Genomic DNA, 57671 nt, shown 5'->3' on the forward strand with positions numbered 1-57671 from the left:
GAGCAATACGCTCTACGCCCATACCAAATGCAAAACCGCTCACTTCCGCTGGATCGTAGCCGCCCATCTCGAGAACACGCGGATGAACCATGCCGCAGCCAAGAATTTCAAGCCAGCCTGTTTGCTTACACATCCGGCAGCCATGACCGCCGCATTGTACGCAGGTTACGTCTACTTCCGCACTTGGCTCCGTGAACGGGAAGAAGCTTGGACGAAGACGAATTTGTGCCTGCTCACCATACATTTGTTGTACAAATTGAAGCAGCGTTCCTTTCAGATCGCTCATGCGGATCTTAGGACCAACCACAAGTCCTTCAATTTGATTGAATTGGAACGAGTGAGTCGCATCGTCATCATCGCGGCGGTATACTTTACCTGGGCAAATGACTTTAATAGGCTTGCCGTTCATTTGCTGCATCGTCCGCACTTGCACCGGGGATGTATGTGTACGCATCAGGATATCTTCTGTAATATAGAACGAATCCTGCATGTCGCGGGCCGGGTGGTTTTTTGGCAGATTAAGCGCTTCGAAGTTGAAATAATCGGTTTCTACTTCCGGACCTTCTGCTATAGAGTAACCAAGGCCTACGAATACATCTTCGATTTCTTGCGCCACTTTGTTTAGTGGATGTACAGCGCCAGTAGGCAAAGCTTTGCCCGGCAGCGTCACGTCAATGGTTTCTGCGCGAAGACGGTTTTCTGTCTCAGCCGCAAGGAAAGCATTTTGCTTCTCATCAATAACGGACTCAATCGCTGCGCGAACCTCATTCCCCACTTGACCAATCACTGGACGCTCTTCAGCGCTAAGGCCGCCCATACCGCGCAAAATCTCAGTAAGTGCACCTTTTTTCCCTAAGTATTTGACACGCAAATCATTCAACTGCTGCGGATTATCGACCTGCTGCAGCTCTTGCAGCGCTTCGCCGCGTAGGGCTTCCAAACGTTCTTTCATCGTAAAATCTCGCCTCCATCTTGGATTATAAAAAACAAAAAAAGGCCTTCCTCCCCGTAAGGGACGAAAGACCGTGGTACCACCCTAATTTGGATTGCTGTTCCTCGCTTAACTATAAGCAAACAACACAATCCCTTAAGCCCCGTTAACGGCGGGAACCGGACCTCCCCTACTCACGCTTTGGCAACATGCCTCGGCGGTTCAGGTGTCTGCTCCGGAGTGAACTTCAGCAGCCTGGCTATCGTAAAGACGCTCGCAATCCATGGCGTCTTCTCCCTGTCCGGCAGTTCTGCTTACTTATCTCCATCAAAGCTTTACTCATTTTAAAATATTATAGACACAATAATGCATATTATATGCTTTTCCTTATTTCCTTGCAACTCATGAGTTAAACAAACATGAACAGCCTTACTTTTTCAGCAGCCCTTGCTCGTAAGCATAACGGGTAAGCTGCACACGGTTATCGAGATGCAGCTTCTGCAAAATGTTCTTCAGATGATTCTTGACCGTATGCTCGGATAACCCAAAAGCCGTTGCAATTTCCTTATTCGACTCCCCCGTCACTACACGCTCAAGAATATCCTTCTCCCTCGAGGTAAGAGGTGTGGTCAGCACAGAAGAATCACTTATTCCCGGCTTAGCCCTGCTGCTTCCGTTCGCCGTGCTGCCCGTTACAGCAGATGAAAACTCCTGCAGCAGCTTAAAGGCAATCTCCTTCGACATAGGCGCTTCATCAACCACAACAGCCCGCAGGTATTCCTTCCAAGCCGAAGGGGCTAAGTTTTTAAACAGATAGCCCTGTGCCCCCCGCTTTATCGCTTCGAATAGATGGGTAATATCATCGGATACCGTGACCATGACAATCTTTAAGGAAGGGTATAGAAACTTTAACTGCTGCGTCGCTTCAAGTCCTCCCATCCCCGGCATATTGATATCCATCAGCACGAGATCAGGTAAAACATCATCGATGCGGGCGATCGCTTCCTCACCGCTCGCGGCTTCGCCAACAACGAAGAAGTCTGGATCCGAACCAATAATCTCCCGCATACCCTCTCTTCCATGAGGATGATCATCCACCAGAAATACCCGGATTAATGCTTCCTGCTCCTTATTCATTCTTTTCCCCTCCTGACATAATACGAATCCGTGTCCCTTCTCCCTTGGCACTTGTAATGTAGAACGACCAGTCCATCTGCTCCGCCCGGTCCTTCATCATTCGGATGCCATAGCGATCCTTCGCTTCGATTTCGCTTGACTCTGCCCCTACTCCGTTATCTCTTATTTCACAGTCAAAATTCCCGTAATCATCGAGCTGATGGCAAATGACCTGTACTTCTGTCGCCTGCGCATACTTCCTGACATTCATCAGTGCTTCCCGAATAATAGCTTGAAGCTCTACCATCTGTTTATTCGTCAAGACTCCTTCCGGAAGCTGCCAGTCAAGCTGAACGTGGACGCCGCTGTTTTGCAGCAAATCAGAGGCAGCACTATGGATTGCATTCAGCCAGGAATCATCTACAACAACAGCCGGAGATTGTAAATTTGCAATCGATTGACGGACATCTTCGTACACATGTTTTACCGTCTTACGGATCTGTTCTGTCGTTTCTCTTGCCTCATCGTTTAGCTCTGTATGCTCAAGCCGATCAAGCTTCACCGACAGTAAAAATAAGGATTGCGATATGCCGTCATGCAGTTCGCGCGCCAGTTGCTCACGCTGCTGGAAAGACGCTTTTGATAACCGCTCCCTTTGCAATGCCTCCTGCATCTGCTCGAGCTTGGCAAACAGCCCTCTTGTTAAAGTTAAGGTAATAAGAAATACAAGTGCAGGGGCAAGAAAGTTGCCAAGCTCCATCGAGATAAAAGGCAGCAAAAAAACATGACGCACGTACTCCCATAATCCAACCACAATCACAGGCAGCCACATGATAAAAAACTTCAGCCATTTATAAGACATCGGGTGAACCCTCCGTTTAACATCGTGAATCATTAATGCAAATAACAATTTCCCGGGTAATGTAAATTAAAAGGATAAAACAAAGATAATCTCTTCAAGTGTACTAAACGCCTTCGTAAAGAACAACGAGCGATTCGTATAAGAAACCCCGCCCGCGAGCAGAATGAGGAATATATGTGAAGATTGGAGGAATAACGGTGATGACAGAAACTTATTTTAAACTTGCAGAGCTTGGGAGTCATGTAGATGCTCTAGAGGAGATTCGCAATTTGGAGCAGAAGCTGACGGATCAATTCGGCTCTACAATCAGCTTAATCGCTTATGAGGCAGAGGAGGACAACTAACTTAACAGATATGATACCGGCATAAATTACGCATCCATTGGCTGGAGTGAGGTTGCCTCACTAAAAGTGAGGTCTTCCTCATATTTTGATTTTTTAGCATAGTTGAGAAGGTCTTTAAAGCGAAATGACTCACTCATTAAATAGTGTAGTTCCATCACTAATGTCCTTATGGGCATTTTCCATCCTCCGCAAAAATTCTATTGACAGAGTCCCCTTTTTTTTTTATTTTAGTTGTACATACAAAATAGAAGTCATCACATATACGAGGAGGGCATATCGTATGACAAACGAGAACCTCACGAACGAAGCCGACGATAACGAGTCTTTTTTGCATAATTGTCTCTATTTCACGACGAATCGCTTGAGCAGAGCCATTACCCGCATGGCTGACGAAGCTTTCGCAACAACGGGGCTTGCTCCTGCATACGGCTATGTAATCCGGTTGGTTGTAGCAAAGCCTGGCATTACGCAGAAGGAATTGTCCGAGAAGCTGTATATCACTCCCTCCACCCTCACTCGATTCATCGATAAGCTGGAAAGCAAACGTCTCGTGGAGCGCAAGGTACAGGGCAAGACGGTCCTTGTCTACCCTACAGAGAAAGGCCGGGAGCTGGAACCAACTATTCGAGCCGCTTCCAAGAAGCTTCTTCAAACGTATCAAGACATTCTTGGTGTCGAAGCTGCTGTACTGTTGACCCAAACGCAAGAGTCGACGAGTGATCAATTAGAGAGATAAATTAATTTCTTGTATTATCAAATTTTTTTAATATTACGTTTGTATGTACAAACAAAATTGAGGTGTGAAATGACGAATCGAGTACAAGTAAAAAGCAAGTTTTATTACGGCTGGATTGTCGTTCTGCTTACTTTCGTTACCCTGTTAGTATCCGCAGGTATTCGCTCCATGCCAAGTGTATTCATGATTCCCTTCCAAGAGGAATTTGGCTGGAGCAGAGGCGAAATCTCCAGTGTCGCTTCAATTGGGATCTTACTTTATGGGCTTGTTGGTCCCTTCTCTGCTGCCCTCTTGCTTCGCTTCGGGATTCGGAAGGTTGTCCTGCTGTCTCTGTCGATATTAGCGGCAAGCCTTGCGGTTACGCCATTCATCACTGCTTTATGGCAGTTTGATCTGCTTTGGGGTCTTGTCTCCGGTCTTGCAACAGGCATGATGGCCAACGTGCTTGGTGTTACCGTCAGCAATCTATGGTTCGTCAAGCGTAAAGGTCTTGTTGTTGGACTATTGACGGCAAGTGCTGCTGCAGGGCAGCTGTTATTCCTGCCGCTTCTGGCTAGGATGACCTCCGATTATGGCTGGCGATATGCGATGTATACAGCGGTAGCCGGCATTGTCGTCGTATTTGTTGTTGTAGCCATATGGATGAGGAATCATCCTTCCGATGTTGGTGCTGCTCCTTATGGAACGGATGAAGTGGTTGCTCCAACGCCATTCCGAGGCAATTTATTTCTTACTCCTATTCATAATCTTGTCTTTGCTATGAAAAATAAAACGTTCTGGCTGCTCGCAGGCACCTTCTTCTTTTGCGGATTTTCAACGAATGGTTTGATAGGCACTCATCTTATTGCCGCCTGCGGCGATCACGGAATGGTTGAGGTTGCTGCTGCAGGTCTGCTGGCGATGATGGGTATATTTGACCTATTCGGAACGACCATCTCCGGCTGGTTGTCCGACCGCTTCGACAGCCGCTGGCTGTTATTCTGGTACTATGGCTTACGGGGTTTGTCACTGCTGTTCCTTCCATTCGCTCTTGATGCTACTCCAGCTATGCTCGTTATTTTCTCGGTGTTCTACGGGCTTGATTGGATTGCAACAGTACCTCCAACCGCCAAGCTTGCTGGTGAGACTTTCGGAAAAGAAAAATCAGGCATGATCTTCGGATGGATTGTTGTTGCCCATCAGATCGGCGCTTCAGCAGCCGCATATGGCGCTGGGCTTATGCGAGATTGGCTTGGCACCTATTCGCAGGCTTTTGTAATCGCCGGCTTTACCTGCTTCTTCGCTTCCTTAATGGCTATTCGTGTTAAAAGACATTTTGTGGAACGCAAGGATCCTGCTGTTCAAGCTTAAGCTTAATGATTGTATATAAAAATCCGGCTGTCCCTTTATTAGGGATAGCCGGATTTTTTTCAGCATTACACCTTAAATTTCTCGATCTCCAATTGCAGCTGCTCCGCCATTTGAGATACCGATTGAGCAGCACCAGTAACCCCTTTCATCGATTCCAGCTGCTCCTCCGTTGAAGCAGATACTTGCTGCGCACCGGAAGCCGTATGCTCCGATACCTCCGTAATGGATTTCATCGATTGTACCATCTGCTCGGCACCAGCTGCCATTTGCTGCACAGAGGAAGATACCTCTTGGATCTGTGAGGTCACCACATTAACCGATTGCTGAATGGATCCGAAGGACTCACCTGCTGTATGTACCAACCCGATTCCTTGGATCACTTCCTTCTTCGCCGTATCCATCGAATGGACTGCTCGGCTAGTCTCTTCTTGAATGGATGCAATCAAATCTGAAATCTGCTGGGACGATATGCTCGACTGCTCGGCTAATTTCCGGACTTCCATTGCTACAACAGCAAAGCCGCGCCCCTGCTCACCTGCTCTTGCTGCCTCTATTGCTGCATTTAGTGCAAGCAGATTGGTCTGCTTGGAGAGGGCCGTAATGACGCCGCTGATTTGTCCGATTTCCTGTGAACGATCTCCAAGTCCTCCTATAACTTCAGCAAGCTCATTCACCGATAGCGATATCGCATTCATTTGTCCGATGACGGTTTGGATCGAATCCGTCCCTTCCGATGCTTTCGAGTAGGCATCAAGAGTCGAATCTGATACCACTTGCGTATTACGGGCAATTTCCTGTGCGCCTACCGATATTTCATAAATCGTCTTGGACGCTTCTTCGACCGTATTGAACTGATTCTCTACTCCTGTTGCAACAGTCTGCATGGTTACGGCAATTTGTTCAGTCGCAAGTGTAGTCTGCTCAGCGCTTGCAGTCAGCTCTTCGGCTGAGGCTGCAACTTGACCTGAATTAACGCTGACCTTCTGAATCAGCTCTCTAAGATTACGGCGCATCTGCTTAAAGGAAACGGCTAAATCGCCGATTTCATCTTTATTCTTAATACGCAGCTCCGTTGAAGTTAAATCGCCTGATGCAATTTTTTCCGCAGCCTTAGAGAGCTCCACAACCGGTTTACTAATTAATCTACCTATATACAACGCAACCGCTAGTCCTATAATAATGGCGAAAAGCCCGAGTAATAACATGGAAGTTTTGGTGCTCTCCACTTGTTGTTCCGTATCATGATGACCATCATTCATAACTGTTTGTTGATAAGCCGTTAGTTCGTCCATCTTGCTGTCGAAGGCTGAGGCAACCTCATGCCCTTGTGTCGTAACCAGCTTCAAGTATTCATCCGTCTTGTTCTGATCCTTCAATTGCATCTCCTGGATTGCAATATCATGGAATTGAGACTCCAGCTCGATTAGCTCATGCATCAGCTCGTTCGCTTTCGGAAGAGCGATTATTGCTGTTAGATTATTACTAAGCTCCAGGAAGTTATCATGGGCTGCTTTGAAATTTTGTGCCGATGCTTCGTCCTTCACGATCAAGTAACCCCGGGCATTAAGCTGCTCCTTCTTGAGCGCTACGTTTAGTTCCTGAATCAATATCAGCTTCTTTGCCTTGTCATCGATTAACTTCCCATAAGCCTCATCTACGGATGTAATTTTGGAATATCCAATAAATACGATTGCTGTCAAAATGACGAGTATGGCTAAAAATCCCATGAATAATTTTCTGCTTACGGTCAACTTCATTACTACACCTCTTGTCGGGTAATGGTTCTAAAGCGGCTGCGATTCATGCTGCAAATTGGTTATTGTTATATATCCACCTCTTCCAAAATTAACCTCATTAATAATCCTTATTTTAGGAGATATGACCTATCTTGATCTAGTACAAAATTTGGGATTTTTAGACTTTAGGAGCATAAAAAATGGAGAACATGCCAACTTGGCACGTTCTCCATAAAATTTCATTCACTTATTTTAAAAACTTGACCAGATCGAGCTTGACCTCTTCCACCCAGACATCGGTAATTTCGGCATCCCTGAAATATTTCCAGCCCTCATAGTAGACCTTCGTCATATAGACGGATACATCAAATCGCCCCATAGGGAATGTTACCTTATAACCTTCAAAGAATTCTCCTGTAATACCATCTTCAGTCATAGTTAACCTCTCCCCGATCCCTATCAAATCTCATACATAATATCTAATTTTAGGAGATTATTTCATTGGAGTCTAGCGAAAAATTAACACTGCGTGAAAGCTATTATTTACCAGTAAGTTTATTCAAATAATCGGGCCAATAGACTTCCACAACAGGCGGGCAGCCGCGGTCTTCCGGCCATATATAGACCCAGCCCTCCAGATTGGGATGATGAATATCACGCACCCAGATTCGCTCATAGTCGTTTAGTTCCTCTATCCCGTAAAATTCCTCAAGTTCATCCAATAGGACCAGCCCACTAGGGTCAATCGTTAACCAAAGGCCTTGAATAACAGAAGTGCTATTCCGGGAAGTTTGATCCCTGACTGCTGCAGGATATTCTCCTACATCCACGAGTCTGCCTGGAATAGTTCCACTGATGGTTTCCCTTATGTATGGCAATACAACATGATGGTTGCTAAGACCCGGGAGTAAGGAGCCATATACAAACACTCTCACTCCTAGCTGCCGCTTATTCACGCAGCGTCCTGCTTGGAGACTGGAGAGTAATACCGGCCGCTATTAAAGCCTCTTTAATACGGGAAGCAAATAGGGCAGCGTGAGCACCATCCCCATGCAGGCAAATGGTATCCGCCTGAACATGGACGGGTAAACCATCCGGCGTATAGGCGATTCCTTGCGCAGCCATTGCTACCGCCTGTGCCGCGGCTTCGTCAGCATTATGAAGAACAGCCCCTGGCTTGCTGCGAGCGGCAAGACTGCCGTCTGGTTCATAGGCCCGGTCTGCAAATACTTCAGAGGCATAGGGGATTCCGAAATGTATCGCTGTATCGAGTAAAAGACTTCCGGATTGACCGTAAATGATAAGCTGATCATCTACAGCCAGAGACGCCTTGATGATCGCTTCGGCAATTGCCTTATCCCGGCCTGCCATATGATAGAGAGCCCCATGCGGCTTCAGATGATTAAGCCGTCCGCCCGATGCCCGTACGATAGCTTGCAGTGCACCAAGCTGGTACAACGTGAAATCATATACTTCAGAAGCGCTGACCGACATTTCTCTGCGGCCAAAGCCAAGCCGGTCCGGAAGGCCGGGATGCGCTCCAATGGCAGCACCAGCGGTAAGTGCTTGATTGACCGCTGTGCGCATCGTATGAGGATCGCCGGCATGGAAGCCGCAGGCGATGTTAACGCTGGTGACATATTGAAGCAGCTCCGCATCCTGCCCAAAGGTGTAGGTGCCAAAGCCTTCTCCAAAATCACAGTTCAGATCAACTGTGCGGATAAGTGAATTCTGGTCGCTTGTCATAATTGATCTCCTTTCTCTATTAAGGCTGACGGCTGCGAATAGCAGCAGCCAGCATGCAGATGTCCTGCTCGCGCTGACGATCCAGCCACTGTGCTTCGGCTAGCGTGACAGGCTGAAACCGGATCGCATCACCCGGTTTCGCCTGCGCCAGCAGCGGCATGTCGACCGTTGCGACATGCGCGATCTTCGGATAGCCGCCGGTCGTCTGGCAGTCGGCGGCTAAGATGATTGGCCCGCCGCCGGGCGGCACCTGCACGGCGCCGGGCGTTACCCCGTGCGAGAGCAGTTCCGCACGGGACAGTCTTGTAAGCGGGGTGCCGATGAGGCGGCACCCCATCCGGTCTGAGGCGGGAGCGATGATATATCGCTCCCGGAACAGGGCTTCACGGGCAGCTTCGCTGAACTGCCCGTGTTCGCTCCCCGGCATCGCGCGAAGCACGATGCCGTCTTCGCCGTCGCCGCCGCCATAGGCTGCCGGCGGCGCAAACCATGGCGCGGCCGCCCACGGCAGGCGGCGGCCCGCGCCTTGCGGCGCGGTTGCGGCGGCTTCGCCAAGCCGCGACAGCGCCGCTAGCCATGCAGCTGCCCACCGGGACGGGGCAGCTGAGCTTTGCCCTGCGCCGCAGGGCAGGGCATCGCCGGCGGCAAGGCGCCGCCCGGCGAGTCCGCCCAGCGCGGCGCGCACATCGGTGCTGCGGCTGCCGAGCTCACGCGGCACACCAAAGCCCCCGGCTGCCGCCACGTAGACGCGGCAGCCACTGACAGCGCGGCCAAATCGCAGCACCGCGCCACGCGGCACAAAGACCGGCCGCCACATCGGCAGCTCTTCCCCATCAACTGTAGGTTCCATGTAGGCACCGCAAATGGCAATAAGCAAATCGGTATCAATCGCCAATTCAGGACCAACAAGCGTTATTTCCAGACCTGCCTCACCTTCCTCGTTACCTACAAGCAGATTAGCGATCCGCAGGGCATAACGGTCCATTGCCCCTCCGCTCGAAATCCCGGATGAACGGAAGCCGTCTCTTCCCAAATCCTGAAGGGTTGTGAGCAGCCCGGCCTTCACTACTTTCATGCCGCCGCTCAAACCTTCCGCTTCCAATTCCATACCGATCACCTCTCTCGTCAGTTACATAGGAATAAACCTGATGCGGTCGCCTGCTCTTAGAAGCACCGGCTCACTTCGTTCTTTATCAAACAGCACGATTGGTGTATAGCCAATGATCTGCCAGCCACCTGGCGTTGCGAGGGGATAAATCCCGGTCTGCTTACCGGCTATGCCAACCGATCCAGGCGGAACGACAGCGCGGGGCGCTGATTTGCGAGGCTGCTCAAGCTGCTGAGGCAAACCGCTCAAATAAGGAAAACCCGGCATAAAACCAATCATAGCCACCGTATATTCCGCTTTAGCATGCTCTTCAATAAATTGATCAGCCGTCAGGTCTGAACGAGCTGCCGACTCCAGCAAATCTGGCCCATACCGTCCGCCATAATAAGTTGGAATATCAATCTGCCGTGACTGAATTTCCCGGTCCGAATCCAAAATACCTCTGGCAATAAACCCTCTTAGCTTTCGCTCCGCCAATTCATACGGTACGAGGTCTTGCGTCTTAGAACCTTTCCCAATCTCCTGCCATAGCACAGAAGGATCATACAAAACCGTCACCGTTTCATATGCGGGTACAACATCAACAATCCAACCTTCGGCTTGCTGCCTCAAGGCCCATGCAAAATCAGCCATTTGCATCCAGCTGTCCGCATCTGCAGCTTGTTCCAGTTGAACGACAACCGCCCGGTCGCCAAGCGGCGTTAGTTGAACCGTCATTTCCACCAGCTCCCGACTCTGTTCTTTTCATACATTGTAAAAGAAAACCTGCACGACGGCTATCCTGCACAGAGAAAAAGAGATCGCCCCTTATACCAAGCCTGCTGGCTTCGGGTCGATCTCTTACAAACCTCAATTTATCTACTCCACATAACGATTAATGACCTCTACAAGCAGATCATTAAGCAGCTTTGTCTCATATTCCCCAACAGCCGGCTCCAAATGATCACTTCCGATCCCGCTGTCATCGGTCAGGAACAAGTATGTTCCTCCTGTTGCAACAGCCGCAAACCGCAGTAAATACTCCGTATCGATATCAATACCGCTGGACGCAACCGGTATTATTCGAATACCTTCTTTCGCTGCTTCAGCCATCACGCTGTGCATCTCTTGGATTATTTGAGTCTCTTGATGTGGAGGGGCATCCAGCACAAGGAATAGCAGCCTCGCCCGCGCGTTTTCGCTCCATTTATGCTCACTGATAGCATTCCGCAAAGCCTGCTCTACAGCCTCGGGATAATCCCCGCCTCCCTGCGCTTTCTGCTGGGCAATAAGCTGAACAGCTTTATCGATATCCTTTGTAAAAGGATTCGCCTTCACGACATAGTCATCATGAACATCACGGTAAAAATTCGTACTCATCTGTATATCCAGCTGATTCGCATGTTGATCGCCTACCCGGCTGATCACATCCTTCAGCTCTGCTTCCAAATAATCCATCTCATCCTGCATGGAGCCGGTCGTATCCACGACAAACATAACATCAACTTGATCGGAGATGGACATTTCATCGTCCAGATCAACCTTTAACGTACCTTGTCCAGGGACATCAATATCCTGAATCCGCTTTTTTTGCTGGTCAGCCATTACCTCGACGGAATAACGAGTTCTTTGATCGTTCTGCTGCTGATTATCCTGGAATAATCCAGCAAAGAGGTAAGCCCTTCCGTCAGCATTCGTTCTCGCTTCCCATACGACGTCTTTCTGCTGCCCGATCAGCTTTACCTTCGCGTCAGATACGGCCCGGCCATCCGAAGTAACCATCACCTCAAGCCGGTTGAAGCTATTGAACTGCCAATCGGTTAAGCTGATACTCCCCTCCCTGCTGTTCATTAAATTATCGAACCGCTCCCAAGCCGCAAGATCATCCCACTCGCCTGCTGTAAGCTGTCCTGCTTGAATAGGAACATCCGACGATCCCTGCCTGCGGACTTCTTCTGTTGCCTTAGTAGGTTCTTCAGCTCGGCTTTCTTCCGTGTGTCCCCGGTCATCCGCAGATGTATTTGATGCGCTGCTGTTTGAACCAGGCGCACCTTTGTTCGCTGCATTATTGTTACGTGACGAAGAACAACCTCCCAAAACAAGTAATGCAATAAGCGTAAAAATCATCATGGTCATGAGCTTGCTTTTTGTTTGTAGTTTAAGCATTTTCCACAACCCCCTTTTTTTGTTAATTAGTAAGACGAAGGAAGGCTGGTGATTGTTGCATTAACCGGCAATGAACATTACAATCAAAAGCAGACATCACGGCATACATTTTTTCCACGCCGTTCTATGTCGTTCATGGAGGGCTGCAATAATGGAAACCATTCAATTAAAGGACATTGAAATTGTATACCAACAGCAAATGAAGGAGCTTCCGTTTCAGACAGCCGAGCTTGTATTAGTGTCGGATTACGGCTCTCGGCTTTGGTATGTGGATGTTAATGGAGTAAAGGATATCGAGCTGCTCGAGTGGTTTGGACAAAGCGAGGATATTCGAATCGAGCTTTTCGCAACAGCTCTGGACGGACGAACCTTTAACGGAACCGCTTACCTGCATCCGAATGAGCCTCATCAGGCTGCAGCCATTCGAGGCGACGGAGAGCTTCGCGAAACTTAATGCTTTTTTGTACATATGGAAGGAGAAATCTACATCATGACCATTACATCGAGAGTTATTACCAATGAACAAGATATGCAAGCAGCCTTTGATATCCGTAAAAAAGTGTTCGTTGACGAACAAGGCGTCCCTGCTGAGAACGAATACGATGAATTCGACGCAACAGCCAAGCATGTGCTTGTCCTTTACAATGGCGAACCTGTTGCTACAGGTCGCCTAAGAGAGGTCGATGGCGCTGCCAAGTTGCAGCGTATCTGCGTACTTGAATCCCATCGCAAATACGGCCTTGGCCGCGCAATCGTCGAGGCACTCGAATCGGCAGCTCGTGAAGCCGGTCTAAAGGAAGCCAAACTAAACGGCCAGACACATGCTGAAGCCTTCTACGCCAAACTCGGCTACCACACTGTCTCCGACATCTTCATGGAAGAGGGCATCCCCCACGTCACCATGAAAAAAAAGCTGTAAAACTAACTTCGGTTTCACCAAGGAGCTGCCTGTATCAGGCAGTTCCTTTCTCTTTCCCGTCCCCCATCCTCCTAACGCCTCACCATTCACCAGCATTCACTAGTATTTTCTAGTCTCCTCTGTTCGTCACAGCTCCCCACAGCCTTATCGTGTCCACACCAACTAATTTTGTTCTTCTCCTGCCTAAAACTGTCCACTTCATCTCCCATCAAGCCCCTTTTCAACCTTGATCAGAGCGCTAATGAATCGTATGAGTCTTATTGGGGTCAATTTGCTAAGAGAAAATTATAACGAATCCTGATATCGTTATTTAGCCGATTGGCGGCAACAAACGAGGTAAAAAGTCTTAATAGCGTGTCTAGGGTTCGTTAGAATCCGCAGAGAGGCTCTTTTGAGCAAATAAGAATATCAGGATTCGTTAGAAGCGGAATAGAGTAAAGTTTGTGATGGTTCTCTCACACCACCCTTTTCGGCAATTTCCAAACCTGCAGCGACAGTGTTGCAGGAGCTCCCAATCGAACCCAGTAAGAGAGGGGCGGATCTTTTATCCGCCTGCCTGCGGCAGAGCCACGCAGGCATATCCCAACTGTCCCATCACAAAGGGGCTGCCTATTTTAAGGCAGCCTCTTTATTGGGGTTGTGTGCGAAGTGAGGTAATGTATCTCTGGAGGAGCGTCAGCGCCTGCCTTTGGTGTCGTGGGATAACCTTATACAATTCAAATCAAATCCCACGACACCAACAGCAGCCGGAAGAGAAACATTACCGCCCTGAGCATGCATTTAACATCCCAAATAAAAAAGGCCGCCTTAACCAAGGCGGCCCATCCCACTATTTACTGTGTGCAACCTCAGGAGTCGTCAAACGATCGTAGAAGTCGACACATTTATCTTTGTCTTCGGAATCGCGAAGCGCCATTGCCGAACGAGGATGCTCATCGAGCATACCTGTGATCATGTAAGGGATAATGTAGCCCCACTCTTCCTTCTCACGAAGTGGAAGCATGTATTTCTCGATCATGTCGAGAAGCGGACGTACATTGTATTTTACATTTTGCAGGTTAGCTACAAGCAGCTCCGTGTTGCAGTTACCTGCAGCGCGGCCCATGCCGTATACCGAAGCATCCAGCAACTCCACACCTTTTTCAACAGCAATCAGCGTATTAGCGAAGGCAAGCTGCATGTTGTTATGTGTATGAATGCCAAGACGTTTGTTTGGCAAATGATGTTGGAATTTCTCAATCAGGTAGCTGTAATCGTTAGGCTTCAAGCTGCCGTACGAGTCAACGATGTATACAACATCAACTACGCTCTCTTTAATTAGTTGGAACGCTTCAATCAGTTGGTTTTCCATTACATTAGAGAGCGCCATGATGTTAAGCGTTGTTTCATAACCGCGTTCATGGAATAGTTGAACCAACTCAAGAGCCTTGTCCACATCTTGGATGTAGCAAGCTACACGAATCAGGTCAAGCAAGCTTTCGCTGCGCGGCAAAATGTCATTCTCGTCTACACGTCCGATATCTACAAGTGCGGACAGTTTTGTGTTGCCTTTGCTTGGGATAACTTCCTTCAGGAAGTTGTCATCCAGGAAACGCCAAGGGCCTGCTGTGTCTGCACCTTTCAACAGCTTTGGTGAGTTTTTGTAGCCGATTTCCATATAATCTACGCCAGCTTCGTCCAATGTTTTGTACAGATGCTGAACGAATTCAACGCTGAAATCCCAGTTATTCACAAGTCCGCCGTCGCGGATCGTACAATCGACAATTTTACAATGGCTAGTTTTTGTGTTCATGTTCTACTCCTTCTAGTTTTCGTATGTTACATCCCATCATACTTGAAAAGAATGCGGAACGCAAAATAATTTTGTCGTTTTTTGGATGAGTTAGAGCCGGATTACAACAGACTTTTCGCTGCCGTCCGATAGTTTTTCTGGAACTGCTCCACCTCCGGCAGAAGCCTTTTCCCGCTTGGCCCCTGGATCAAAACAACGTCTTTGGATGCAGCCAGTATGTGCAAAAAACGATCAGCCATTTTTGCAGTAACTGTATCCGGATTTTCGCTTGTTATTTTCACATAACTGGCCTTAACCTCTGGTACCACCTTTAAGGTTTCAGAGTTGGCTATTGGTGTATTCGGAAGACCTTTCAAATACATGCTTAAATACCGGTCCAAATAGAGGTCTTCCACTTCCTGATATTCCGGCGATTCAGGATAATCCCGCAGGAAGGTTTCTGCCATAATGGCTCTATTGGAGAGTTCATTCCAAGAAACGACAAGTCCGGCATCCATTGCAGCAGGTTCGCTCGATTCAGCCGCTTTCAGAGCAATATAGCTGTTTAAAGGCTTGGACAAATACGTGCTGTATATTTGCTGACTGCTGTAATCCACGATCGGATAAATAGAGCCTTCCACCCATACCAGCTTATAGCCGCCGGATAACTTCGTCACAACAAGCTGTCTGATCGCATCATCCGGTATGGATGCTGCATTCGCTGATGTAATCGGCCAGTCCATCTCAGTTAGAACCTTTTGCACATCATCGGCAAAAAAAGCCTGCTGCGACCGCTCCAGATCCTTGCTATAAAACGTATAGAGCTCCCTCACCATTTGATCAGCATTATTCTGCCCTGCTTTATTCATATTCTCATTCAGGAAAGAAACAATATCCGATGCTTCCTTGGCACTGCTGACCACGGTATTAAATTTTTGAATAAGCGCATCCTGATCTGCACTTTTCTCTACCGCTTCATCAGCACCCGGCTGCTCAGACCTTAATTCTTTATTTGCAATTGGTTCATCGGACTTTCCTTTACTGCATCCCATGAGTCCAATGGCGATCCACATAGACAGCAATATATATAATGACTGTTTTAAATGACCATTCATACACACCCAACCTTCCGTTCCATATAGTGTATGCCAGATTGAGCATATCCATTAGACGACTGGATATATGGTTTGGTTTCGGTCCGGCAGCAAAAAAAACAGGCCGATCACTCGGCCTGTTGCTTATTTCAAGGCTAATTTCCGTTCGAAATGACCGGAACGGACAACTTTTGTTGATAAATATTTCTCATTATGAACTGAAGCTTCTCCCCATAGCGGCACTCGCGATAAAATATTCATTCCCGCATCACGCAGCGCTTCCACTTTACGAGGATTATTCGTAATGATGGACACCGGCGCTTTCCGCAGCAGCTTCAGGACGCTGATCGCCTGGCTGTAATCACGAGCATCTTCAGCAAAACCAAGCTCAAGGTTAGCATCTACTGTATCGAGCCCTTCCTCTTGCAGCAAGTACGCCATTGCTTTGCTGAATAGACCAATTCCGCGTCCTTCATGGTTCGCCAAGTAGAATAAAGCACCCGCTCCATTTGCAATGATCATCTTCATCGATTGCTTAAGCTGGAACCCGCAGTCGCATCGCTGACTTCCGAAGATATCTCCGGTATGACAAATGCTGTGCATACGGATCAGTGCTTCTTCCTCATGCTCGAAATCACCGTAGACAAGTACGCTTGATTGCTGGAATTCCGCATAATGTACGGCGTTAAGTTCCGTAATAAGTTCTTCTACCGATTCATTCGTATGATTGTCTCGACGCAGCCAGCTATACCATTGGAACGTAACCGTCTCGCCGTCCAGATCCACCGGCAGCTTAATTGGACCAACGACATGGATAGCATGGTCACCATTGTCGATTGTTTTAATTTTATTTTTTAATATCGATAAGATATGTTGTTTAGTCATCTATCGCACCTTCTTTTTTTAGCTGAATAATAAACCACGAATAATGGACCAAAAACTTGCAGTGAATACCAGTATATTGAGATTTAAGCATAAGCGCAACAGGCAGCTGGTCCTTTATGCCATTGGCCTACATCCGCCAGTATGGAAAAAATTATTGAATTCTTCGTTACTATTAGTAACTAATTATAAATTCATAAACAAGTGACGTCAAGTTACAAGCCTGACAAAAGTTTGCTTGTATTCATTTAACATAGTGACTATAATGAAATGGAATTCAATCGAGGTGATCTTTATGGAGCAATCTAACCTTTGTCCGCGTCTGCAGAAAGGGATGGATCTCATTGGAAAACGTTGGATCTGCTTAATTATATACCAACTGTTATCCGGGCCGCAGCGTTTCTGCGCCGTTCAAGCCGCTCTTCCAATCAGCGGCAGGCTGTTATCCGAGCGCTTTAAGGATTTGGAGAACGAAGGAATCGTAATCCGGGTCGTCTATCCGGAAATTCCTGTCCGCATTGAGTATTCCTTAACAGAGAAAGGGCGAGCATTGGAGCCAATTGTTCGGGAAATTCAGAAGTGGTCTCAAGAGTGGATTAATCAGGATCAGGCAGCAACCCTTTCTTAATAAACCTTTTTAGAAGCTTGTTCTTTCCTCTATGGAAAGAGCAGGCTTCTTTTGCTTCATAAATAGCGGAATTATAGATTAATAGAATCATCTGACTAGTACACTCTTTTAAGAAGGCACATATTAATATACTATCAATATCTACTAGTGATAGTTGTAGTAGATAAAAAGGATGGAAGGAGGAAGGAACCGCATAAGTAATTTGACCGAATTGAGGTGATTCTTACATGCAATCTGCTGCGGTTTCAATTACACTAATTTCCTTTGTCTTTACTTTACTGCTTATTCTTTGGAGACCAAGGGGATTAAACGAGGCTATACCTGCAACCTTTGGCGCTATTCTTGTTATTCTAAGCGGCGCGGTATCGATGCAAGATGTTTTGCAAATAACCACAACGGTAAGCGGTGCAGCTATAACGATTATGGCAACGATTGTAATGGCCATTGTATTAGAAAGCTTTGGCTTTTTTGTTTGGGCTGCCGAAGGACTAGCTATACGGGCACGTGGCTCGGGGATCCGTTTGTTCTGGTATGTCAATCTCCTATGTTTTCTAATGACCTTATTCTTCAATAATGATGGAAGCATCCTTATTACTACCCCAATTTTGCTTATTATGCTGCAGCATCTAGGGCTGAAAACCCGCCAGAAGATTCCCTACTTATTGTCCGGAGCATTAGTCGCCACCGCTTCAAGCGCACCAATAGGGGTAAGCAATATCGTTAACCTAATCGCACTCAAAATTGTTCATATGGACCTGTACATGCAGACCTTAATGATGTTTGTACCTGCAACACTTGGCCTGCTGTTCCTCGTTACTCTGATGTTTATTTACTTTTACCGGCAATTGCCAAAGAAAATTCCACTATCAGTCTCCATCCCTCAGCATCCAATAGCCAGTCATCCTCTTCGCCACTCTATCGATGATCGTTCCAGCCGCAAATTCAGTAATCGCTTTATGGGATATGTCTTATTATTTGTTTTTTTCGTTCGATTAAGCTTATTTGCCGGCTCCTATTTCCACCTCCCAATCGAATGGATTGCGGTTGCCGGTTCTTTACTCTTGCTTAGCTGGCGCTGGATTTATCTGAAGATGCCGCCTAAGGATATTCTCACCAAAATCCCATGGCATATTCTTATCTTCGCTTTTGGCATGTACGTTATTATTTATGGCTTAAATAATATAGGATTAACCAACATGCTTATCCATGTCTTCCAACCACTTGTTTCAGGGGATCTGTTGAATGCAAGTTTATTGATGGGCGGGCTTATTTCCCTGCTATCTACTTTCTTTAATAATCACCCTGCACTTATGGTTGGCACCATGACTCTGACCCACATGGATCTGGACCCTCTTACGCTGAAAATCGCTTATCTGGCCAGCGTCATTGGGAGTGATATCGGATCACTGCTTCTTCCGATCGGGACACTTGCATCACTCTTATGGCTGCACATTCTAAAGCAATTTAAAGTGAAATTAAGCTGGAAAGATTATATAAAGGTGACTTTAGTCGTTATCCCGCCTACTGTCATATTTACACTGGTTTGTTTGGCTCTTTGGGTTACCTGGCTGTACCCACTCATTAAGTAACAAGTTTTTAGGTATTCGCATCCTTCTTGACCAACCCGAAGGTTTTATCTTCATTTCACTCATTGCTGCAAAGGATGCGAGTACCCTAATCTGCTGGAAGTACAGGCAGTAGTCTGGCATCTTTCGTAAACCAAAGCTTATAGCTGATTAAACTAAGTATCATCGCTGTCATCGCCGCTGAAGACGCTAGAACAAACATAATCAGAATCTGATATCGGACCGCCTCAATCGGATCTGCTCCCGCCACAATCATCCCCGTCATCATGCCTGGCAGCTGCACCAGCCCAACCGTCTTCATCCCGTCAATGGTCGGAATCATACTAGCTCTGACAGAACGTCGCAAAGAGCTGTGAATCGCCTGCTTTTCTGTTGCCCCAAGTGCAAGAAGCATCTCGATCTCGCCCCTCGCTGTCTCCATCTCCCGCTTCATGCGATTTAACAATAACCCGCATACGATCATAGAGCTGCCAATAATAATGCCGCTTACCGGAATGATATATTGAGGCGTTGGTGCAATAATGCTAAGCCCCAGCAAGATGCCCATTGTAACGCCTTCCGTACATGCAAGCGTAATTGCAATTCGCAGCCGAATTCCGCTTATATGCTTTGCTTTTGCCCCGGCATTCCAAGCTGCAACTAAGATCATGCCTGTAATGATGATTAGAATAAAGAACGGATTACTTGTTCCAAATACAAAGTGGAGAACATAGCCGATAAACAGCAGTTGGACTGCTGAACGCAATGTTCCGATTAAGATTTCCTTTTCCAGTCCTAGCTTCTGCTTCATGGAGATGAATGCTGCAACCGCAACAAAACATAACGTACAGATGAGCGCCATATTGCTCATGGATGCTTCACCACTTCTGTCTGCAGACCACTCATGAACTGTTTGGCCTGCTTGGTGTTCGGATGTTCGAAGAAAGCTGTTGTTTCCCCCTTCTCAAGCAAACATCCTTCCGCCATAAACCAAACTTGGTTACTGATTGCGCGAGCCTGCTCCACATCATGCGTAATCCATAAATAAGCTTTTGGCGAGTTCGTTTCTGACACCCATTCCAGCAGCAGCTGCTCTACTGCATGCTTGCTTCCTGGATCAAGCGAGGATGTTATCTCATCAAGTAGAAGAATATCCGGATTTAACATAAGAGAACGGATAAGCGCCAATCTCTGCTGCTCGCCGCCGGAAAGATCAACGGCATTCTTGCCCCAATCGAGCTGCCCGAGCCCTACAGCCTCCATATAGCGCCGGGCAAGCTCTTCTTCAAAAGGCCGATCATGCAATAGGCTGACCGTACGCAAATTATTATCGATGCTGCCCGTCAGCATAACAGGCTTCTGCGCAACGTAACTTACCTTCTTGCGCCAGCTTTGCGGCTTCCATTCCTTACTTGTTTTGCCCTCCAGGCAAATCCCGCCGTCATCCAACCTCTCAAGCCGTGCGATAATGCGCAGCAGCGTGCTTTTCCCTTGACCAGAACCCCCGATTAGAACAATGCGGTCTTCGGGGCTAATATCTGCCGTTATATCCCTGAACAGCCATGCCTTTTCCTCATCAAATTTATATTTGGATACCTTGTTTAACTGCAATAAGGACACCTGCAATTCCTCCTGCACTCTCCTAATTAGAAAAAGTAAAGGATAACGCCTACAATAAAGCCGCACACCGCACCATTCACACGAATCCATTGCAGGTCGTTACCAATCTTCTGCTCAAGCATGCTGACCAGTGCCTGATCGTCCATCTTGTTCAAATTATCACGGACAAGCAGTCCGATCCGGTAATGATTCTTCTCAATCCAGTTGACCATAAAGGACAGAATAGACTGCTCCCAGCGGTCAAGCAGCTCTTCCTTGCCTTTCGCTGCTTCTGTTAAGAAGCGGAAGCCTCTAACAAGCACACGTCCGCCATTCAGGCACTCATCTTCCAGCTTATCCAGCAGCAGTTGACGAAGCTCTTCAAGACGAAGATGAATAAACCGCTCTAGCTGGACACTTTCTGTGCTGGTTTGCAGCCACTTTTTCAGCTGAGCCATCAATTCTTCATTTGCCGACAACGCTAATGTATGCCTTTTCACCTCGTCAAGCAGCTTCTGCCTGTTCGGGTTCCCCGGAATGCTCAGCTCCTTAATACTGGATAACAGCATTCCCTGAATGATTGGACCAAGCTTTTCCGGACTCATAAAGCCAACAAATGCCTGAACGGCAAAGCCCATAAAACCGCCAACCTGCATTTCCTCCATCTTGCTGTGCGCCAGTCTGCCGAAGAATTGCTCGGTTTCCCGCTTCTTGACCCATTCCTTGCCCTGCTCTAATACAAAATCTAGAGCTTTCTCATCCCAGCCGTCGTAAGCGAATTTGTCCGTCAGCTTATCTACGATCGGAACGATATCCTGCTTGCGGACATAGTCAGCGGCAAGTTCTTGGATCTTAACGCTAAGCTTCTCGAGTGGAACCTGTTCAATGGAGGATTGGGCAAAACGAAGTACGCCGACCCGTACGCTGCGTCTGCTCAGCAAACCTACAATCGCGGACGCAATTCCTTTAAACAGCTTTAATTCTTTAAGCTTCCTGCTGATACTTTCCTTGTTTAGAAGCTCTGTTTCCATTGCGGAAATGAGTGAATTAACGATTTTGTCCCTGTTCTTAAGCAGCAATGACGTGTGTGGAATGGGAATACCAAACGGATGCCGGAACAAAGCGGTTACCGCAAACCAGTCAGCAATCCCTCCGACCAGCCCCGCTTCAAATCCACTTTCCAGCAGCATGGTCCAATCATTCTCCGGCAGCCACCATCTGGTCACAATAAATCCAATAAACATAATGGCTAGCGATAGACTCGCAATATATCTTGATTTCATGTAACTCTGTCCTCCTGTACCATTTGCCTTTATACTAATTATACCAGATAAACATAAGAACTTAGAATTTGACGAAGCTTTCATGAAAGGTGATACACGCTTGAAGAAATCCTACTGGTCGAAAATAACCCCGCCTCAACTCTTAACAGCTGGCTTTGTAATCATTATTTTGATTGGTTCCATCTTGCTATCATTGCCTTCTGCCTCAGCAGACCGAATACATACGCCATTTATTGATGCTTTCTTTACAGCAACATCGGCTGCATGTGTAACCGGGCTTGTTGTTGTGGATACGGGAACCCACTACTCTACCTTTGGTGAAATTGTCATCTTGATGCTGATGCAGGTTGGCGGTCTTGGCTTCATGACGATGGCGACATTGTTTGCTCTAGCTTTCCGCAAGCGGATCTCGCTCAGAGAGCGGCTCTGGCTTCAGGAATCGATGAGCCATACCTCGCTCGAAGGAATCGTCCGGTTTATCCGCCGCGTCCTCATTTATGCCTTTACCATTGAGGCTGTCGGGGCACTGATTCTTACGGCAAGGTGGTCAGCAATCATGCCGGTTGATAGAGCGCTCTATTACGGCGTCTTTCATAGTGTGTCGATGTTTACGAATGCTGGCCTTGATATTATGGGTCCCATTCATGGTCCCTTTAATAGTTTTACCAGTCATGTCGATGATCCAATCATCAATGCCGTGCTTATGATTCTTATTTTTCTAGGCGGCATTGGTTTTATCGTGCTTGGCGAGGTGGTTGATTATCCGAAAATACGCAAGTTCTCGCTTCACTCTAAAGTTGTGCTGACTACATCCGGTATTTTGTTCCTGGGTGGGGCTGTACTACTGTTTATATTCGAATTTACGAATACGCTGCAGCCGCTCAGCTTTACTGGCAAGCTGTTCAGTTCGCTGTTCCAATCCATCTCGCCCCGCTCTGGCGGCGCGAATACACTCGATATTGCAGCCATGCGTAATGCGAGTCAATTTCTGCTAATTATTCTGATGTTTATCGGTGCTTCTCCTGGATCGGCAGGCGGCGGTATTAAAGTAACGACCTTTGCCATTCTGATCGGAGCTGTAATCGCCATGATGCGTGGTAAAGAGGATGTCGTCTTCTTCAAGAGAAGATTAGCGAAGGACCGGGTCCATAAAGCTTTAACAATTACTGCCGTCTCCGTCGCTACTATCGTGTTGTTCACAATGATCCTAACAGCCACGGAAGAGACCGATTTCTTAACCGTCATGTTCGAGGTGACTTCTGCATTCGGAACAACAGGCTTATCGATGGGGCTTACCCCTCATTTGACCTATATCGGAAAAATATTAATTATTATCGTCATGTTCATCGGGCGGATGGGTCCGCTTACCCTGGCTTATACACTTGTTCCTACTCAATCGAAAGAGCTGTACCGACATCCCGAAGGAAAAATAATTATTGGATAATCGAACGGACATGCTGCTTATGCAGTATGTCCGTTTTTTATGTCTACGTATTAGAAAAATTTTCTTTTCTTAAAAAGCTTGGATGATTGTTGTATTATTATTCACTATGTTGTATATTAATTCACATCATAATGGATATGGAGGTTCGATCACAACATGCAAACCATGAACAAAACGACCGACAGCTTGCTCGCATCTGCCAAGCAATCGCTGCTTTATACAGCTAACCGTCCTGAAGTAGTCATGACGCGCGGGGAAGGTATGTATTTATGGGATACCGACGATAAGTGCTACTTGGATTTTATCGGGGGCTGGGCGGTGACGAGTCTAGGACATTCCCCTGCTGCCCTGCAGGAGGCTTTGACTTATCAAAGTGGTCAGTTAGTTCATGCGAGCCCTGGTTTCTACAACAAACCTATGGTTGAATTTGCGGACCTCCTAACGGAAGTTTCGGGCTTTGACAAAGTATTCTTTGCAAGCAGCGGTGCTGAAGCAAACGAAAGCGCCATTAAACTTGCCCGTAAGCATGGTGCTCTCCATTTGAATGGCGCCTACGAGATTATTACATTGACCAACAGCTTCCACGGAAGATCATTAGCGATGATGTCTGCCACGGGCAAAGAGGCATTTAAACCTTTATTTGAGCCTAAAGTTCCCGGCTTCATCCATGTACCTATAAATGATTTTGACGCCTGTTTTGCAGCCATTAGTGACCGTACCTGTGCAATTATGCTGGAGCTCGTCCAGGGAGAAGGCGGCGTTCATGCTGTCGACGGGCCATATCTGCAGGCACTGCGCAAAGCATGCGACATTTACAATATTATGCTGATCTTCGATGAAGTACAGACCGGGCTTGGAAGAACAGGCAAGCTGTTCGCTTATGAGCATTACGACATAAAGCCGGATGTGATGACCTTAGCAAAAGGGATCGGCAGCGGCTTCCCTCTGTCTGCTATGCTGACTACTGCTGAATTTGATCTGTTCGAACCGGGTGATCAAGGCGGCACTTACAGTGCGGCACCTCTAGGTATGGCGGCTGGTCATGCCGTAGTAAGTGAGATTATACGACTTGGGCTGGCAGACAATGCTGCTCTGCAAGGCGAGTTGATTAAAGAGAAGCTCACTGGTCTGTCTACGGAATACTCTATCAGCCAAGTTCGTGGCAAAGGGCTGCTTCTGGCGTTTGATGTACCGGAGGGCTCAGCTCCCATGCTGGCTGCTGAATGCTTTAAAAAAGGGCTTCTCGTCAATGCCCCTAACCAAGCTGCGATCCGGTTAATGCCTCCACTTATTGTGTCAGCTGATGATATAGAGCAAATGATCTCGATATTAGCGAATGCATTAGAAACAGTTGGTCTGAAAAACGAAGCGGTTTGTTCCTGATTTTTCACAGCGTTATAATAGTGTATATCTAAATCCGATAAGGAGAGAGCTATGGAAACGACACTATCCCTAATCGTCCGCCCTACTGAGATCGATGTGAACGGACATGTGAATAACGCTAAATATTTAGAATATCTGGAATGGGGCCGCGAGGAATGGTATGAAACAGCCAACCTCCACTATGACACCTTAAAAAAACTTGGTGTGCAGACAGTCACGGTCAATATTAATATCAACTACCGCAAGGAATGCCGGCAGGGAGATCAGCTTACGGTCATCACCCGCCCCAAATCCGTCGGCCGAACCAGCTTTGTTCTGGAGCAGTACATCTTAAATGCTGCCGATGAGCTGTGTACGGATGCGCTTATTACGAGTGTTGCTATGGATACCGAAACCCGTAAGAGCTGTCCGGTTCCGGACCCATTGCGGTTATTGTTTGAGTGAGAAAATACAAATTTAACCGTTTTCGTCCTTGCGGAATGCCTTCCTTATATGCGTTAATATAGATGTCGGGCCGACGAATTGACGGGAAAGGAGGCTGAATGCAATGATTCAGATCCAGGAGGTGGCATTCGCTTAAAGCGAATGCCCATATAGGGGGAGCCTTAGCCGGTTCCCCCTCCATTACATTTCAAATCCATGCAATTTAAAATATGAAAGGAGGAGGGTTAGCCATGTTTAACGCAAAACAAGCCAACGAATGCCAATGGAACCACAAATCGAAGGAGGGCCTCGATGGGGCGTTACAAAAACGGGAAAGATGTGCTTCCCCCCACTCTGCTTAGGCAAATACAGCAATATATTGATGGCGAATTGCTTTACATTCCGAAACAAAGCGATGAGCGTGCAGGCTGGGGACAGCTCAGCGGCACGAAAGCGCGGATCAATGATCGTAATGATGAGATCTATGCGGAATATTGCAAGGGACGGTCAATCGCTGACCTTGAGCGGGTTTACTTTTTATCCGGGGACAGCTTACGAAAAATCATATGCAAACAACAACAAGCACGTGTGATCAGCGGAAGCTGATGCAGTGCCTTTACAGCTTCACCATAAAGATAGCCTGCCATCGTGAATAACGAGGGCAGGCTATTAGCCGTTTCGGTTAACGAATCCATCTGTAGTTCATCTGGTTATCCAAGATCATTGAATCTCCTATGACCTGAAGCTCATCTCCCAGTCGCTCTTCAAACAGAGTCGTTACAGTGGATTGATCCGCTGGGTTGTAACGAGTAATTGTTGTCTGCTCACGTGTATGATTGCGAGTCGCCCATATCAATTGCGGGTCATCTGGTTTGGACAGGATAGTGATGGATGTATTCGCTTGTTCACCTGTGGGTGACCAATACAATCCCGCTTCACGGTCTATGAGCAGGAGCTGAGCAGTACGATTCACAACCGGTACCGGTGATTTTAAATCCTCCAAACGGTTGGCGGGCTTCAGCTCCGTCTGCTTGCCCGTTGTCACATCCACCATGGCGTAATGGAGATCGGTCTTACGGGGGGCCGTTCCTTCTTCTGTACGATCCAGCTGATACCAGGAAATGACCCCTTCACCCTCTTCAGAGAGCCAGCCGTTCCAGTCCACATTCGTTAAACCTTCTTTGGGCTTCGCTTGTACTTCCCATATCCAATCCCCATTCCTATCATAGACCGCCACCACTTCAGGAGCGATAATATAGGCATCTTCTCCGCCTAATATATTATCCGAGTTATCATTCAGTGTGAAAGCTAATGCTGAATATCGGCTGTCCGGGCTCCATTCGAAAGCCGGATAAGAATGATAGCCGAGCGTGTGGGGAATCTCTTTCAACAGCTTTCCATCCTGACCATACATCGAGAAATGGTGGTCTTTTTTCTCATGCCAAAACAGCTCTCCATTCGGAGAAGGTGTAAGCAGATACAACGGCCATTCATGGTTAAATTCACCCATAATTGATTGAACCTCACCATTTCCGGTATTTACGGACCACAGTCGACCGTCAGAATAGCTGTTCAAATATAGCTGACCCGTCTGATTCATCCAGCCCTTCGCAAAAAAGGACGGAGAGACATCCGGCACGGCATCAGCCGCAATTGTCTTTATTTTCCCCGTATGGACATTAAGTGATATAACATCGTACTGAACACCTTCCTTGTGGTCGCTCCGCTCCTTCGGCCGGACAAGAACAAGCTTATCTTGTGAATGAAACCCGTAGGCTCTGGCAATAGAATCAACCGAATAATCATCCTTCACGATGACGTCCGCAACGGGATAATTTTTATAACGTTGCTTGTCTGGCTGAACAATTACGACATCAAGCTTAAATCGCTTGCCATCCGGTTCATCCGTAATCCGGCGGACTAGATGTGCGATAACATTCTCGTCATTCGGTACAGGCAGTGACTGTGCGACGAAACCGTTCACTCCTTCCGAAATATGTAAATGAAAGGAGACACTATCCTCGGATTTCAACATGTTAATCTTTAGATCCCCGTACGAATTTGAACCCACGCTGCAGCCCGTTATTAGTGCAAGTACAAGTAAGATTACAATTGGTTTAACGGTAAGCTTCATCTGTTAAGCCTCCCTTTTTCATCCTGCTTATCTCTATTTCTTTAGACTGCAACTTCCAGAAAAAGGTTGCTTCACTTCCGCTTCTGTATCGCCATTGCTGCACGTTTCAATTCCTTGGTCTATGTGTATGAAAGATTTGAGGATGAGATTTCAGTCAGGTATTCACCTAAGTAATCGCATAACCGATAACTCTCTAAGAAATGCCTAACTCAGGCACACCAAACCTAATTAACTAAAGGAGGACATCACGAATGACAACTGCACGTAAGCAAGGCTGGCGTGGACTAAGCCTCATCATGTTGATGGCGCTCATTCTGGCATTGGCGGTAAATCCGCTGACACAGACCGCAAGTGCTGCAGACTCCATCCATCACTGGAAGCATTACACAAATGGCGTCGCCTACATGAATCAGGGCAAGATCAAGCTCGCTATCAAGGAATTCGAGCTGGCAGTCGCCCAGTCGGAGCAGGCTGGCTATTTGCGGAAGCTGGCTGAATGCTACACCAAGGACAACCAGTTCCAGAAAGCTGCCGATATGTATTACCGGGAAGCCAAAATTCATAAGGCTCTTGGCGAAAAGTCTGGTGATCTGAATACGTATTATGCGGTACTCGCTAAGGCGGATGCGCTAAATACCAACATTGAGCTTTATTTAGAGAAGGCTGGCGCTTCGACTGCAACGAATTCTAATCTGGCGAAATTTGAGCCAGCGTCTGGTATGTACATTGGTGCTTATGTGGAGAAAGACAGCGGTGTTGAGGATAAGAAGGATGGCAAGTTTAATGCCTTCAATACGCTTGCAGGCAAGCAGCATGCTGTGTATTTCAACTACCATAAGTACGGCAGTGCCTTCCCTTATCATTGGGCAGAGACTGTCAAGAAAGCAGGTGGAGCCATTCAGCTTGCCCTGCAGCCGGATAACGGATTAAGCGCAGTTAAAGATGATGCATACTTACGCAAATTCGCAAAGGATGCAAAAGCTGCCGGCGTTCCAATCTTTCTGCGATTCGCCTCCGAGATGAACGGCAGCTGGGTGAAGTGGTACGGTAACCCTTCGCTGTACATTGAGAAATTCCGTCTTGTATCAAAAGTGATGAAAGAAGAAGCTCCGAACGTAGCGATGGTCTGGTCACCTGCTGCCAATCCAAAGCAGAAAATCGCCTCCTACTATCCGGGGGATGACTGGGTTGATTGGGTCGGCCTCAGTATCTATAGTGTGAAATACTTTAATGGCAACGTCAAAGAGCCGGCCGATCAGGTAAATCCGCTCGATTCCATCGATTATGTATACAAGCTGTACGCTTCACGTAAGCCAATTATGGTCAGCGAATTTGGCGCTACCCATTTCAGCAAAGCAGGCAATACGTCTACGGTTAATTTTGCGATTACGAAGATGAACATGCTCTACCATGGTGCTAAGCTGAAATACCCTCGGGTAAAATCAATCAACTGGTTCAGCTTGAACACACTGACAGATTCCTATAGTGCTGAACGAAGCCTTAACAACTTCAGCTTGACGGAGAGCCCGGCATTGCTAAGCTCCTACAGCAAGATGATACATGACTCCTATTACTTGTCCAAGGTTGTCTCAGGAACCAGCAGTTACACGAAGAGTGTAACCAAGTTTGCGAACCAAGGTAATATCGGCAAACCCGCTACCGGAATCGTGTGGATAAAAACTTATGACCCTTACATCAGTAAAGTGGTCATTAAGCTCGACGGCGCTGTCGTTCTGACACGCCAGCAGTATCCATATACCTTCTCGATTCAGCCTGATAAATTAAAAGCCGGCAGCCATAAAATCGAGATCGCTGTGTTTGATTCAAAGAACCGCGTCGCATCACGCAAATCGTATACGTTTAAGACGACTTAATAATTAAAACAGACAGTGCCGAATTTCGGCACTGCCTGTAATTATTTACACTCCCACCTCTGTCTACCCTTATTAGCCCAAGCCAATTCGGCAAAACCTTTGCAGTACGGTTTTTCCTTATTTGGGTCCGAGCATAATCATCGACACCATAAAAAAAAGCTGTCCATTTGGACAGCTTTAGCTACAGATAGCTATTTAATGACGCCTTTTTTCAGAATCAAGTTGGCGTAGATCGCGCTTTCTCCTGTCGCGACAATCGCGTAGGCTTTCTTCGCACGCTCGTAGAAAGCGAATCTCTCCACTTCCTCGAACGGCTCCTCAAGCCCGCTGCGCTGCACAATAATGGATCTGTATTGTTCCCAGATCGGCGTTTCTGCCGGATCTCCGGGTACCACCTGCATGAGCGCTGCCGGCTTCTCCACGTATTGATCAAGCGGGAACAGCTGAAGAATTGCGTCGAGCAGCTCCGGCACACTATGCCCGTCACAGCGAACGAGGCGCTGCGCATGGCTTGCCGCCGGGAAGTTGCCGTCAGCAAGCACAAGCTCATCGCTATGCCCCATCTCCATCAGCACTTTCAGCAGCTCAGGTGAAATGATTTTCGGAATACCATTCAGCATTGCTCCGGTCCTCCCATGTATGCAGCCTACAGCAGCTGCTTGAATCGTTCATAGGTCTCATTCCATACTTCTAGCTCCGACGGTTCATATACCTCCACCGGGAAAGAAGCAGCAGATAGTTGTCTTGCTTCTTCCAAATCTACACATTCTCCCAGTGCCATAAATTGCGCCAGCATATTGCCGATCGCGCTAGCTTCTACCGGTCCTGCCCATACTGGACGGCCGATCGCATTGGCTGTCAGGCGGCATAGCAGCTGGTTCTGAATGCCCCCGCCAACCATATGCATCCCGCTATAGCACTCTCCCGTCAGCTTTTCGATCTGCTCCAGCGCATTTCGATACTTGAGGGCAAGGCTGTCCATTATACAACGTGCCACTGCCGACTCAGTCATTGGAACAGGCTGGCCTGTCTCACGGCAGTACCCTCTTACCTTCTCCGTCATATTGGACGGTCCGAAGAAACGCAAGTCATCTGGATTAATTAAACTCCGGAAAGCTTCCTCCTGCTCAGCCATCACAGCTAATTCAGCAAATGAATAGACGTTCCCCTGCTCATCCCATTCGCGCTTGCATTCTTGCAGAATCCACAAGCCCATAATGTTTTTGAGCAGCTGATATTTGCCGCCTACACCGCCCTCATTCGAGAACTCAAGGGCCATCGCTTCTTCAGACAGCAGTGGCTGATCGAGCTCCGTTCCCACCAGCGACCATGTGCCACAGACCAGGTAAGCAAACGGCTCTGCCTTCGCCGGAATAGCCGCCACCGCAGATTCCGTATCATGCGTAGCAACGGCAACTGCCTCCACAGACGGTATACCCAGCTCTTCACACACTTCCTCTGACAACGGACCAATACGGGTACCCGGATAAATGGGGTTAAGGAACATCTCAACCGGAATCCCCAACTGCTCCATCAAATCAGAATTCCATTGTCGACTTTCTGGATGTAGAAGCTGTGTTGTTGTCGCCATCGAAAATTCGCAAACACGTTGTCCCGTCAACAAATAAACGAGCAAATCCGGTGTCAGCAGCAAAGCCCTTGCAGCCTCCAGCTTAGGTGAAGCTGCCTTCTTCATCGCATACAGCTGATAGATGGTGTTGAATGGCATAAACTGCAGTCCACCCTGACGAAAAAGCTCCTCTTTGCCAAACCTACCAGAGACTTCTTCAATCAGTCCTTCTGTCTGGGGATCCCGATAATGATAGGGGTTCCCAAGCAGTTCCCCATTGGCATCCAGCAGGCCGAAGTCCACTCCCCAAGTGTCTACGCCAAAAGTGACGGGCTGATAACCAGCCTGGAATGCTTTGCGCAGAGCATGCTTCATCTCCTGAAGAAGCCTCAGAATATCCCAGTGCAAATGACGTCCAACCTGAACCGCGACATTCGGAAAACGGTGAAGCTCCTCCACTTCCAGCCTGCGCTCTCCGGCTTCCGTCAGCATCAGCCGGCCAATCAGCGCTCTGCCGCTGCTCGCTCCCAGATCAAATGCCAATACGGTTGTTTGCACCATACGTTTCACTCCTCTTGCAGCGGCAGCCGCCGTTCCATTGTTATTGCTGCTTCTGAAGCAGCTTAATCCGGTAAGCTTCACTTTCGAGTGAAGCAATCTCCTCAAACTCTTCCTTCGTCAGCACTTTAGGCTCTTTCACTTGGCTTGCAATAAGGAAAATCTTCGCGCTCTCCTCAACAACCTCTGTCCGGTAATAAGCTTCGCGCAAATTACGTCCCGTTGTAACAAGCCCATGATTGCCAAGCAAAATGCTGCTCGCTTCATTCACCTTAGGAGCAAGTGCGTCCGCCAGCTTTTCCGTTGTTGGCAGTACATATGGAATATAGATTGTCTTGCCTACAAGTGCCGCTTGGTCAGGGAACATAATCGGAAGATTCTCTTCCACTAATGTAAAAGCGATGCAATACGGCGGATGCGTATGCACGATAGCCCCAATCGACGGGTTCGCACGATAAGCATAAAGATGCATCAGAACCTCAGAGGAAGGACGTAGTCCGTTATCCTCCACCGCCCCCGTCTCAATATCAACCGCTACCCATTGCTCAGGTTCAATCTCATCAAGAGCAAAGCCGCTTGGCGAAAGATACATCTTCCCTTCATGCTTCGCACTAATATTGCCGCCGGGTCCAACGACCAGTTTATTAGCAACTGTCTTCCTTGCGTATTTGCAAAGCTCCTGCCGAATCTCCAATGCTCTCATCCCCTAAAAAGAATTTCCAAGTTTTTGTCCTATTACAGGACAGATAAGGTAATTCTTACTTCGTAAGCGTAACCTAAAAAGAGTAATTCTTACTTCGTAAAACTGATCTATTATTTGTACAATGGTCCAAAGTTCGAGCAAGCACGATAATCAGCAGCCTCTTTGTCGTTAGTTCCGAACAATCCCCATGCCCGTGGACGGAAAATAGCTTCTTCCGACACATTGTGCATATTGACCGGAATACGCAGCATCGAAGCGAGCGTAATTAACTCGGCGCCAATATGACCGAAGCTAATCGAGCCATGATTCGCTCCCCAGTTATCCATCACATCATAAACCGTGGTAAAAGCACCTTTGCCCGTCAGAATCGGAGCAAACCAAGTTGTTGGCCAGGTTGGGTCCGTCCGGTTGTCGAGCTTAGCATGAACGTCGCTAGGCAATTCAACTGAATAGCCTTCGGCGATTTGAAGAACCGGTCCAACTCCCTTAACGAAGTTGATCCGTGACATTGTCATTGGCATACCTCCGCGGGACAAGAAGTCGGAGGAGAATCCGCCTCCACGGAAATATTCAACGCCGGCTGGCCGCCAAGAGGTTGCTGCAAGGCAATCAGCTGCTTCCTGCTCAGTAATATCCCAGAACGGCTTCATCGCAGGCTTGCCGTCAATCTGCTGCTCACCTGTGCCATCAAGTGTTGCTGAGCCCGAGTTCAACAAGTGCAAAATGCCATTAGCTGCGTGACCTTCAAGCTTATGTCCTGTTACGCGCTCCACCGAAGCCGGGCTCCAGTAAGTCCGCACATCGGCGAAAATTTGCGGAGTATTCGTCAGCAGGTAACCAAACAGCATCACGACACCATTCAGGCTGTCATTTTCCGTAGCTACGATAAATGGAGGACGTATTCCGTTCCAGTCAAACGATGAATTCAAGATCGCTTCCATGAAATCGCCATTCGGGAAATGATCCGTCCATTGCCGTTGTCCCTGGAAGCCGGACACAACCGCGTTATGGCCCATCGCTTCTTCGCCAAAGCCAAGCTCCGCAAGACGAGGGTTGCCGATCATCAAGTCACGGGCGATGATTGTCATTTTCACAACGGTCTCCCAATCCTGATCTTTCTTCTCGCGAGAGGTTTGAATCGCGGCTGGGTTATTGTCCGGTCCTTCCACGCAGTTCTCTTTCACCCAAGACAGTGCTATCTCAAATTCAGCAGGATCATAGATCTGTTCTTCGAAGCGGCGGACAAATTCGGACATATCGATATATTCCGTGCGCATACCAAGGTATTCCTGGAAAAAGGAATCGCTTACAATTGAGCCCGCAATACCCATGGACACCGAGCCCATTGATAGATAGGATTTGCCGCGCATATATGCTACAGCAAGACCAGCTTTCGCAAACGACAACAGCTTTCCTCTTACATCATCAGGAATAGTGGTATCTGTTGATTCCTGTACCTCTTCACCATATATACCAAACGCCGGAATCCCTTTCTGGGCATAACCCGCGAGTACGGCTGCCAGATAAACAGCGCCTGGGCGTTCGGTTCCGTTAAAGCCCCATACCGCATTCGGGATAGAAGCATTCATATCCATTGTTTCCGTACCATAACACCAGCATGGCGTTACCGTTATCGATACCCCAACATTTTCACGGGCAAATTGATTTGCGCATGCAGCAGCTTCTGCCACACCGCCAATCGTCGATTCTGCAATGACACATTCAACCGGCTCACCATTCGGATAGCGCAAATGTTCAGAAATCAGATTAGCTACCGATCTTGCCATGTTCATCGTTTGTACTTCAAGAGATTCGCGAACTCCCTTGCGTCGTCCGTCTATCGTAGGCCGAATACCGATCTTAGGAAAACCATTCTGAAAGCGATAAGCAATGTCCGTCATAAATACCCCTCCAAATGAATGAATAGTGTATATAAAATGTTACCGATAACTCTAATTTAGCAAGACCTACTGTTGCTGTCAATCGTTTTCTCTTGTAAGATAAAAGCATGAATTGTCGATGAGGAGTAGTAGTGTATGGTTACAATCTATGATATTGCGGAGAAGGCCAATGTATCCGCAATGACCGTTTCTAGAGTTATCAATAACACAGGCAGAATAAGTGAAAAGACGAGGGCAAAAGTCAAAAAGGTGATGGAGGAATTGAACTACGTTCCTAACCAGATGGCCCGCAGCCTTGTGCTGCAGCAGACCCGAAGCTTATTCCTGCTTATTACCGATATTACGAACCCCTTCTATACAACGCTGTCGCGTGGTGCAGAAGATGCTGCAACTAAAAACGGCTATCGCCTGCTGTTTGGCAACAGTGATGAAAACCTCGATAAGGAAGCCGATTATATTAACACGATTCTGACGACTCGCGTGGATGGCGTGTTAATTGCCCCAGCAGGAGATCCGTCTCAGCCCCATCTCGAATCGTTACAGCGGCATAACATTCCGTTTGTGTTGCTGGACCGAGAAGTACCTGGCGTTGAATGTGATATTGTGCTTGGAGATAGCAAGGAAGGCGCTAGGGGGCTAGTCAACCACCTTGTGCAGCAAGGGCATCAACGAATTGCAATCGTTAATGGTTCGGATACGATATCTAGTGCGAGGCTTCGACTGGAGGGCTACAAGGAAGCACTTATCTTGAATGGACTCACCTACGACGAGAAAATCGTATTCGAGACGAGCTACGGGCCTCGTAATGATCTGTCGGAGATGGAGGCTTGGCTGGATTCGCTTCAACCACTTCCAACGGCTGTCGTCGCCGGCAATAATGTGCTGGCAATTGAAGTCATCCGTCTGCTGCGGAAGCGGAGTCTCCGAATTCCAGACGATATCTCGATCGTCTGCTTTGATGATTTTGGTCCCTACTCCGAAGTGGATCCGTTCATGACGGTCGCCGCCCAGCAAGCCTATCAATTCGGTTATCTTGGCATGCAGATGCTAATTGACCGTATTCAGAACAAAGAGGAAGCCGGTCCTTGGAAAAAAATCGTCCTGCCCGCGGAATTAATTATCCGCCGGTCCGTATCTCCTATCCAATAGATAAAAGGCTGAGCGTAATCGCTCAGCCTTTATTTATTTTTCTTCCATATTTAACGGCAGGATAATCTCAATCGTTGTTCCTTCGTCAGGAACACTCGATATGTTCATTAGCCCGTGATGAGCTTCAATAATCCGTGAGCTGATCATGAGGCCAAGCCCTGTTCCCTTTTCCTTGGTCGTAATAAAGGGTTGACCAATCTGGCGGATAATCGTATCCGGAATCCCCATTCCCTCATCACGAATCGTAAGCCGCACCTTCTCCTGATCGGGCTCCATAGCTACTGAAATCGTAATTTGTCCTCCCAACGGCATCGCTTCAATCGCATTTTTAATAATATTGATAAAGACCTGCTTCAGCTGGTTCTCATCACAATAGATGGACGGAATACAGTTCTCGAACTCCGTACGGATCGATACATTCATCAGGATTGCCTGCGTCTCGAGAATCGAAATCACCGCATGCAGAATATGATCCAGCCTTCGTGTACTAAATTTGGAGAAATGCGGCTTCGCAAGGGTCATAAACTCATTGACGATAAAATTAATCCGGTCAAGCTCGTTGGTCATAATGTCATAGTAGAACGAGTTCCCCTCGGCTTTCGATTTGAGCAGTTGGGTAAAGCCTTTGAGTGCGGTTAACGGATTACGAATTTCATGAGCAACTCCTGCCGCCAACTGTCCAATAACTGACAGCTTCTCGGAACGGACAAGCATCTCCTCTGAACGCTTACGATCCGTCAAATCCCGAATCACGGTCAAGATGACCATTTTGCCCCGGTAATTATGAATCCGGATGCTCGACATCTCAACATCAATGGTCTGTCCATCCTTGCATAGCAGTTTATTCTCAATAAAAATCGTCGGATCATCGGTATGTATAACTTTGTTCAGGACATCCATAAGATCACGGCTGTATGCCGGGTCTACATAATCAAGAATTGGTCTCCCAACCATCTCGGTATCATCTACTGCACCAATCAGCTTCACTGCTAATTTATTTGCATAGACAATCTCACCGTTGTCGATCAAGACAATCGGCTCAGGAAGGAACTTGATAATCCGTTGATACATATTAGCGTTGTCACGAAGCGAACGCTCTTTTTGCTTCTTGACCGTAATATCCTGAACCGTGCCAAGCAGTGCCGATCTTCCTTGGAAAGAAATCAAGCAGGAGTTACCCTCGAGGTGAACAGGAGTGCCGTCCTTCTTCACCCCAGTAATATTAAAATGATAATAGATCTGCTTTTGCTCTATTAAAGTTTTCTCTGCATCACGCACAACTTTTTCCAGCTCGCCAGGCATCATCAACTGAGCCATATCAACCTGCAGCATTTCTTCATTCGTATACCCATAAAGGGCAGACAGATAGGGATTCGCATACAGAATACGGCCATCCTGCCCGACGAATACGCCAGCAAGCGCACTGTCGGCCAAATGACTATATAAACTTTCCGCTTCGAACAAGGACGCCTCCATCTTAATGCGATCCGAAATATCTCGTTCGATGCCAACCAATCCAATCAGCTGTCCTGTTTCATCCTTTAGGGCGGTAATGGTAAGGCTAATATAGACCAATGTACCGTCCTTGCGCAGCTTGAACGTTTCCTGCTCACTTAAGGAATCCCCTTGTTTCACCTTCTCGATCATTATTCTTCTTTCTTCCAGAAGATGTACCGGTGTAAAACAACAGGGCTTTCCTATTAGCTCCTCTCTAGACCAACCGTGGAGCGCCTCGAATCCGGGATTTACGTCTAGAACGTTCTCATCCAAATCTATCACGACAATCCCGTCCGGGATATTTTTCCATATGGATTCCATAAAGGAATGCTTCATTATATGACCATGCTTGTCCATTCGAATATTTTCCACCTTTTCGAAGTCAAAGTGATCGCTTTTCAAACTATTCCACATCACGTCGTAATCCCCTGCTAAATAGAACGTTGAATTTACATTAATTTTGGGTTTATAGACCATTCATGTATAATGTGGCTATTATTCAGTCAGCTGAGGAGAGCTTTGAGCACAATGGCAAACCGGAGAAGATGGAACATCGGCGTTCTTCTATTACTTATTATATTTGGATATGTACTCGTACAATTCTACTTGTCTACTGAAAGGATCAGAGGACTTGTAACCCCGCTTGAGGCAAGCGAAGTGGATCACACTAAGCTTCAGATTGCCCTTATTTCACAAGAGCTGGACAATCCGTTCTGGCGATCCGTCGAGCAAGGTGCTTTGAAAGCAGCTACGAAGTTTGAGATGGAACTGCAGTATATGGGGCCTTTTCGCATTAATGCAGTAGAGCAGATGAAGCTATTGGAGAAAGCAATCGCCTCCAAGATGGATGCAATTATCCTCCAAGGCATCGGCTCAGAGCAGGATAAGCTGTTAATCGAAAAAGCGAATATGCTTGGCATTCCCGTCATTACAGTAGATACCGATGAGCCAGGCAGTAAGCGACTTGCGTACGTCGGCACGAATAATACCTATGCCGGTCAAGAGATGGGTCGTCTCCTTGCAGGAGGTCAGGACAATCCCAGCGGGGTGATTGGCGTCTTGATCGGAAGCCAGGAAGCTGCCAATCAGCGGCTCCGTCTAGAAGGATTCAAGTCGGTCATCAAAACCTACCCAGGGCTGTCGATTGCCGAAGTGCGCTCATCGAATATTTCACGCCTTCAAGCTGCACAGCAATCCGAGCAAATGTTGAAGGAGCATCCGGAGATTACTTATATGGCAGGCTTCAGTTCTCTTGACGGGATCGGCATGGCAGAAGCTGTCGCCAGGATAAAACCCGCAGGCGTGGAGATTTATGCTTTTGACGACTTGGAGGATACGCTCACCGCTATACACAATAAGCAGATCAAGTCCTCCATTGTACAGCAGCCTTCTCAAATGGGCTATGAAGCCATGTCTCTCTTAAATGATTATTTCCATGGACATACCGTTACTCCTGAGCAGTACACTCCTATTTCCGTCATTACAGGTCAGGAGGTGACTGTCCCATGACACTGCGCAAAAAGCTGCTGCTCTTTATTCCGCTGCTAGTCCTGCTTACAAACGGCGTTACTTTCTTCCTATTCGAAAGCACCAAAACTGTACAGCACAGTTATAATACGATGATGGACCGCATGCTTCTATATACCCAGTCAACGCAAACCGCCGATGATAATGTCCGGGCTTTGTACACCTATTTGCTAAATCCCGAAGAAAGCAGCCAATTGACACTTCAGCAGCAGCAGGCTGCCCTTGCTCAAATCCAGTCGAGGCTGGCAAGTCAGCAAACCGAAACGGATATATCTGGTGTCCTGCAAGGATATATTCATATGCTTGAAACGCTTGAGGAACAAGAGCAGGCAGCACAGCAAAAAGCTGACACGAGTAAGTCAGCAGCATTAGCTGAATCACTGACTCATTATGAGGATGCGGAGCAGACAAGCTCTTTTATCCGGGAGGAAGAACGCCGTCTCATTGATCTGGAACTTAGTGCTTATGAGCCGGTATACCGAAGCATTCAATTGGAAATCGTACGAATGGACTGGCTTGGACCTACTGCATTTATCATCAATACCCTGCTCAGTATAGTGCTTGCGTTATGGATTTCCAGAAGTATTACTGAGCCTGTAGACCGACTCGTGCTTACTGCGCAGCATCTGTCCAAAGGACATCTGGATGCGGATTACCTTCCGGAGCAATCAGGCGACGAACTCGGGATCTTATCTGAAGCTTTCCGCCATATGATCAATGACCTGAAAGTGGCTGTCAGCCGAGATAAAGATCGTCTGGAATCTGAGCGCCTCGTCAAAGAGCTTGAGCTTCAGGCTTTGCAAAGCCAAATAAATCCTCATTTTTTATTTAATACCCTTAATGTACTATCCAAGCTGGCGCTGCTTGAAGGAGCGGATCAGACAAGTGATCTGATTGTGTCCATGTCCAAGCTGATTCGTTATAATCTGAGCCAGCTTGATCGTCCGGTTACACTTGGGGATGAGCTGCGGCATGTTCAGGAGTATTTCACGATACAACAGGCCCGCTTCCGCAATCGAGTAGAGATTCAGCAGCAAATTGATGAGTCTGTACTAGGACTGCTGATCCCAGCTCTTACAATTCAGCCGCTTGTCGAGAATGCCTTTGTTCATGGCGTTGAACGGATGGAATCGGGCGGAGTGATAAAGCTGGTTATGGAACAAGCAGATGAAGGTGTTCGAGTTAGGATAACCGATAATGGAATGGGGATGAGCGCCGTAGAGCGTGATGCTCTGCTTGCCCTTCATGAGCCGCCTGTTCCCGCACCTGCGAAGAAAAACTCCATGGGTTTTGGTACACGAAATGTCATTAAGCGGCTGCGGTTATTTTATAGCAGTCAAGATATTGTCTATATTGAAAGCGAACCAGGACGAGGAACATCCGTTATTCTCCTCCTGCCGGCAACAGACAACCTAGAGCAGAAAGGAGAGAATGTCTAGATGTATCGTCTATTGATCGCCGATGATGAAGCGCTTGAACGAGAAGGGCTCGAGCATTTGATTCACCGAATGCTGCCAGACATGTTCCAAATCGCCCATGCTGATAATGGCCGAAGAGCGATTGAACAAGCAGAAGAATTCCGGCCGCATATCGTCATGATGGATATTAATATGCCCGGAATCCAAGGTCTGCAGGCCATTCGAGAAATGAAATCCATGCTGCCCGATACCAAATTTATATTGGTGACGGCCTATGATTTTTTTGCCTATGCCAAAGAAGCGGTCTCGCTTGGGGTGAAGGAGTACATCGTAAAACCTGCAGGGCGGGATCAAATCTCCTCTACCTTAACCCAGCTCATCGAAGAACTGGAGCGCGAAAAAGGTAAGCGTATCGAGGAGCTTCACCTAAGGGATAAAGTATCTCAGCTGCTGCCGCTGGTGGAAAATGAACTATCCCTCTTGTTTATGGTCGATCAAGTGATGAATGCGGATGAAGAGAACTTATCCGATTGGCTGGACTTCCCGTTAGACGAGGGCTGTGCGGTAGTGGTTGCCTTTCCTAGGCAGATCTACACCCTGGATAAGAAAAAATTGTACGAGACATTCCGCAGCTATGCAAAGACTTATGGAATCACCTGTATTGTCAGTTCATTAATCGACTTACATATGGCTGTTTTTATCCGAAATCATACGCAAGAATCGAGCCTTGTCTGGAAACAAAGCATTAAGCAGTTTGGTGAGAAACTCAGCAGCCTGGCCGAACGGCAATTCCAGCTGACCATTACCGTTGGCATCGGTTCTATGCAGACAGGAGCTGATGGCTGGCGCAAATCATACTTCGAAGCCGTATTTGCTTCGGACGATGATAGACATTCCGGTAAGGTCATTGATTTCGAGGAGGTTCTGAAGGAGGGTTCTTCACCAGCTAACGATGGGACTCTTCGCGCCCCCGCTCCTGAGGACAACTCGGATGAGCATCGATCGTATGTGATCTCGGCCCTTCAGCGGATTCGGGAGCAGCGTGAGCAGCAAACGATTAATGTGATCGATAAAGCCAAACAATATATCGAGCAGCATTTTACCGAGGAACTGTCACTTGAGGATACCGCCGAATATGTTCACCTCAACCCCCATTATTTCAGTAAGGTGTTCAAGCAGCAGGTCGGGGCAACGTTTATTGATTATTTGACCGGACAACGAATTGATAAGGCTAAGCAGTTGATTGTATCTGCCGACGAACTTGCCTTAAAAGAAGTATGCTTCGAGGTTGGTTATAAGGATCCGAATTACTTCAGCAGAGTGTTCAAGCGCGTGACTGGAGTCACTCCGACGGAATACCGCAGTCAAGCAAAAGGATAAGGATATACAGGGAGTTCATGCCAATGGTGCATGGACTTTTTTGTTGGGCAAACTAATAAAATGCTACTCGTTCCTAGCTGCTGGATTCAAGGCTGGGATTGCCGCTTATTCGATGCTGAAACATCACAAATATGTGCTGTCGAATGCCCCCTAAAGCTTGCAGATCCGGTGTTATAATGAGGTTCGTTCTTAAAAACATAACATCCATTTATTCAAATTGTCTTGGAAGGGGAATAAATAAAGTGAGCAACCTAAACACTAACCTCTCTGCAAATGCCGGCGGCAAAAGCATGAAGTTTGTTACGCTCGTTTCGATGATTGCCGCTCTCGGCGGATTATTATTTGGCTTCGATACCGCAGTTGTGTCTGGGGCAATTGGATTTATGCAAGACCGTTTCGACTTGAATGAGGTCGCAGTCGGCTGGGCCGTTTCCTCGCTCATTATCGGTTGTATCGTAGGCGCTGGCTTCTCTGGCGTACTAAGTGACCGCTTCGGACGTAAAAAAGTACTTATCGTCGCAGCAGCCCTATTCGTTATCGGTTCGATCGGCTCTGCGATTCCGGATACGTTCACGATGTATATTATCGCTCGTATGATCGGCGGTCTTGGTATCGGGATTACATCCACCCTATGTCCACTGTATAATGCGGAGATTGCACCTGCAAAATACCGCGGTCGTCTCGTTGCCTTAAACCAATTCGCTACCGTAACGGGTATCTTCCTTGTGTACTTCGTCAACTCCGGTATTGCCGGCTATGGCGATGATGCTTGGGATATTGCGAATGCATGGCGCTGGATGTTTGGTGTTGGCGTTATTCCGGGTGTTATCTTCTTCGTCCTGTTGTTCCTTGTACCTGAAAGCCCAAGATGGCTGATCAAGCAAGGCAAATCGGAGCAAGCGTTAAACATCCTGCTTCGAATTCATGGCGAGGCTGACGCGAAGCAAGAAGTGCTTGATATTAAAGCATCCTTCGCAGAAGAAAAAGGCAGCAGGTTCAAAGATATTTTCCGCCCGGGTGTTCGCTTGGCATTGATCGTTGGTGTTGTGCTTGCTGTTCTTCAACAAGTTACAGGTATCAATGCGGTCATGTATTACGCGCCTGAAATTTTCAAATCGATGGGCTCTGGTACAGATTCGTCTCTTGTCCAAACGATTCTTATTGGTCTCGTTAACTTCCTGTTCACAATCCTCGCGATTTGGTTGATTGATAAAGTTGGCCGTAAAGTATTGCTGCTGGTTGGTTCGTCTGTGATGACCATCTGTCTGGCGGTTATCGGTATTGCGTTCCATACTGGTCATACAACAGGCTCGCTTGTTCTGATCTTCATTCTGATCTATGTTGCGGCGTTTGCTGTATCACTTGGACCAGTTGTATGGGTTGTCTTGAGTGAGATCTTCCCTAACCGTGTCCGCGGTAAGGCAACAGCAATAGCGTCCATGGCTCTGTGGATTGCCGACTATGTCGTATCGCAATCGTTCCCGCCAATGCTGGATTCCGCAGGTCCTGCAATCACGTTCTGGATCTTTGGTGCGATGTCGCTGGTTACGTTCTTGTTTACGATGCGTGTCGTTCCGGAGACAAAAGGTAAGTCGTTGGAGGAAATCGAAGCGTCTTGGAACGGGAAGTAAAAGGAGTGTTCGTTCATTTGGACGGGGTGTGCTGGCAAAGGTGAACGCTTAAAAACTTTCTGAAAGAAAGTTACTTCGGAAGCATATGCTTTCCTCCACGAGATACCCCTTTCCTCAACACGATTACCTTTTTAAATATATAAGCAGAAGAGCAGGGCGGATGATTTCCGCCCTGCTCTTTTTTTATCAAAAAAAGTTAATTCCAAACGGAGCATTTCGAATGATTCTGGAGAAGCACAGAACATGCTTACGAAGTAGCTTTCTTGCAGAAAGCTTGAAGCGTTCGCTTTTGCTCTGGGATTCCTACCCTATTAAATAAATTCAAAGGAATCCCAGAGCAATGGCGATCGGAAGAACATTCGAATGCGTAGTTTCGCAATTAACGCCAGATCGCTGGTTTCAGCTTCTAACGAATCGTGATATCGCTATTACGCCTTATTAGCTGGAGAAGCAGGTTGTTTTTGAGAAATAGCATGATTACGATTCGTTAGAAATCCATAATGCCTCGTTTGAGCCAAATAAGCGTTCTACGATTCGTTAGAATAATCATCCGCCTGTAGATTCAGCCCACTTCATGAATCGCTCCTCGGCTTCTTCATTTGATTTCACATTACAGATGAAGACACCTCTAAAGTCCTCCACGTTCGGGTCTACATAAAATAGATCCATCGTACCGTCCACTCTCTCCCAGGCAATGCCTTCTTTATCACGGGCCCAGTCACCGACATGTAGATGTTTTCCGGTATAATAAATGTCCTCTCCTGAGAAAAAATCGACCAAAGGTGCCAATGGATTGCCGATGGACACCTGTAACTCTTGCGATATTCTCTCGGCAGCTTCAACCATTGATAACTGGGCCACCGAGATTTTCGTATCTGGATTTAATTCAAAGTGAGCTCTCAAGTAATCAGCTATACCATCACTGTACTGCTCTTTATCGCCTTGCATGAGGAGCTTGAAGCTGTTCTCAATAACACGGACTTCAATATCAGGTACCAGTTGATTCTGCCATGAGGCAAACTGCTTCAGCCTGTTCATGGTGCCTTCCACAGTTGCAGAATTCGTAAATAGCAGAATTTGCGGCTGTGTTATTTTACAGAGGTGGCTGAAAAAGGGCTCGTCAATTTTTATGATAGGAATAGAAGTCTCAAGGTGTTCCTCTTCGAGGAGCGCTATATAATTTGTGCACGTAATTAGAATCGCGTCTACACCAGACTTAGCCATCCATTCGATCTGTTCAATGACTTTATGCTTGGCTTTCTCCAGATCAAAGTCCTTATCATTCGATATCCTGTACATTAGACCAGGGTCAACAAAATGTATCAGCTCTACCTTTGCGCCAACGGCTTGCTCGATATATGCAATGTTGGAATGATGTGCGTGCAAACAGCCTATCATCATCTCGTTCACCTTCCCGCTTCATCTATGACTTAGGAATTATCATACATGATAATCGCTCTCCAATAACAATAAAAAGGCACCCTCAATCGGATGCCCTTACCTTTAAGCGCGAATATCCGCTGCTTTCATCTCCCAAACTTGCATGTTAGAAACAATCACTTCACTGCTGCTCGAACGCAGCGCAATGCCATTGCTGTCTTCCAAGGAAGGATAAACTCTAGCCGTGAGGCAGGTTTCGTCATTCACAAACACTTCGATTATGGATTGATCTGCGAAGATTCGCAGCTTGATAAGTTCAGCACCATCTGTATACGGTAGTTCTCCCTTTACCGGGGACTTATGTACGTTAGGGTATAGACTGGAATGGGTGCGGTCGATCGTGATTGCATTCGAAGCCGCATCCAGATGGATATCCGTATGCTCTTGTCCACATGCCGAAGCAAAAATGGATAGAGTCAATGTGTTATTTTCCAGCGTACGTGGATCGATCTCAAGTAAGCACTCAAAGGACGTGGAGTGTAATCCTGTACTTAGCTGACCGACACGAATATCATTAAAGCTGCTGTTCTCGCCTCTCAGCTCCGCAAGCTCTGGAACAGGCACCATAGAGAGAACACCATTTGGCTTCAGATCAACAATACGTGGCAGCGCTAATGCTCCAGCCCAATTCAATTCAGCAGGGAAGTCTTCACCTCGATTACCTTCCGGCACCCATCCAAGCAGAACACGGCGCCCTTGCTCATCAACAAATCCGGTAGAGGCATAAAAACCATCCCAGCCGCCATGGTCAACTGTACCATGCTTTTGAATATCCGTTAGACGATCACCGTTAATCTTCCCGGAAATATATCGTACCTGACTGCTTGGAGAATAGAACAACACCACTCTGTCATCAAAACGGAAAAGATGCGGACATTCCCAAATCCCTTCATCCCCTTGATGCAGTAATCCCTTGAAGCTCCAGTTCTCCAAATCGTCAGAATGATAGATCATAGCACAGCCCTTCTCCTCAAAGGTGCCGCCGAGAATCATACGCCATCCATCCTGCTCCTTCCAGACGTATGGATCTCTCCAATCCTTAATTTGAAGCCCCCCGTGTAGATCCGAGGTAAGAACTGGATTTATGTCTGGCTTATGCCAAGTCCGCATATCCGTGCCCTTAGCCATCCACTGCTCGGCACCATGAGTCGGATTTCTATCACCTTCACCAATACTCGTATAGAACAATGCCACCTCATCACCATTTACAACAGAGCAGCCGGAGAAACAATGAGATTCTCCAAGCTCGTATGAAGGAGCTAGTGCGGGCGATAGATGAGTCCAGTTCACCAGATCAAGGCTTACTGCATGCCCCCAGTGAATGTCTCCCCACTCCGGTTTCGAAGGATTATGCTGGTAAAACAAATGATACTCGCCGTTCAACTGAAAAGGGCCATTCGGGTCATTCATCCAATTATGTGGTGACGTAAAATGATACCTTGGTCTGTAACGATCCATGTTCATCTCTCCTGTCTGGATTGACTATCCACTTCGTATGTTGCTGAAACATTTCGTTTACATACCCAATATATACGACATATTAAATATGTCAATACCTATCTCATCTAAATTATTTACCCGCCCATGTTGCTCTCGTATAACCGATTCTCAGTCCCGCTCTTTCCATATTATTTTGGCTTGTGGAAGCATAAGCGGCCTGTCCAACAACCAGCTCGCAGCCTGCAAGTGCAGCTTCATAAATGCGCTGATTCAGAAACGCCGTTTGTAAACCGCGCCTTCTAAATTCCGGTATCGTAGCCGCAAAGGTGAGGGAAGCCATATTGTTGTTGATGTACATGACAGCAACACCGGCGGGCTGATCATCCACGTACCCAATGAAGAAGCGCCATCCTGAGCGGTTATACAATACTCGATTGTTGTCAGCTACATGACCTGCTCCATCTACGTTTAGTCCGGTGCCCAAACAATGTAATCTTCCGTAAAGCTTGAACTCATCCTCATTCAATTCACGGACCGTAATCCCGCTTGGATAGGATGGCTTGTCCACACTTGGAACGCCATACAGTGTTGTATGAAAACCAGCTTGATGAAAACCATGGCCAGTTAAACAGCTGAATAACTCTCCATTCGCCTTGCTTGGACTAATTTCAAATTGAAACGGACGGCTTCGCTCACGATAGAATCGAATCATCTCATCGATGAGTCCAATCTCCCCTGCACCAATTCCTTTTACTGTATTAAAACTGCCCCATGGCATTTCTTTCACATAATAAGCTGTAGCCCCGCCAAATGGCTGAACATGAGCCCCCATTGGATTTCCTTCCCGCTCCCTAATGGCAAGCACCCTAGAGGTCATATAATCAATCTCAGACTGCTCCAAACGTCCAGCTAATTCTTTTGTTACGACAGGAAAATGCACTAATGTTCACTCCTCTTTCAAATCGATGTGTAGGGATATATTCTCCGTCAATCCAGTTTTTCCCTTCGAAATATAAAACAGCCGCGCAGAGTGAATGTCATCTGCACGGCCGTTATTGTTTTTACTGCTGAGGTAAGGAGATACTCCCGTCCTTCTTAAGGTTTAATTGCATCATAATACTTCGTTTGCATTTCATTTGCTGCAGCGTCGAGTTGGCCTTGAAGGTCAGTACCCTTCTTCGAGAATACTTCTTGCAGCACGTTCGTCATAGAACCGTAGTATTCTTGCGTGTTGTATTGAGCTTCAGGTTTGCCGTCCAGAAGAGCATTGGATTCTGCGTTGTATTTGTATACGTTGTCGTATTTGTCGAAGATCGCTTGTGCACGTTTGCCATACTCCGATTCTGGGCTGAAGTAGTTAATGTGCGGCGGGATAAAAAATTTGCCTTCAGTTTGACGCGCTTGAATGTCTTTTTCAAGCGATGCCAGGTAATCGTCAGTGAAGTAGTCGAACGTGATGTAACGGAATGCCATTTCTTGCTCATCTTTTGTTGCGTTCGGGTTGATGACCAGGTAGTCGCCGCCGAGTACGCCTGTATGTTTGCCGCCTTTATCAGCAGCAGGCATTGGGTACGTCAGAACGTCTTCAATTTTCATGCCGCCTTGGTTAAGAGCTTGCTCAAGTACGCCTTCAGCACCAGCGATAACCATTGCTGTACGTCCTTGACCAAATGCGCCTACTGCATCACCCCAGCCAAGTGCCCAGTCTTTCGGAATTACATCTGCATCCCATCTCAGCTTGTTATAGAATTCAAGTGCTTTAGCGCCTGCAGCAGAGTTGAATGCTGAAGTTACTTTGCCATCAGCGATCGTTTGGATCTCGCCGCCAGCTTCGAACAAGAAGTTAGTCCAGTTCCATCCAGCTTCATTACCTTTACCCATTGGAGCGATACCAGCGATGCCTTTTTTCGAATCAGCTACGCCTTTTGCTGTGTTCAGCATATCGTCCCAAGTCCAGTCATACGAAGGAACCGCCACGCCTTTATCATCGAGCATTTTTTTGTTCAGCACAGTTGTTGTTACATAACCCTTTTGAGCAACACCGTACACTTTACTATCAATGATGAATTGGTTTTGGAGGACAGGGTTGATTTGATCTTTGAACTCGTAGCTGTTGTAAAGATCTGTAATATCAGCTGCCCAGCCTTTTTCTACGAGGAATTTCGCTTCTGTTGCATAGGTGTTGAAGAAAGTTGGCGCTTCGTTCGCTGCCATTTTGATGCCAATCTCGTTTGGTGCATAATGCCAGTCGCTCTTCACGATCTCAACGTTAGGATATACTTTGTTGAAACGAGCGATCTTGTCATCTTCAAGCTTACGGTTCTCCACTTGGTCAGGAAGCGGATAATAAATGCTGATTTTAACTTTCTTTTGTGTAATATCTTCTGTAGCCGCAGGTGTATCTGTTGCTGTATTTGTGCTAGCGCTTGCATTACTCTCCGCAGGCTTCTGGTTGCCGTTGTTCGAGCTGTTATTATTGTTGCTGCCGCAAGCAGCAAGCATCGAACAAAGTAAAACAACACTTGCTGCCATAACAAAGTTCTTTCTCATTGAAACTCCCCTTCTCGAGTTAATTTATTTGCTGCTCCCTCATCATAGTTGAGAGTCGAGGGAGCCTGCGAGGTGTATTCCTATTCCGATCATGTGCACTATTACGATTCGAATACTATCCTTTCACGCCACCAAGATGAAGTCCCCGCATGATATACTTCTGGAAAACAAGGAACACAACAATTGGCGGGATCATCACCATCGTTAATATGGCGAACCGAATATTAAGCGCCAGCCCTTTGGCATTAATCACATATTTGTAGATGGCAGTAGCCAGCGGATAATGACTGTCATTGTGCATAATGAGCGATGGCCAGAACCAATCATTCCAGGATGATGAGAAAATAAAGATAGCGAGCGTTGAGAAAATCGGTACGGAAAGCGGTAACGCGATTTGAATGAAACTTCTCCAGTCCGATGCACCGTCAATACGTGCTGCTTCGAATATTTCATAATGAATATCATCGAAGAAGTTTTTGAGCAGCAATAGGAAGAAGGCATTGGCACCCGCAGGCAGCCAGAAAGCGGCAAACGAGTTCATGAGGCCTAGATCCTTCAGATTCACAAAGTTTGGAATGATATAAGTCGTTGGTGGTATAAACAAAGTCATCATAAAGAAGAAATAAATCCCTCTTCGGTAAGGCACATTGAGCTTAGATAAGCTGAAAGAAGCAAGTCCAAGTACAACGACCGTAATGACCAGGTTACCCCCAAAAATATAAAGCGTATTTCTTAGAAACTCCGGCAAATCGATAAAATTCCAACCCTTATCAAAGTTATCGAAATGCCATACGTTTGGCAGAAACTTAGGCGGGAAGGAGTTTACTTCCACATTGGTTTTTAACCCGTTAAACAATGTCGTAAGAATCGGATAGATCATAGAGCAAGACATAATAATGAGCACGAGCACCATGATCGAATAACCTACTAGAATAGGCTTCTTCTTAAGGTCAAACGAAGAGAGAATACCTCTTTCCACCTGTTTCATCGAACATCTCCCTCCTTGCCTTGAAGCCTATATTGAATGATAGCGAGTAATCCCAGCACGATAAACATAAGAACGCCAAGTGCTGATGCAACCCCATAATTTTGCTGGTTAAATGCATATTTCACAATGAGCAGCGCATACGTCAAAGTCGTATTATTAGGACCACCGTCAAGCATCGCGAGCTGTGATTGATAACCTTGCGAGGTGCCGATCAGCTGCAGAATAAGCAGCAGGATAAGCAGTCCCTTAATGGAAGGCAAAGTAATGTAACGGATCCTGTTCCAAACCCCCGCCCCATCAATCTCCGCCGCTTCATACCAGTCTCGTGGAATACTGAGGACAGCTGCCAAGTAAATCAGCATAGCTGAACCAAATTGCTGCCAAGATTCCATAATAACAAGTGAAATCATCGACCAGCTTTTATCCGTCATGAAGGCAATCGGCTCATTACCAAACCACCCTGTAATAACACCGTTAATTGGCCCAACCGGATCATAGAACCAACGCCATAATCCGTACAGGACAACGACCGGAATAATATTCGGCAAATAAGCAGCCACACGGACAACGCCTTGAAAGCGGCGAATTTCCGAGATCGCAATGGCGAATATGATTGGAATCCAGAAGCCAATAACCAGACATAGGAACATATAATAAACAGTGTTCTTCACAGCCGTCCATGCATCCTCATCGTGAAGCGCCACTTTGTAGTTATCAAACCCTACGAAGCTGTTCCCTTTTACAAAGTCAATGTGGTAAAAGCTGTACACGAATCCTTTGATAATCGGGACCCATAGAAACAAAATAAAAATGATGAAAGCCGGAAGCAGGAATAATAATCCCCAGAAATGCTTCCTTAAAAATACGGCAAATCGGCCTTTACGCTCGAGAGGCGCGTTTGCGGCAGCGTGCTGCTCCATTATGTCTCCCTCTTTTCTTTAACAATCCTCATATCTTATTTTAAAAAAAGGGCCCTCCCGAGGTAATGTGCATATCCAAGGCAATGATGAGTAATTCTACTTCTTTAGCTCGCTTGGGCTCATGCCGTAATACTTTTTGAAAATTTTGCTAAAATGTTCCGGTGATTCATAACCAACCTTCTCCGAAATCTCATAACGCCTCATATCCGTATTAAGAAGAAGCCGCTTGCTCTCTTCCATCCGCAGCTTCACCACATATTCCCATAAGTTATAGCCGGTCTCTTTCTTGAAGAGGTAGCTCAAATAATTGGGACTGACATGATTGTTCTGAGCAACCTCATGGAGGGTTAAACCCTTTTGCGCATAATTGGCGTTAATGTACTCCATCGCTTTCTCGACGATTAAGCTGGTTTGGGCTGTGAACTCTTCTTCCGTCGGACGCTGCGAATATTGATTCCAGTTAAAATCCCCGTAATAGAACACATAATGGTCCTTATGCCGTTCGTTACAGCTAAGCGCTTTTATCACCTGGTCATGAAGAACATCAATAAACTCGATGCCTTTCAGAATCTGGCTGATCCCAATTACACTCGTCATACCTAAATATTTCTGAATGTTAAAATGAAGGCTGCGCCCAATCATATCAAGCTCATTCATGAGGCCAGATGAGGCTGTCTCCCCATATTGAGACTCATTCCATTGCAAAATAATATTAAGATCCCGCTCCGAGGCATAAAAGGCCGTTCGGTTCCAATGCTCGTCGAACAGCTCATTGACGATATTAAGCGCCGCATACCGAAGCAGCTTCTCATCGGTCCTCGACAATTGGCGGTTACGATCCGATAGATTCAGCCGGATGCGGATCATCGAGAAATAAGGGCCCTCCAGCCTTATGCCATGCTTCTCTTTCAAAACCTGGGCAATATCCTGTACTTTCAGTGAAGGGTTGTCACTCACCAGCTGGTTCAGCCATTCCACAGACTGCGGATTAAGCTCATCCATATGGAAATGCTCCTGCATACCTGCAAGCAGCTCTTCTTGTTCGGTTGGCTCAGGCTTACGCAGCTTCAGCAGCACGTTACGAACGGAATCCAGAAACTGCTCGTTGTTAAGTGGTTTGATCAAATAATCTTTTGCCCCAAGCCGGATCGCCATTTGGGCATATTGGAATGTCTCATGTGCAGAGATGATAATTGTCTGCACCCAAGGCTTAATTAATTTTGCCTGCTGCATAAGCTCAATCCCGTTCATTGAGCCCATCTGAATATCTGTAATAAGCAAATCAATATCATCGGTCCGCAGGACATCTAATGCCTCATAACCATTATGTGCCATATGAATAGCGGAAATATCGATACCTGAAGAAGTCAGTACGCTGCTTAATCCTTTACAAATAAGTGGTTCGTCGTCTACGACCAGTATGTTATACATCTCCCTGTTCCTTCCTTTCGTCAGCTGCCGGAAGCACGATTGTTACAATGGTTCCGCCGCCGTTTCTTTTCTTATATTGAATCCCATAGATGTTGCCAAAATGAAGCTGAAGCCTCTGATGAATATTTTTAATGCCGTAGCCAAATGTCGGATTAGCAGTTGGTTCATTTAATAGAGACTCAATTGCTTTATAGTCAACATCCTTAAAGCCATTATCCTCAACCCGAATAAGCAGCTTATCCCCTTCATAATCGGCTGTAATATGAATTTCGCCGTCTTCCCCCATATTTTTGACGCCATGGATCATCGCATTTTCAATTAGCGGCTGAAGAGTTACCTTCGGAATGAGATGGTGCATCATCGTGTCTGGAACCGACCAGATAACCTGGAAATCATAATCATAGCGCTTCTGCTGGAGCTTCACATAAGCAGCCGCATGCTCCAGCTCTTCTGCGAGCGTAATCAATTCCCGGCCGCGGCTTAAGCTGATCTTCATCAGCTTCGACAGCTCCTTGATCATTTCGGCGGATTCAGAATTACCCTCCAGTGAGCTTTTCCAATAGATGCTTTCTAGCGTGTTATAGAGGAGATGCGGGTTAATTTGCTGATACAAAATTTGCAGCTGGCTCTCCCGCTGCTTGATCTCCATCTGATATTTGTCATGGATAAGTCCATTTAATCGGCGGGCCATATCATAAAGAGCTCCAATCAATACTCCCACCTCGTCGTTTCTGCCTTTGCCAGGCGTCTCTGGCACTCGCTTGCCAGGCTCATAACGGCGGACAAATGTAGCTAGCCTCTGTAAAGGTGTCATTAAAGAACGCCAGAAATAGAAGATGACTATACAGCCAAATAAGATGTAAGCAACCGATATCAGCTGAATAACCCGCTTCACTTCATTTTGCTGCTGAAGGAGCGACTTAATTGGGATTTTGTAGGTCAGGCGCTGCTGCAGAAGTTCATTGTCACTCGCCATGTAGATGTATTCTGAATTTATAATCGGCTTATCGAGGTTGACCGGCTGATTGCCGGAAGCGGTTGCAGGAAGTTCTACCGTAGTGCCCATCGTCTTTGGATTCGTAGAGGCTAATATATAGTTCTGCTGATCTGTGAAATAAATTTCGCCTCCCGGCAGAGAGACGGATCGCATCGATTCTTCCAGCTTCTTATCCATGTTTGTTGCAATCAGTACACCTATTACACTATGTCCTTGATTAACCGTATTAACGGCACGGATATAGGCGAGTGTACGCTTTTTGACGAGCATATCGTTATTCTCAATAATCTCCATAAAGCCTAAGCCCTTAAGCGAAACAGCCGTATCAAACCACTTCGGCTTATTCGCATCGGTGAAGAAGTAAACACCACTTTGGATCATTTGCACTTTAGGTGCGAAAAAATATTCATTATGAGGATCATAAATATACAGGCTGTAATAAACAGCCTCCCCGCCATTTAAAGCAGTTGAGTAACCAGCAAGCAAAGCGTCCATTTTCTCGTATTTTCTGACGCGTTCAATGACCGTTTCATCGTCATTTGGTACTAACTGTTGAGCAATCGGGTTCTGGATAATCGTTGTTGTAATCTTATTGACGGTATCAATATCCCGGTCGATCAGCGTATGGTTCTGTTTGTTAAGCTCAGCATAAGCATTCGTGACATGCCTCTTTAATATTTGTTCGGCCTCCGAATTGCCATAGCTGTGTAGAATAAATATCGGGCTGACCATGAGCAGGAATAATAAGAGCAGCTGCTGCTTTACACTTAACTTGGTCATTGGATTAGAAAAGCCCGTTCTCATGATGAAACACCCCCAGCTTCCTTCCTTAAATATAGCAAATATGGTTCCATGCAGTATGGCTATTCTTATTTATTTTATAGGTATTTCAACGCACTTCATAGTTGAAAGAGTAGTAGAATCGAACGATTTCCTTCTCGAATAAAAGGAAAATATTGACTGTTGAGGGAGTGAGGAGCATAATAGCAGTGTTGTGCAAAGAATTTCCAGAGCTAGTGCTTTCGAAGTAAGAATTGCTTCACAATTCTTTAAGCTAATGCTTTCGAAGTAAGAATTGCTTCACAATTCTTTTTAGGAGATGAGCTCATGTCGAACAAAGTGCTGATTGTGACTGGCGATGCCGCGGAAGTTTTAGAGGTGTATTATCCTTATTACCGATTGCTGGAGGAAGGCTACGAGGCTGTCATCGCTTCCCCGAAACAGAAAACGTTACATACGGTTTGCCATGATTTTATCGACGGCTGGGATACGTATACGGAAAAGCCAGCGCATCAGCTGCAATCCCATATTGGATTCGCTGATGTAGATCCATCCGAATTCTCTGCCATTATCATCCCTGGCGGCAGAGCACCAGAATATATTCGAGGCGATGCTGAGCTGCCGCGTATTCTGCAGCATTTCATTGATGCTGATAAGCCGATTGGTGCGATCTGCCACGGTGCACAAGTGTTCCTGGCACTTCCTAATTACAGCTATTTTAATGGTCGTACGATGACTTCCTACAATGCATCCCGCCTCGAAGTAGAACGTCTTGGTGCCTGTTATGCGGCGGAGACGCTTCATGTAGACGGCAAACTGGTGACGGGTCATGCTTGGCCGGATCTGCCGGGCTTTATGCGTGAGTTTCTGAAGCTTGTCCGGGAGGACGCTGCCAAAGCTGCAGGTGCAGAAGCGCTTACCTCCTAATTCATAATCCTATACTGCGCAAGCGGCAGCTTTGGCTCTAAGCCATTAGCTGCCGCTTTTTTAATGAAAAAATTAAGTGTGAGGAAACAGATTCTGCTGATTGCTTTCCCGGAACTGATTGGGAGAAAGACCAGTGACTCTGCGGAATATAATCGAGAAGTAATTTGGGTTATCGTAGCCTAAAAGCTTAGCAACCTCCCATACCTTCATTTCTGTAGATACGAGTAGTCTGGTTGCCTCTCCGATCCGCCGATGTATAGCGTAGTTGATCGGAGAAATCTGATAATAATCTTTAAATACATGAGAGACATAATAAGGGTTAACGTGGAATTGCTGACCCAAATCCTTCAAGCTAATATTTTGCTTAAAATTTCTGTCGATATAATCCTTGATTAGCTCGGCAAGACCGGGATTGGACTCCTGCTCTTTAATATTTTGCTGATTACGGACCGCTCTTCTCAGCAGCAAAATGACGGAATTGATCAAATTACGGCTAATCCTGTCATATCCCTCTTCCTTGATAGCCGATTCATCAACGATCATTTTCATCAAAGCAGCAATTTCCGAGAAAACACGGCTGGATCGTATAACGGGCTCAACATCCGGTGGGATGACCCAATCCTCCGCCGGACTTGCCGAAGGCAGAGTAAAGCCGCAGTAATAAGTGATAAGCAGATTATCACTCGACGATTGCTCTTCATGCAGTACACCTTTGTTATAAACCAGAATATCTCCTCCGCTTACATTGAAGGATTGTCCTCCAATTGTAAACGTCCCCTCCCCGTCGCAAACGACGATAATTTCATGCAAATCATCATGCTTATGACTCGGAAAATTCCAGTTTGGCGTATCACTTACTTTTCCCGCATACAACAAGTGACTTTGTATTTCCTCTCCGGCAGCAGAAGCTGTCATATCCTACTCCCTCATTTCCAAAAAAACCTCAATATCTATTATGGCTAATCATACACGATAACGGCCAAAAAGCAGCATTCCTTTTCATTGCTACAGCAAGATATATCACATTGCAGGAATATACGGCAAGATGCTTAATTGCCGCTTCATGAGCCTTCCATTAAGCTTTGACTGTGGAGAGCAAGTCGAAGAGGTGAAAGCATGTACGAGATGGAATGCTGGAAGCAGAACGGGTTTGTCATATTTCCAAGAGCAGTGACGCATTTTTACGCGCTGCGTTACCTTTTATGGATGAAGGAACTGCCTGTGGACCAGCCGTACAACATCCATCACCAATATTTATGGGATATCCGAATGCATGAGCCCGTCTACCAGGCTTTTAGTGATGTGCTGGGAACAACCGCACTTTGGGCACATCTCTGCCCGGGAGAACCTACACCTGTCAAAGGTGCAATTTGTTTGCAGCACACGGTTCCGATTCCGGTAGACAAATGGTGCATTGCTCATATCGGCGATTTATTTATATACAACACGGAGGTTTGCATCATAGATCTGGATGCCGTACCGGATTTCAGCTGGCTTCCGATCACTTACTTCCCGGCAGCACCTGATAATCCGCACTTATTGAAAGAAAGGCTGCGCAGCTGGGACGCTAGCTCGGGTAACACATACCTATCAGCAAGAGGCTGTAAACTTCTTGGCTCTGAACGTTGGTAGGAGCAATAAATCTGGAGGATTCTAAACATGAAAAAAGAAAACCTGCTTATATTTTCATTTACTTTATTAGCCTTTATTCTGGGGACAACCGAATACGTCATAGTTGGCCTGTTGACTCCAATCGCTGAAAGCCTAGGCGTATCTGTTGCACAAACCGGCATTATGGTCTCAGGCTTTGCAATTGCCTATGCGGCTGGAACACCTTTTGTTATGATGGCTGCCGGTTATTTCACAAAACGCCGTGCTTTGCTCATTGGAGCCTCACTTGTAGTTTTGTTCACGATAGGGAGCGCGTTATCCTTTTCTTATCCTGTCCTGTTCCTGACACGGATGGCAACAGCTATTTTTTGCGGTCTAAGCGTATCTCTTGCTGTATCAATAAGTACAGACTACGTTTCTCCTGAGCGAAGAGGTCAGGCACTTTCTTATATCATAGGCGGGTTTACCATTGCCAACGTACTTGGCGTTCCAATCGGAACCTTCGTTGGCCTGCACTTTGATTGGCCTGCCGCCTTCTGGCTGGTCGCGATTTGCGGGATCTTAAGCTTGCTGCTTCTTTACAAAATCGTACCAAGTAATTTACCTGCCGTACAAAGCTCCATGAAGGACCAGTTTCGACTCATGTCGAACCCGCGGGTGCTGCTTGCCTTTCTCATCCCGATTATCGGAATAGCAGCTATATTCGTGATCTACACGTATATTAATCCACTTATGCTGGAAGTCATGCATATTTCAGAAGGACGCACCAGCACAATCCTGCTTGTCTATGGAGCGGTAACCATCATAAGCAATTTGCTTGGCGGTAAGATCGCAACCGGTACGTATATGGCGAAGCTGAAAAAGCTGTTTTTGATCCATGCTGCAGTGTACGTTATTTTCGGCTTCACCGTACAATTTACATGGCCTGGCGTCATCAGTTTGATGGCTATTGCTCTCATCTCATTCACCATTAATGCGGCTTGTCAGCTCTATTTCATTCATCTGACCGAGCAATTTGTCCCAGCGGCCAAAGATTTCGCCTCGTCCCTGCTGCCGATCAGCGCCAATATCGGAATCGCCGTTGGCTCTTCTGCCGGGGCATTCGTAACCGATCATTACGGACTGGAATATCTGCCTTGGACAGCTGCTGTGCTCGCACTTCTTGCCTTTGGCGCCACAGCCTACAGCTATAATCTTGATCAATCGGACAAAAAAAAGGCAGCCTTGCTGGCCGCTCGACAAGCATAGAGGTTTAGAATTTAATAAACAAGTTAATTGCTAACGGAGCAATTCGAATGATTCTGGAGAAGCGTCAGCGTTCGCTTTTGCTCGGGGATTCCAATCTTTACTCTTTAATTCAAAGGAATCCCCGAGCAATGGCGATCGGAAGAACATTCGAATGCGCAGTTTGCAGTACAACCCGAATACAAAGGGGCTATCCTTTCGTCATTTTAATGACATGGGACTGCCCCATTTTATTTTAACAAATACAGGTCTTCTTCTTATTACCGACTGTTCCTCTCGCTTCTACCTTGGCAATATACTCAGAGGCGAGGGGGACCTTGCAGGCAGTATTACCAACATCAACCTTCACAGCGCCGATTGCATCGGCCACAGCTTTTGCTTCTTCGGTTAATGGCAATACGTAAGACGCTACGCAAATAACAAACGTGTTCATCGTATATCTTACGCGGTTCCGCTCCTCATGAACGGTCTTTCGTACCTGCTCCAGAAGCTTACGGATTTCGGTTAAATCAAGCTGTTCATCCGGGGCTATGGTTACATAGTTCGCATAGGTGCTCCAACCGGCGACAGCGATCAGCTCATCCGGCGACTGGATCCATTCCATCGCGAGCTCCCGAGCGAATGAGCTTTCTGCGGTCACATTAGCTACCGTGTATTCGGCAGGCGAGTACCAATAAGCCTGCTGTACCCAATGCTCCAGCGTTGCTTTCGTTATGCTTTTTGGATCAACGGTCAATCCGGCCAAATACATCGCATCATGATTGCCGGAATCATACAGCTTGTACACCAGCTCCTGATCCTTCTTAACCTCTTTGACCAGCTTCTTCATATCCCCGATCTTCACGCCAAAGAAAGGCTCCTTTGCTCCATGCCGCAAATAGGTGCTCTTCGTCTGCTCGCTTCCCATTGCTTCTAAAGCCATCATTACTTCATCA

51 protein-coding genes and 1 pseudogene (2 of these 52 cut by a window edge) are annotated in these 57671 nt (G+C 46.8%); 20 read left to right on the forward strand and 32 right to left on the reverse strand.

The features are described from left to right. From pheS to AC0YNT_RS23145, 3 genes are all read right to left on the reverse strand, one after another. Positions 1 to 952: the 5' portion of a phenylalanine--tRNA ligase subunit alpha gene (gene pheS, locus AC0YNT_RS23135; RefSeq protein WP_475806733.1), read on the reverse strand. 80 nt of this gene lie to the left of the window's left edge; only the first 952 of its 1032 coding nucleotides appear in the window; its start codon is at positions 950 to 952; the stop codon falls past the left edge of the window. 408 nt (positions 953 to 1360) lie between these two features. Next, the gene (locus AC0YNT_RS23140) at positions 1361 to 2068 is read right to left on the reverse strand and encodes a response regulator (protein ID WP_475806734.1); all 708 of its coding nucleotides are present in this window, start codon (positions 2066 to 2068) and stop codon (positions 1361 to 1363) included. Continuing rightward, positions 2061 to 2909: a sensor histidine kinase gene (locus tag AC0YNT_RS23145; RefSeq protein WP_475806735.1), complete on the reverse strand. Its 849-nt coding sequence runs from the start codon at positions 2907 to 2909 to the stop codon at positions 2061 to 2063. The genes AC0YNT_RS23140 and AC0YNT_RS23145 overlap by 8 nt, the downstream gene beginning before the upstream one ends. 197 nt (positions 2910 to 3106) lie before the next feature. Between AC0YNT_RS23145 and AC0YNT_RS23150 the strand changes: the two genes are divergently transcribed. The 3 genes from AC0YNT_RS23150 (at position 3107) to AC0YNT_RS23160 (ending at position 5339) form a co-directional block, all read left to right on the forward strand. Next, on the forward strand, positions 3107 to 3253 hold the full coding sequence (locus tag AC0YNT_RS23150) for a hypothetical protein (RefSeq protein WP_167282113.1): 147 nt from the start codon (positions 3107 to 3109) through the stop codon (positions 3251 to 3253). A gap of 280 nt (positions 3254 to 3533) precedes the next feature. After that, positions 3534 to 3989 carry a MarR family winged helix-turn-helix transcriptional regulator gene (locus tag AC0YNT_RS23155; RefSeq protein ID WP_475806736.1) on the forward strand — a complete coding sequence of 152 codons (456 nt, stop codon included), beginning with the start codon at positions 3534 to 3536 and terminating at the stop codon, positions 3987 to 3989. Between the two features lie 69 nt (positions 3990 to 4058). Continuing rightward, positions 4059 to 5339 (forward strand): MFS transporter, encoded by a 1281-nt coding sequence (locus AC0YNT_RS23160; protein WP_475806737.1) that lies wholly within the window; start codon positions 4059 to 4061, stop codon positions 5337 to 5339. A 65-nt stretch (positions 5340 to 5404) separates the two neighbouring features. Here the strand turns inward: AC0YNT_RS23160 and AC0YNT_RS23165 are convergent, their stop codons facing one another. From AC0YNT_RS23165 to AC0YNT_RS23195, 7 genes are all read right to left on the reverse strand, one after another. Then, entirely contained in the window at positions 5405 to 7096 is a 1692-nt protein-coding gene (locus AC0YNT_RS23165; RefSeq protein WP_475806738.1) for a methyl-accepting chemotaxis protein, read from the reverse strand. 226 nt (positions 7097 to 7322) lie between these two features. Beyond that, the gene (locus tag AC0YNT_RS23170) at positions 7323 to 7511 is read right to left on the reverse strand and encodes a hypothetical protein (RefSeq protein ID WP_167282276.1); all 189 of its coding nucleotides are present in this window, start codon (positions 7509 to 7511) and stop codon (positions 7323 to 7325) included. Positions 7512 to 7614: 103 nt separating this feature from the next. Further along, on the reverse strand, positions 7615 to 8031 hold the full coding sequence (locus AC0YNT_RS23175) for a gamma-glutamylcyclotransferase family protein (RefSeq protein ID WP_475806739.1): 417 nt from the start codon (positions 8029 to 8031) through the stop codon (positions 7615 to 7617). Beyond that, on the reverse strand, positions 8024 to 8821 hold the full coding sequence (locus AC0YNT_RS23180; RefSeq protein ID WP_475806740.1) for a 5-oxoprolinase subunit PxpA: 798 nt from the start codon (positions 8819 to 8821) through the stop codon (positions 8024 to 8026). The genes AC0YNT_RS23175 and AC0YNT_RS23180 overlap by 8 nt, the downstream gene beginning before the upstream one ends. Positions 8822 to 8840: 19 nt before the next feature. Next, positions 8841 to 9929 (reverse strand): 5-oxoprolinase subunit C family protein, encoded by a 1089-nt coding sequence (locus tag AC0YNT_RS23185; protein ID WP_475806741.1) that lies wholly within the window; start codon positions 9927 to 9929, stop codon positions 8841 to 8843. A 21-nt stretch (positions 9930 to 9950) separates the two neighbouring features. Further along, positions 9951 to 10646 carry a 5-oxoprolinase subunit PxpB gene (gene pxpB, locus AC0YNT_RS23190; protein WP_475806742.1) on the reverse strand — a complete coding sequence of 232 codons (696 nt, stop codon included), beginning with the start codon at positions 10644 to 10646 and terminating at the stop codon, positions 9951 to 9953. Between the two features lie 141 nt (positions 10647 to 10787). Beyond that, positions 10788 to 12074, reverse strand: coding sequence for a VWA domain-containing protein (locus tag AC0YNT_RS23195; RefSeq protein ID WP_475806743.1), 1287 nt, complete (start codon positions 12072 to 12074; stop codon positions 10788 to 10790). Between the two features lie 151 nt (positions 12075 to 12225). Between AC0YNT_RS23195 and AC0YNT_RS23200 the strand changes: the two genes are divergently transcribed. Beyond that, entirely contained in the window at positions 12226 to 12528 is a 303-nt protein-coding gene (locus tag AC0YNT_RS23200; RefSeq protein ID WP_167282269.1) for a hypothetical protein, read from the forward strand. Positions 12529 to 12564: 36 nt separating this feature from the next. Beyond that, complete coding sequence (locus AC0YNT_RS23205) at positions 12565 to 12993, forward strand: GNAT family N-acetyltransferase (RefSeq protein WP_475806744.1); 429 nt, start codon at positions 12565 to 12567, stop codon at positions 12991 to 12993. A gap of 829 nt (positions 12994 to 13822) precedes the next feature. Here the strand turns inward: AC0YNT_RS23205 and AC0YNT_RS23210 are convergent. The 3 genes from AC0YNT_RS23210 to AC0YNT_RS23220 all read right to left on the reverse strand — a co-directional run bounded on the left by AC0YNT_RS23210 (position 13823) and on the right by AC0YNT_RS23220 (position 16743). Beyond that, entirely contained in the window at positions 13823 to 14785 is a 963-nt protein-coding gene (locus AC0YNT_RS23210; protein ID WP_475806745.1) for an aldolase catalytic domain-containing protein, read from the reverse strand. Between the two features lie 101 nt (positions 14786 to 14886). Beyond that, complete coding sequence (locus AC0YNT_RS23215; protein ID WP_475806746.1) at positions 14887 to 15879, reverse strand: hypothetical protein; 993 nt, start codon at positions 15877 to 15879, stop codon at positions 14887 to 14889. Between the two features lie 123 nt (positions 15880 to 16002). Then, entirely contained in the window at positions 16003 to 16743 is a 741-nt protein-coding gene (locus AC0YNT_RS23220) for a GTP cyclohydrolase II (RefSeq protein ID WP_475806747.1), read from the reverse strand. 292 nt (positions 16744 to 17035) lie between these two features. Between AC0YNT_RS23220 and AC0YNT_RS23225 the strand changes: the two genes are divergently transcribed. Beyond that, positions 17036 to 17368, forward strand: a complete 333-nt coding sequence (locus AC0YNT_RS23225) for a winged helix-turn-helix transcriptional regulator (RefSeq protein WP_475806748.1) — start codon at positions 17036 to 17038, stop codon at positions 17366 to 17368. 227 nt (positions 17369 to 17595) lie between these two features. Then, entirely contained in the window at positions 17596 to 18957 is a 1362-nt protein-coding gene (locus AC0YNT_RS23230; RefSeq protein WP_475806749.1) for an arsenic transporter, read from the forward strand. A gap of 85 nt (positions 18958 to 19042) precedes the next feature. Here AC0YNT_RS23230 and AC0YNT_RS23235 read toward each other — a convergent pair whose 3' ends face one another. Genes AC0YNT_RS23235 through AC0YNT_RS23245 form a run of 3 tightly spaced genes read right to left on the reverse strand, consistent with a single transcriptional unit; the run spans position 19043 to position 21815 of the window. Next, complete coding sequence (locus AC0YNT_RS23235) at positions 19043 to 19804, reverse strand: ABC transporter permease (RefSeq protein ID WP_475806750.1); 762 nt, start codon at positions 19802 to 19804, stop codon at positions 19043 to 19045. Continuing rightward, positions 19801 to 20553: an ABC transporter ATP-binding protein gene (locus AC0YNT_RS23240; protein ID WP_475806751.1), complete on the reverse strand. Its 753-nt coding sequence runs from the start codon at positions 20551 to 20553 to the stop codon at positions 19801 to 19803. Before AC0YNT_RS23240 ends, AC0YNT_RS23235 begins: the two co-directional genes overlap by 4 nt. A gap of 26 nt (positions 20554 to 20579) precedes the next feature. Next, a complete protein-coding gene (locus AC0YNT_RS23245) occupies positions 20580 to 21815 on the reverse strand; it encodes a DUF445 domain-containing protein (protein ID WP_475806752.1) in 1236 nt (411 codons plus the stop codon). Between the two features lie 82 nt (positions 21816 to 21897). Between AC0YNT_RS23245 and AC0YNT_RS23250 the strand changes: the two genes are divergently transcribed. The 4 genes from AC0YNT_RS23250 to AC0YNT_RS23265 all read left to right on the forward strand — a co-directional run bounded on the left by AC0YNT_RS23250 (position 21898) and on the right by AC0YNT_RS23265 (position 25671). Continuing rightward, complete coding sequence (locus AC0YNT_RS23250; protein WP_475806753.1) at positions 21898 to 23259, forward strand: TrkH family potassium uptake protein; 1362 nt, start codon at positions 21898 to 21900, stop codon at positions 23257 to 23259. Between the two features lie 156 nt (positions 23260 to 23415). Continuing rightward, complete coding sequence (locus tag AC0YNT_RS23255) at positions 23416 to 24642, forward strand: aspartate aminotransferase family protein (RefSeq protein WP_475806754.1); 1227 nt, start codon at positions 23416 to 23418, stop codon at positions 24640 to 24642. Positions 24643 to 24693: 51 nt separating this feature from the next. Continuing rightward, positions 24694 to 25086 (forward strand): acyl-CoA thioesterase, encoded by a 393-nt coding sequence (locus AC0YNT_RS23260; RefSeq protein ID WP_441893794.1) that lies wholly within the window; start codon positions 24694 to 24696, stop codon positions 25084 to 25086. A gap of 291 nt (positions 25087 to 25377) precedes the next feature. Then, positions 25378 to 25671 (forward strand): CD3324 family protein, encoded by a 294-nt coding sequence (locus AC0YNT_RS23265; RefSeq protein WP_167282244.1) that lies wholly within the window; start codon positions 25378 to 25380, stop codon positions 25669 to 25671. Between the two features lie 76 nt (positions 25672 to 25747). On the opposite strand, the gene AC0YNT_RS23270 is transcribed toward AC0YNT_RS23265, so the two are convergent. Next, on the reverse strand, positions 25748 to 27199 hold the full coding sequence (locus tag AC0YNT_RS23270) for a TolB-like translocation protein (protein WP_475806755.1): 1452 nt from the start codon (positions 27197 to 27199) through the stop codon (positions 25748 to 25750). A 251-nt stretch (positions 27200 to 27450) separates the two neighbouring features. On the opposite strand from AC0YNT_RS23270, the gene AC0YNT_RS23275 reads away from it, so the two are divergent. After that, the gene (locus tag AC0YNT_RS23275; RefSeq protein ID WP_475806756.1) at positions 27451 to 29073 is read left to right on the forward strand and encodes a glycosyl hydrolase; all 1623 of its coding nucleotides are present in this window, start codon (positions 27451 to 27453) and stop codon (positions 29071 to 29073) included. A 191-nt stretch (positions 29074 to 29264) separates the two neighbouring features. Here AC0YNT_RS23275 and AC0YNT_RS23280 read toward each other — a convergent pair whose 3' ends face one another. From AC0YNT_RS23280 to AC0YNT_RS23295, 4 genes are all read right to left on the reverse strand, one after another. Further along, positions 29265 to 29693, reverse strand: a complete 429-nt coding sequence (locus AC0YNT_RS23280) for an RbsD/FucU family protein (RefSeq protein ID WP_167282238.1) — start codon at positions 29691 to 29693, stop codon at positions 29265 to 29267. A gap of 26 nt (positions 29694 to 29719) precedes the next feature. Next, positions 29720 to 31204, reverse strand: a complete 1485-nt coding sequence (locus tag AC0YNT_RS23285) for a rhamnulokinase (RefSeq protein ID WP_475806966.1) — start codon at positions 31202 to 31204, stop codon at positions 29720 to 29722. 40 nt (positions 31205 to 31244) lie between these two features. Then, complete coding sequence (locus tag AC0YNT_RS23290; protein ID WP_475806757.1) at positions 31245 to 31904, reverse strand: class II aldolase/adducin family protein; 660 nt, start codon at positions 31902 to 31904, stop codon at positions 31245 to 31247. 110 nt (positions 31905 to 32014) lie between these two features. Continuing rightward, positions 32015 to 33805: an L-fucose isomerase gene (locus AC0YNT_RS23295; RefSeq protein WP_475806758.1), complete on the reverse strand. Its 1791-nt coding sequence runs from the start codon at positions 33803 to 33805 to the stop codon at positions 32015 to 32017. A 135-nt stretch (positions 33806 to 33940) separates the two neighbouring features. Between AC0YNT_RS23295 and AC0YNT_RS23300 the strand changes: the two genes are divergently transcribed. After that, entirely contained in the window at positions 33941 to 34954 is a 1014-nt protein-coding gene (locus AC0YNT_RS23300) for a LacI family DNA-binding transcriptional regulator (RefSeq protein WP_167282230.1), read from the forward strand. Positions 34955 to 34987: 33 nt separating this feature from the next. Here AC0YNT_RS23300 and AC0YNT_RS23305 read toward each other — a convergent pair whose 3' ends face one another. After that, a complete protein-coding gene (locus AC0YNT_RS23305; protein ID WP_475806967.1) occupies positions 34988 to 36865 on the reverse strand; it encodes a PAS domain S-box protein in 1878 nt (625 codons plus the stop codon). Between the two features lie 114 nt (positions 36866 to 36979). Between AC0YNT_RS23305 and AC0YNT_RS23310 the strand changes: the two genes are divergently transcribed. From AC0YNT_RS23310 to AC0YNT_RS23325, 4 genes are all read left to right on the forward strand, one after another. Continuing rightward, positions 36980 to 37960: a substrate-binding domain-containing protein gene (locus AC0YNT_RS23310; protein WP_475806759.1), complete on the forward strand. Its 981-nt coding sequence runs from the start codon at positions 36980 to 36982 to the stop codon at positions 37958 to 37960. Continuing rightward, complete coding sequence (locus AC0YNT_RS23315; protein ID WP_475806760.1) at positions 37957 to 39417, forward strand: sensor histidine kinase; 1461 nt, start codon at positions 37957 to 37959, stop codon at positions 39415 to 39417. The genes AC0YNT_RS23310 and AC0YNT_RS23315 overlap by 4 nt, the downstream gene beginning before the upstream one ends. Continuing rightward, on the forward strand, positions 39418 to 40776 hold the full coding sequence (locus tag AC0YNT_RS23320; protein WP_475806761.1) for an AraC family transcriptional regulator: 1359 nt from the start codon (positions 39418 to 39420) through the stop codon (positions 40774 to 40776). Between the two features lie 290 nt (positions 40777 to 41066). Next, positions 41067 to 42407 carry a sugar porter family MFS transporter gene (locus AC0YNT_RS23325; protein ID WP_475806968.1) on the forward strand — a complete coding sequence of 447 codons (1341 nt, stop codon included), beginning with the start codon at positions 41067 to 41069 and terminating at the stop codon, positions 42405 to 42407. Positions 42408 to 43175: 768 nt separating this feature from the next. Here AC0YNT_RS23325 and AC0YNT_RS23330 read toward each other — a convergent pair. The 8 genes and pseudogenes from AC0YNT_RS23330 to AC0YNT_RS23365 all read right to left on the reverse strand — a co-directional run. Continuing rightward, positions 43176 to 43808, reverse strand: a pseudogene (locus AC0YNT_RS23330) (hypothetical protein); the annotation flags it as partial. A 102-nt stretch (positions 43809 to 43910) separates the two neighbouring features. Then, positions 43911 to 45305, reverse strand: coding sequence for a glycoside hydrolase family 32 protein (locus AC0YNT_RS23335; protein ID WP_475806762.1), 1395 nt, complete (start codon positions 45303 to 45305; stop codon positions 43911 to 43913). Between the two features lie 112 nt (positions 45306 to 45417). After that, entirely contained in the window at positions 45418 to 46227 is an 810-nt protein-coding gene (locus AC0YNT_RS23340) for a GNAT family N-acetyltransferase (RefSeq protein WP_475806763.1), read from the reverse strand. Between the two features lie 155 nt (positions 46228 to 46382). Then, positions 46383 to 47837 (reverse strand): ABC transporter substrate-binding protein, encoded by a 1455-nt coding sequence (locus AC0YNT_RS23345; RefSeq protein ID WP_475806764.1) that lies wholly within the window; start codon positions 47835 to 47837, stop codon positions 46383 to 46385. A gap of 115 nt (positions 47838 to 47952) precedes the next feature. Then, positions 47953 to 48825 carry a carbohydrate ABC transporter permease gene (locus tag AC0YNT_RS23350; RefSeq protein ID WP_475806765.1) on the reverse strand — a complete coding sequence of 291 codons (873 nt, stop codon included), beginning with the start codon at positions 48823 to 48825 and terminating at the stop codon, positions 47953 to 47955. After that, entirely contained in the window at positions 48822 to 49745 is a 924-nt protein-coding gene (locus AC0YNT_RS23355) for a carbohydrate ABC transporter permease (RefSeq protein ID WP_475806766.1), read from the reverse strand. The genes AC0YNT_RS23350 and AC0YNT_RS23355 overlap by 4 nt, the downstream gene beginning before the upstream one ends. A 96-nt stretch (positions 49746 to 49841) precedes the next feature. Then, positions 49842 to 51176 carry a response regulator gene (locus AC0YNT_RS23360; protein ID WP_475806767.1) on the reverse strand — a complete coding sequence of 445 codons (1335 nt, stop codon included), beginning with the start codon at positions 51174 to 51176 and terminating at the stop codon, positions 49842 to 49844. Continuing rightward, on the reverse strand, positions 51169 to 52977 hold the full coding sequence (locus AC0YNT_RS23365) for a cache domain-containing sensor histidine kinase (protein WP_475806768.1): 1809 nt from the start codon (positions 52975 to 52977) through the stop codon (positions 51169 to 51171). Before AC0YNT_RS23365 ends, AC0YNT_RS23360 begins: the two co-directional genes overlap by 8 nt. Positions 52978 to 53280: 303 nt before the next feature. Here AC0YNT_RS23365 and AC0YNT_RS23370 point away from each other — a divergent pair, with 303 nt between their 5' ends. Next, complete coding sequence (locus tag AC0YNT_RS23370) at positions 53281 to 53880, forward strand: DJ-1/PfpI family protein (RefSeq protein ID WP_475806769.1); 600 nt, start codon at positions 53281 to 53283, stop codon at positions 53878 to 53880. A gap of 72 nt (positions 53881 to 53952) precedes the next feature. Here the strand turns inward: AC0YNT_RS23370 and AC0YNT_RS23375 are convergent, their stop codons facing one another. Then, positions 53953 to 54795 (reverse strand): AraC family transcriptional regulator, encoded by an 843-nt coding sequence (locus AC0YNT_RS23375; protein WP_475806770.1) that lies wholly within the window; start codon positions 54793 to 54795, stop codon positions 53953 to 53955. Between the two features lie 201 nt (positions 54796 to 54996). Here AC0YNT_RS23375 and AC0YNT_RS23380 point away from each other — a divergent pair, with 201 nt between their 5' ends. Together AC0YNT_RS23380 and AC0YNT_RS23385 are read left to right on the forward strand one after the other, a co-directional pair. After that, complete coding sequence (locus tag AC0YNT_RS23380; protein WP_475806771.1) at positions 54997 to 55512, forward strand: hypothetical protein; 516 nt, start codon at positions 54997 to 54999, stop codon at positions 55510 to 55512. 27 nt (positions 55513 to 55539) lie between these two features. Beyond that, a complete protein-coding gene (locus AC0YNT_RS23385; RefSeq protein ID WP_475806772.1) occupies positions 55540 to 56739 on the forward strand; it encodes an MFS transporter in 1200 nt (399 codons plus the stop codon). A 232-nt stretch (positions 56740 to 56971) separates the two neighbouring features. Here AC0YNT_RS23385 and AC0YNT_RS23390 read toward each other — a convergent pair whose 3' ends face one another. Next, positions 56972 to 57671 carry the 3' portion of a DNA alkylation repair protein gene (locus AC0YNT_RS23390; protein WP_475806773.1) on the reverse strand. 8 nt of this gene lie beyond the right edge of the window, so 700 of the gene's 708 nt are visible here — the last part of the coding sequence; its start codon lies beyond the right edge, outside the window; the stop codon is at positions 56972 to 56974.

Source organism: Paenibacillus sp. J22R56, from assembly GCF_056269375.1.

Bases quoted from the DNA above. Each gene is read 5' to 3' on its own strand.
- AC0YNT_RS23345 (WP_475806764.1), bottom strand. From the start codon at position 47,837: ATGAGAAAGAACTTTGTTATGGCAGCAAGTGTTGTTTTACTTTGTTCG.
- AC0YNT_RS23265 (WP_167282244.1), top strand. From the start codon at position 25,378: ATGGGGCGTTACAAAAACGGGAAAGATGTGCTTCCCCCCACTCTGCTT.
- AC0YNT_RS23325 (WP_475806968.1), top strand. From the start codon at position 41,067: ATGAAGTTTGTTACGCTCGTTTCGATGATTGCCGCTCTCGGCGGATTA.
- AC0YNT_RS23370 (WP_475806769.1), top strand. From the start codon at position 53,281: ATGTCGAACAAAGTGCTGATTGTGACTGGCGATGCCGCGGAAGTTTTA.
- AC0YNT_RS23215 (WP_475806746.1), bottom strand. From the start codon at position 15,879: ATGAATGGTCATTTAAAACAGTCATTATATATATTGCTGTCTATGTGG.
- AC0YNT_RS23320 (WP_475806761.1), top strand. From the start codon at position 39,418: ATGTATCGTCTATTGATCGCCGATGATGAAGCGCTTGAACGAGAAGGG.
- AC0YNT_RS23270 (WP_475806755.1), bottom strand. From the start codon at position 27,199: ATGAAGCTTACCGTTAAACCAATTGTAATCTTACTTGTACTTGCACTA.
- AC0YNT_RS23290 (WP_475806757.1), bottom strand. From the start codon at position 31,904: ATGAGAGCATTGGAGATTCGGCAGGAGCTTTGCAAATACGCAAGGAAG.
- AC0YNT_RS23195 (WP_475806743.1), bottom strand. From the start codon at position 12,074: ATGCTTAAACTACAAACAAAAAGCAAGCTCATGACCATGATGATTTTT.
- AC0YNT_RS23275 (WP_475806756.1), top strand. From the start codon at position 27,451: ATGACAACTGCACGTAAGCAAGGCTGGCGTGGACTAAGCCTCATCATG.
- AC0YNT_RS23230 (WP_475806749.1), top strand. From the start codon at position 17,596: ATGCAATCTGCTGCGGTTTCAATTACACTAATTTCCTTTGTCTTTACT.
- AC0YNT_RS23185 (WP_475806741.1), bottom strand. From the start codon at position 9,929: ATGGAATTGGAAGCGGAAGGTTTGAGCGGCGGCATGAAAGTAGTGAAG.
- AC0YNT_RS23385 (WP_475806772.1), top strand. From the start codon at position 55,540: ATGAAAAAAGAAAACCTGCTTATATTTTCATTTACTTTATTAGCCTTT.
- AC0YNT_RS23220 (WP_475806747.1), bottom strand. From the start codon at position 16,743: ATGACTAAACAACATATCTTATCGATATTAAAAAATAAAATTAAAACA.
- AC0YNT_RS23235 (WP_475806750.1), bottom strand. From the start codon at position 19,804: ATGAGCAATATGGCGCTCATCTGTACGTTATGTTTTGTTGCGGTTGCA.
- AC0YNT_RS23355 (WP_475806766.1), bottom strand. From the start codon at position 49,745: ATGGAGCAGCACGCTGCCGCAAACGCGCCTCTCGAGCGTAAAGGCCGA.
- AC0YNT_RS23170 (WP_167282276.1), bottom strand. From the start codon at position 7,511: ATGACTGAAGATGGTATTACAGGAGAATTCTTTGAAGGTTATAAGGTA.
- AC0YNT_RS23335 (WP_475806762.1), bottom strand. From the start codon at position 45,305: ATGGATCGTTACAGACCAAGGTATCATTTTACGTCACCACATAATTGG.
- AC0YNT_RS23160 (WP_475806737.1), top strand. From the start codon at position 4,059: ATGACGAATCGAGTACAAGTAAAAAGCAAGTTTTATTACGGCTGGATT.
- AC0YNT_RS23205 (WP_475806744.1), top strand. From the start codon at position 12,565: ATGACCATTACATCGAGAGTTATTACCAATGAACAAGATATGCAAGCA.
- AC0YNT_RS23380 (WP_475806771.1), top strand. From the start codon at position 54,997: ATGTACGAGATGGAATGCTGGAAGCAGAACGGGTTTGTCATATTTCCA.
- AC0YNT_RS23300 (WP_167282230.1), top strand. From the start codon at position 33,941: ATGGTTACAATCTATGATATTGCGGAGAAGGCCAATGTATCCGCAATG.
- AC0YNT_RS23250 (WP_475806753.1), top strand. From the start codon at position 21,898: ATGAAAGGTGATACACGCTTGAAGAAATCCTACTGGTCGAAAATAACC.
- AC0YNT_RS23280 (WP_167282238.1), bottom strand. From the start codon at position 29,693: ATGCTGAATGGTATTCCGAAAATCATTTCACCTGAGCTGCTGAAAGTG.
- AC0YNT_RS23295 (WP_475806758.1), bottom strand. From the start codon at position 33,805: ATGACGGACATTGCTTATCGCTTTCAGAATGGTTTTCCTAAGATCGGT.
- AC0YNT_RS23260 (WP_441893794.1), top strand. From the start codon at position 24,694: ATGGAAACGACACTATCCCTAATCGTCCGCCCTACTGAGATCGATGTG.
- AC0YNT_RS23310 (WP_475806759.1), top strand. From the start codon at position 36,980: ATGGCAAACCGGAGAAGATGGAACATCGGCGTTCTTCTATTACTTATT.
- AC0YNT_RS23245 (WP_475806752.1), bottom strand. From the start codon at position 21,815: ATGAAATCAAGATATATTGCGAGTCTATCGCTAGCCATTATGTTTATT.
- AC0YNT_RS23225 (WP_475806748.1), top strand. From the start codon at position 17,036: ATGGAGCAATCTAACCTTTGTCCGCGTCTGCAGAAAGGGATGGATCTC.
- pxpB (WP_475806742.1), bottom strand. From the start codon at position 10,646: ATGACGGTTCAACTAACGCCGCTTGGCGACCGGGCGGTTGTCGTTCAA.
- AC0YNT_RS23155 (WP_475806736.1), top strand. From the start codon at position 3,534: ATGACAAACGAGAACCTCACGAACGAAGCCGACGATAACGAGTCTTTT.
- AC0YNT_RS23305 (WP_475806967.1), bottom strand. From the start codon at position 36,865: ATGTGGAATAGTTTGAAAAGCGATCACTTTGACTTCGAAAAGGTGGAA.
- AC0YNT_RS23180 (WP_475806740.1), bottom strand. From the start codon at position 8,821: ATGACAAGCGACCAGAATTCACTTATCCGCACAGTTGATCTGAACTGT.
- AC0YNT_RS23350 (WP_475806765.1), bottom strand. From the start codon at position 48,825: ATGAAACAGGTGGAAAGAGGTATTCTCTCTTCGTTTGACCTTAAGAAG.
- AC0YNT_RS23315 (WP_475806760.1), top strand. From the start codon at position 37,957: ATGACACTGCGCAAAAAGCTGCTGCTCTTTATTCCGCTGCTAGTCCTG.
- AC0YNT_RS23200 (WP_167282269.1), top strand. From the start codon at position 12,226: ATGGAAACCATTCAATTAAAGGACATTGAAATTGTATACCAACAGCAA.
- AC0YNT_RS23145 (WP_475806735.1), bottom strand. From the start codon at position 2,909: ATGTCTTATAAATGGCTGAAGTTTTTTATCATGTGGCTGCCTGTGATT.
- AC0YNT_RS23165 (WP_475806738.1), bottom strand. From the start codon at position 7,096: ATGAAGTTGACCGTAAGCAGAAAATTATTCATGGGATTTTTAGCCATA.
- AC0YNT_RS23375 (WP_475806770.1), bottom strand. From the start codon at position 54,795: ATGACAGCTTCTGCTGCCGGAGAGGAAATACAAAGTCACTTGTTGTAT.
- AC0YNT_RS23210 (WP_475806745.1), bottom strand. From the start codon at position 14,785: ATGAACACAAAAACTAGCCATTGTAAAATTGTCGATTGTACGATCCGC.
- AC0YNT_RS23140 (WP_475806734.1), bottom strand. From the start codon at position 2,068: ATGAATAAGGAGCAGGAAGCATTAATCCGGGTATTTCTGGTGGATGAT.
- AC0YNT_RS23255 (WP_475806754.1), top strand. From the start codon at position 23,416: ATGCAAACCATGAACAAAACGACCGACAGCTTGCTCGCATCTGCCAAG.
- AC0YNT_RS23360 (WP_475806767.1), bottom strand. From the start codon at position 51,176: ATGTATAACATACTGGTCGTAGACGACGAACCACTTATTTGTAAAGGA.
- AC0YNT_RS23365 (WP_475806768.1), bottom strand. From the start codon at position 52,977: ATGAGAACGGGCTTTTCTAATCCAATGACCAAGTTAAGTGTAAAGCAG.
- AC0YNT_RS23285 (WP_475806966.1), bottom strand. From the start codon at position 31,204: ATGGTGCAAACAACCGTATTGGCATTTGATCTGGGAGCGAGCAGCGGC.